This is a genomic window from Micromonospora mangrovicola (genome assembly GCF_047200535.1).
Lineage (GTDB): Bacteria > Actinomycetota > Actinomycetes > Mycobacteriales > Micromonosporaceae > Micromonospora.
Map to the genome: position 1 here is coordinate 111,412 of NZ_JBJZOG010000003.1, position 49,568 is coordinate 160,979.

Annotated in this window: 48 protein-coding genes, 1 tRNA gene and 1 other RNA gene (1 of these 50 running past the window's edge); 35 read left to right on the top strand and 15 right to left on the bottom strand. The window is 73.7% G+C overall.

Annotated elements, in window-relative coordinates; genetic code table 11:
* Window positions 1-348, bottom strand: the 5' portion of a protein-coding gene (locus ACL02O_RS02245) for an NADPH-dependent FMN reductase (protein WP_412816224.1). The gene continues 234 nt to the left of window position 1, outside the view; the window shows 348 of its 582 coding nt (coding positions 1-348); its start codon is at window positions 346-348; the stop codon falls past the left edge of the window.
* Window positions 349-430: 82 nt separating this feature from the next.
* Between ACL02O_RS02245 and ACL02O_RS02250 the strand changes: the two genes are divergently transcribed.
* From ACL02O_RS02250 to ACL02O_RS02275, 6 genes are all read left to right on the top strand, one after another.
* Window positions 431-910 carry a MarR family winged helix-turn-helix transcriptional regulator gene (locus ACL02O_RS02250; protein ID WP_412816225.1) on the top strand — a complete coding sequence of 160 codons (480 nt, stop codon included), beginning with the start codon at window positions 431-433 and terminating at the stop codon, window positions 908-910.
* Window positions 911-1,120: 210 nt separating this feature from the next.
* The gene (locus tag ACL02O_RS02255; protein WP_412816271.1) at window positions 1,121-3,616 is read left to right on the top strand and encodes a transketolase C-terminal domain-containing protein; all 2,496 of its coding nucleotides are present in this window, start codon (window positions 1,121-1,123) and stop codon (window positions 3,614-3,616) included.
* Between the two features lie 110 nt (window positions 3,617-3,726).
* Window positions 3,727-4,164 carry a DUF3052 domain-containing protein gene (locus tag ACL02O_RS02260; RefSeq protein ID WP_393184674.1) on the top strand — a complete coding sequence of 146 codons (438 nt, stop codon included), beginning with the start codon at window positions 3,727-3,729 and terminating at the stop codon, window positions 4,162-4,164.
* A 70-nt stretch (window positions 4,165-4,234) separates the two neighbouring features.
* Entirely contained in the window at window positions 4,235-4,702 is a 468-nt protein-coding gene (locus ACL02O_RS02265; RefSeq protein ID WP_412816226.1) for a peroxiredoxin, read from the top strand.
* Window positions 4,703-4,783: 81 nt separating this feature from the next.
* A tRNA-Val gene (locus tag ACL02O_RS02270) sits at window positions 4,784-4,855 on the top strand.
* A gap of 247 nt (window positions 4,856-5,102) precedes the next feature.
* Window positions 5,103-5,540: a hypothetical protein gene (locus ACL02O_RS02275; RefSeq protein WP_412816227.1), complete on the top strand. Its 438-nt coding sequence runs from the start codon at window positions 5,103-5,105 to the stop codon at window positions 5,538-5,540.
* A gap of 18 nt (window positions 5,541-5,558) precedes the next feature.
* Here the strand turns inward: ACL02O_RS02275 and ACL02O_RS02280 are convergent, their stop codons facing one another.
* Both ACL02O_RS02280 and ACL02O_RS02285 read right to left on the bottom strand, forming a co-directional pair.
* Window positions 5,559-6,029 (bottom strand): hypothetical protein, encoded by a 471-nt coding sequence (locus ACL02O_RS02280; RefSeq protein WP_412816228.1) that lies wholly within the window; start codon window positions 6,027-6,029, stop codon window positions 5,559-5,561.
* Window positions 6,030-6,145: 116 nt separating this feature from the next.
* Window positions 6,146-6,277 carry a hypothetical protein gene (locus ACL02O_RS02285; protein WP_412816229.1) on the bottom strand — a complete coding sequence of 44 codons (132 nt, stop codon included), beginning with the start codon at window positions 6,275-6,277 and terminating at the stop codon, window positions 6,146-6,148.
* 250 nt (window positions 6,278-6,527) lie between these two features.
* On the opposite strand from ACL02O_RS02285, the gene ACL02O_RS02290 reads away from it, so the two are divergent.
* The 3 genes from ACL02O_RS02290 (at window position 6,528) to ACL02O_RS02300 (ending at window position 8,795) form a co-directional block, all read left to right on the top strand.
* Window positions 6,528-7,055 carry a dihydrofolate reductase family protein gene (locus ACL02O_RS02290; RefSeq protein ID WP_412816230.1) on the top strand — a complete coding sequence of 176 codons (528 nt, stop codon included), beginning with the start codon at window positions 6,528-6,530 and terminating at the stop codon, window positions 7,053-7,055.
* A gap of 56 nt (window positions 7,056-7,111) precedes the next feature.
* Window positions 7,112-7,906, top strand: a complete 795-nt coding sequence (locus tag ACL02O_RS02295; RefSeq protein WP_412816231.1) for an HAD family hydrolase — start codon at window positions 7,112-7,114, stop codon at window positions 7,904-7,906.
* 181 nt (window positions 7,907-8,087) lie between these two features.
* Window positions 8,088-8,795 (top strand): M23 family metallopeptidase, encoded by a 708-nt coding sequence (locus ACL02O_RS02300; protein WP_412816232.1) that lies wholly within the window; start codon window positions 8,088-8,090, stop codon window positions 8,793-8,795.
* Between the two features lie 81 nt (window positions 8,796-8,876).
* Here ACL02O_RS02300 and ACL02O_RS02305 read toward each other — a convergent pair whose 3' ends face one another.
* Together ACL02O_RS02305 and ACL02O_RS02310 are read right to left on the bottom strand one after the other, a co-directional pair.
* Window positions 8,877-9,755, bottom strand: coding sequence for a hypothetical protein (locus ACL02O_RS02305; RefSeq protein WP_412816233.1), 879 nt, complete (start codon window positions 9,753-9,755; stop codon window positions 8,877-8,879).
* A 5-nt stretch (window positions 9,756-9,760) separates the two neighbouring features.
* On the bottom strand, window positions 9,761-11,068 hold the full coding sequence (locus ACL02O_RS02310; RefSeq protein WP_412816234.1) for an MFS transporter: 1,308 nt from the start codon (window positions 11,066-11,068) through the stop codon (window positions 9,761-9,763).
* Window positions 11,069-11,179: 111 nt separating this feature from the next.
* Here ACL02O_RS02310 and ACL02O_RS02315 point away from each other — a divergent pair, with 111 nt between their 5' ends.
* Entirely contained in the window at window positions 11,180-12,088 is a 909-nt protein-coding gene (locus ACL02O_RS02315; RefSeq protein ID WP_412816235.1) for an aminoglycoside phosphotransferase family protein, read from the top strand.
* A gap of 18 nt (window positions 12,089-12,106) precedes the next feature.
* Here ACL02O_RS02315 and ACL02O_RS02320 read toward each other — a convergent pair whose 3' ends face one another.
* Window positions 12,107-12,778 carry an HAD family hydrolase gene (locus tag ACL02O_RS02320; protein ID WP_412816236.1) on the bottom strand — a complete coding sequence of 224 codons (672 nt, stop codon included), beginning with the start codon at window positions 12,776-12,778 and terminating at the stop codon, window positions 12,107-12,109.
* A 212-nt stretch (window positions 12,779-12,990) separates the two neighbouring features.
* Between ACL02O_RS02320 and ACL02O_RS02325 the strand changes: the two genes are divergently transcribed.
* From ACL02O_RS02325 to ACL02O_RS02345, 5 genes are all read left to right on the top strand, one after another.
* Window positions 12,991-14,262 (top strand): MFS transporter, encoded by a 1,272-nt coding sequence (locus ACL02O_RS02325; RefSeq protein ID WP_412816237.1) that lies wholly within the window; start codon window positions 12,991-12,993, stop codon window positions 14,260-14,262.
* 54 nt (window positions 14,263-14,316) lie between these two features.
* Window positions 14,317-15,036 carry a Stf0 family sulfotransferase gene (locus ACL02O_RS02330; RefSeq protein WP_412816238.1) on the top strand — a complete coding sequence of 240 codons (720 nt, stop codon included), beginning with the start codon at window positions 14,317-14,319 and terminating at the stop codon, window positions 15,034-15,036.
* Between the two features lie 238 nt (window positions 15,037-15,274).
* Window positions 15,275-16,759, top strand: a complete 1,485-nt coding sequence (locus tag ACL02O_RS02335) for an NCS2 family permease (protein WP_412816239.1) — start codon at window positions 15,275-15,277, stop codon at window positions 16,757-16,759.
* 224 nt (window positions 16,760-16,983) lie between these two features.
* Window positions 16,984-17,466 (top strand): GNAT family N-acetyltransferase, encoded by a 483-nt coding sequence (locus tag ACL02O_RS02340; protein ID WP_412816240.1) that lies wholly within the window; start codon window positions 16,984-16,986, stop codon window positions 17,464-17,466.
* A 160-nt stretch (window positions 17,467-17,626) separates the two neighbouring features.
* The gene (locus ACL02O_RS02345; protein ID WP_412816241.1) at window positions 17,627-18,424 is read left to right on the top strand and encodes an alpha/beta fold hydrolase; all 798 of its coding nucleotides are present in this window, start codon (window positions 17,627-17,629) and stop codon (window positions 18,422-18,424) included.
* Here ACL02O_RS02345 and ACL02O_RS02350 read toward each other — a convergent pair.
* The 3 genes from ACL02O_RS02350 to ACL02O_RS02360 form a co-directional block, all read right to left on the bottom strand.
* Window positions 18,396-19,757, bottom strand: coding sequence for a TolB family protein (locus ACL02O_RS02350; protein ID WP_412816242.1), 1,362 nt, complete (start codon window positions 19,755-19,757; stop codon window positions 18,396-18,398). The genes ACL02O_RS02345 and ACL02O_RS02350 overlap by 29 nt on opposite strands.
* Window positions 19,754-20,257 (bottom strand): SigE family RNA polymerase sigma factor, encoded by a 504-nt coding sequence (locus tag ACL02O_RS02355; RefSeq protein WP_412816243.1) that lies wholly within the window; start codon window positions 20,255-20,257, stop codon window positions 19,754-19,756. Before ACL02O_RS02355 ends, ACL02O_RS02350 begins: the two co-directional genes overlap by 4 nt.
* A gap of 389 nt (window positions 20,258-20,646) precedes the next feature.
* A complete protein-coding gene (locus tag ACL02O_RS02360; protein WP_412816244.1) occupies window positions 20,647-21,582 on the bottom strand; it encodes a phosphotransferase in 936 nt (311 codons plus the stop codon).
* Between the two features lie 144 nt (window positions 21,583-21,726).
* Here ACL02O_RS02360 and ACL02O_RS02365 point away from each other — a divergent pair, with 144 nt between their 5' ends.
* The gene (locus ACL02O_RS02365) at window positions 21,727-22,872 is read left to right on the top strand and encodes a polysaccharide pyruvyl transferase family protein (RefSeq protein ID WP_412816245.1); all 1,146 of its coding nucleotides are present in this window, start codon (window positions 21,727-21,729) and stop codon (window positions 22,870-22,872) included.
* A gap of 11 nt (window positions 22,873-22,883) precedes the next feature.
* Here ACL02O_RS02365 and ACL02O_RS02370 read toward each other — a convergent pair whose 3' ends face one another.
* Window positions 22,884-23,090, bottom strand: coding sequence for a hypothetical protein (locus tag ACL02O_RS02370; RefSeq protein ID WP_412816246.1), 207 nt, complete (start codon window positions 23,088-23,090; stop codon window positions 22,884-22,886).
* Between the two features lie 85 nt (window positions 23,091-23,175).
* Here ACL02O_RS02370 and ACL02O_RS02375 point away from each other — a divergent pair, with 85 nt between their 5' ends.
* The gene (locus tag ACL02O_RS02375; protein ID WP_412816247.1) at window positions 23,176-23,697 is read left to right on the top strand and encodes a DinB family protein; all 522 of its coding nucleotides are present in this window, start codon (window positions 23,176-23,178) and stop codon (window positions 23,695-23,697) included.
* A gap of 3 nt (window positions 23,698-23,700) precedes the next feature.
* Here ACL02O_RS02375 and ACL02O_RS02380 read toward each other — a convergent pair whose 3' ends face one another.
* Window positions 23,701-24,573 carry a carbohydrate kinase family protein gene (locus ACL02O_RS02380; RefSeq protein WP_412816248.1) on the bottom strand — a complete coding sequence of 291 codons (873 nt, stop codon included), beginning with the start codon at window positions 24,571-24,573 and terminating at the stop codon, window positions 23,701-23,703.
* A gap of 105 nt (window positions 24,574-24,678) precedes the next feature.
* Between ACL02O_RS02380 and ACL02O_RS02385 the strand changes: the two genes are divergently transcribed.
* Both ACL02O_RS02385 and ACL02O_RS02390 read left to right on the top strand, forming a co-directional pair.
* Entirely contained in the window at window positions 24,679-27,894 is a 3,216-nt protein-coding gene (locus ACL02O_RS02385) for an SNF2-related protein (protein WP_412816249.1), read from the top strand.
* On the top strand, window positions 27,891-28,853 hold the full coding sequence (locus ACL02O_RS02390; protein WP_412816250.1) for an SWIM zinc finger family protein: 963 nt from the start codon (window positions 27,891-27,893) through the stop codon (window positions 28,851-28,853). The genes ACL02O_RS02385 and ACL02O_RS02390 overlap by 4 nt, the downstream gene beginning before the upstream one ends.
* On the opposite strand, the gene ACL02O_RS02395 is transcribed toward ACL02O_RS02390, so the two are convergent.
* Window positions 28,848-29,105, bottom strand: coding sequence for a DUF3040 domain-containing protein (locus tag ACL02O_RS02395; protein WP_412816251.1), 258 nt, complete (start codon window positions 29,103-29,105; stop codon window positions 28,848-28,850). The genes ACL02O_RS02390 and ACL02O_RS02395 overlap by 6 nt on opposite strands.
* 452 nt (window positions 29,106-29,557) lie before the next feature.
* Between ACL02O_RS02395 and ACL02O_RS02400 the strand changes: the two genes are divergently transcribed.
* The 5 genes from ACL02O_RS02400 to ACL02O_RS02420 all read left to right on the top strand — a co-directional run bounded on the left by ACL02O_RS02400 (window position 29,558) and on the right by ACL02O_RS02420 (window position 35,791).
* Window positions 29,558-31,561: a DUF1800 domain-containing protein gene (locus tag ACL02O_RS02400; RefSeq protein ID WP_412816252.1), complete on the top strand. Its 2,004-nt coding sequence runs from the start codon at window positions 29,558-29,560 to the stop codon at window positions 31,559-31,561.
* A 14-nt stretch (window positions 31,562-31,575) separates the two neighbouring features.
* Complete coding sequence (locus tag ACL02O_RS02405; RefSeq protein ID WP_412816253.1) at window positions 31,576-32,949, top strand: DUF1501 domain-containing protein; 1,374 nt, start codon at window positions 31,576-31,578, stop codon at window positions 32,947-32,949.
* Between the two features lie 113 nt (window positions 32,950-33,062).
* Window positions 33,063-34,421 (top strand): ferredoxin reductase family protein, encoded by a 1,359-nt coding sequence (locus ACL02O_RS02410; protein ID WP_412816254.1) that lies wholly within the window; start codon window positions 33,063-33,065, stop codon window positions 34,419-34,421.
* A 13-nt stretch (window positions 34,422-34,434) separates the two neighbouring features.
* Window positions 34,435-35,019, top strand: coding sequence for an FMN-binding protein (locus ACL02O_RS02415; RefSeq protein WP_412816255.1), 585 nt, complete (start codon window positions 34,435-34,437; stop codon window positions 35,017-35,019).
* A gap of 49 nt (window positions 35,020-35,068) precedes the next feature.
* Window positions 35,069-35,791, top strand: coding sequence for an FAD:protein FMN transferase (locus ACL02O_RS02420; RefSeq protein WP_412816272.1), 723 nt, complete (start codon window positions 35,069-35,071; stop codon window positions 35,789-35,791).
* Window positions 35,792-36,070: 279 nt separating this feature from the next.
* On the opposite strand, the gene ACL02O_RS02425 is transcribed toward ACL02O_RS02420, so the two are convergent.
* The gene (locus ACL02O_RS02425) at window positions 36,071-36,742 is read right to left on the bottom strand and encodes a bifunctional DNA primase/polymerase (RefSeq protein WP_412816256.1); all 672 of its coding nucleotides are present in this window, start codon (window positions 36,740-36,742) and stop codon (window positions 36,071-36,073) included.
* A gap of 246 nt (window positions 36,743-36,988) precedes the next feature.
* Here ACL02O_RS02425 and ACL02O_RS02430 point away from each other — a divergent pair, with 246 nt between their 5' ends.
* From ACL02O_RS02430 to mctP, 7 genes are all read left to right on the top strand, one after another.
* The gene (locus ACL02O_RS02430; protein WP_412816257.1) at window positions 36,989-38,215 is read left to right on the top strand and encodes a helix-turn-helix domain-containing protein; all 1,227 of its coding nucleotides are present in this window, start codon (window positions 36,989-36,991) and stop codon (window positions 38,213-38,215) included.
* Between the two features lie 87 nt (window positions 38,216-38,302).
* Window positions 38,303-38,884 carry a flavoprotein gene (locus ACL02O_RS02435; protein WP_412816258.1) on the top strand — a complete coding sequence of 194 codons (582 nt, stop codon included), beginning with the start codon at window positions 38,303-38,305 and terminating at the stop codon, window positions 38,882-38,884.
* Between the two features lie 184 nt (window positions 38,885-39,068).
* Window positions 39,069-39,899, top strand: coding sequence for a Nif3-like dinuclear metal center hexameric protein (locus ACL02O_RS02440; RefSeq protein ID WP_412816273.1), 831 nt, complete (start codon window positions 39,069-39,071; stop codon window positions 39,897-39,899).
* The gene (locus tag ACL02O_RS02445; RefSeq protein ID WP_412816259.1) at window positions 39,896-40,633 is read left to right on the top strand and encodes a zinc ribbon domain-containing protein; all 738 of its coding nucleotides are present in this window, start codon (window positions 39,896-39,898) and stop codon (window positions 40,631-40,633) included. Before ACL02O_RS02440 ends, ACL02O_RS02445 begins: the two co-directional genes overlap by 4 nt.
* A 5-nt stretch (window positions 40,634-40,638) precedes the next feature.
* Entirely contained in the window at window positions 40,639-41,859 is a 1,221-nt protein-coding gene (locus ACL02O_RS02450) for a bifunctional RNase H/acid phosphatase (protein WP_412816260.1), read from the top strand.
* Window positions 41,860-42,023: 164 nt separating this feature from the next.
* Window positions 42,024-42,266, top strand: a complete 243-nt coding sequence (locus ACL02O_RS02455) for a DUF3311 domain-containing protein (RefSeq protein ID WP_412816261.1) — start codon at window positions 42,024-42,026, stop codon at window positions 42,264-42,266.
* A gap of 58 nt (window positions 42,267-42,324) precedes the next feature.
* The gene (gene mctP / locus ACL02O_RS02460; protein ID WP_412816262.1) at window positions 42,325-43,974 is read left to right on the top strand and encodes a monocarboxylate uptake permease MctP; all 1,650 of its coding nucleotides are present in this window, start codon (window positions 42,325-42,327) and stop codon (window positions 43,972-43,974) included.
* A gap of 143 nt (window positions 43,975-44,117) precedes the next feature.
* Here the strand turns inward: mctP and ACL02O_RS02465 are convergent, their stop codons facing one another.
* A complete protein-coding gene (locus ACL02O_RS02465) occupies window positions 44,118-44,597 on the bottom strand; it encodes a MarR family winged helix-turn-helix transcriptional regulator (RefSeq protein WP_412816263.1) in 480 nt (159 codons plus the stop codon).
* A gap of 56 nt (window positions 44,598-44,653) precedes the next feature.
* Here ACL02O_RS02465 and ACL02O_RS02470 point away from each other — a divergent pair, with 56 nt between their 5' ends.
* Window positions 44,654-45,886 carry an MFS transporter gene (locus ACL02O_RS02470; RefSeq protein WP_412816264.1) on the top strand — a complete coding sequence of 411 codons (1,233 nt, stop codon included), beginning with the start codon at window positions 44,654-44,656 and terminating at the stop codon, window positions 45,884-45,886.
* 72 nt (window positions 45,887-45,958) lie between these two features.
* Here ACL02O_RS02470 and ACL02O_RS02475 read toward each other — a convergent pair whose 3' ends face one another.
* A complete protein-coding gene (locus ACL02O_RS02475; RefSeq protein ID WP_412816265.1) occupies window positions 45,959-46,720 on the bottom strand; it encodes a sulfite exporter TauE/SafE family protein in 762 nt (253 codons plus the stop codon).
* Between the two features lie 123 nt (window positions 46,721-46,843).
* On the opposite strand from ACL02O_RS02475, the gene ACL02O_RS02480 reads away from it, so the two are divergent.
* The 3 genes from ACL02O_RS02480 to rnpB all read left to right on the top strand — a co-directional run bounded on the left by ACL02O_RS02480 (window position 46,844) and on the right by rnpB (window position 49,331).
* Window positions 46,844-47,353, top strand: coding sequence for a SigE family RNA polymerase sigma factor (locus ACL02O_RS02480; protein WP_412816266.1), 510 nt, complete (start codon window positions 46,844-46,846; stop codon window positions 47,351-47,353).
* Window positions 47,350-48,762, top strand: coding sequence for a hypothetical protein (locus tag ACL02O_RS02485; protein WP_412816267.1), 1,413 nt, complete (start codon window positions 47,350-47,352; stop codon window positions 48,760-48,762). The genes ACL02O_RS02480 and ACL02O_RS02485 overlap by 4 nt, the downstream gene beginning before the upstream one ends.
* A gap of 159 nt (window positions 48,763-48,921) precedes the next feature.
* Window positions 48,922-49,331, top strand: an RNA gene (gene rnpB, locus ACL02O_RS02490) — RNase P RNA component class A.
* Window positions 49,332-49,568: the final 237 nt, after the last annotated feature.

Consider the following 49,568-nt stretch of genomic DNA (forward strand, 5'->3'; position numbering starts at 1 on the left):
GATGGCGATCGGCTTGTGCGCGAGCGGCGACACCCACGAGGTGATCGGGAAGCTGGGGCGGGACGCCCAGTCGAGAGCGTTCTTGAGCACGCCCGGGACCCCGTAGTTGTACTCCGGGGTGGCGATCAGCAGGGCGTCCGCTGCGGCGATGCGCTCCCGCAGGTCCACCACGGCGGCCGGGGGCTCCGGTTCGACGTCCTCGTTGAAGGGCGGGATCGCGCCGAGGTCGGAGTACTGCTCGATGGTCATGCCCTCCGGCGCCAGGCGCTGCGCGGCGCGGATCAGCGCGGTGTTGAACGAGGCGTCGCGCAGGCTGCCGGAGATGGCGAGAACGGAAAAGTCGGGCACGGTCGTCTCCTCGGATCGGTATTCGGTGAGCTGCTAAACAGTAGAGCTGCTCAACTATTGAGTTGCAAGTAGGATGTGAGTTATGGCGCACTCGAACCTCCCCACCGCCCCAGACCGGGGTGACCGCTCCGACCTGGCGGGCGACACGGTGCGCCGGATCATGCACATCGCCGCCGCCCTGCGGCACTACCAGGACGTGGGGATCGCCGAGCTGGGGCTCACCCCGGCGGCCGCCCGCGCCCTGCACGAACTCGACCCGGACCGGCCGCTGCCGGCCCGGGACCTCGCCGAACAGCTGGGCTGCGACCGGTCCAACGTCACCGCCCTGGTCGACAAGCTGGAGCAGGCCGGACTGGTGGAGCGGCGGGTCGACCCGGCCGACCGGCGGCAGAAGACGCTCGTGGTGACCGACGCCGGCCGGCGGGTGCGCGACCGCGTGCACCAGGTCATGTCGGACTCCCGACTCCTCGACGGGCTCGGCGCCGCGGAGCTCGCCCGCCTGCGTGAGCTGGTCTGGAAGGTCTCCGACGGCGGCTGTCCGGAGCAGTGCGGGGAGGAGTGAGCAACCTCGGGCGGAACGTGTCCGAGTGGGCGACGCGGGCCCTCGTCGGTAATGCTGTCCGACGTGACCACCCCGCAAGATCTCGACGACCGGTTCCGGGCGGCCCTGGGCGAGCTCGGCGCCCCCGCCCAGCGGCGCGACCTGGGTGAGCCGCTGTCCGAGGACGCGCCGCTGACCGGCGCGCAGGCGCTTGCCCTCTTCGACGCCCAGCTGACCAGCCGGCTGCTGGACCTGGCCGGGCGCTGGCTGCGCGGCTTCGGCGAGGGCTACTACACCATCGGCTCGGCGGGCCACGAGGGCAACGCCGCGCTGGCCGCCGCGCTGCGGCCCACCGACCCGGCCCTGCTGCACTACCGCTCCGGGGCCTTCTACTGCCTGCGGGCCGCCCAGGCGGCCGGTGGCGTCCCGGCCGGCGCCCCGGACCCGGCCACCGATGCCGGCCCGGGCCCGGACCGGACGACCGCGGCCCAGGACGGCCCGGGCGGGGACGGCGCCGGGGCCGGGCTGCCGGCCGGCGGGGGGGACGACCCCACCCCCGGGCCGCGGATCCCGGAGCCCCGCACCGCCGCGCCGGACGTCTCCGACCCGAACGGCCACGAGGACGCCGGCCCGGACGCGGTGACGGCCCGGCCCGCCCTGGACGCCGCCGACGCGGCGAGCCTCCCGCTCGGTGCCGCCGTGGTGGTCGACACCGCGGGCGAGGCCACCGTCGACGCGCCGCCGCTGCCCGCACCCGACCCCGACGACGCGTACGCGGAGGCGGCCCGGGACGTGCTGCGCGGCATGGTCGCCTCGGCACGGGAACCGATCGCCGGGGGCCGGCACAAGGTGTTCGGCCGGGCCGACCTGGCCGTCATCCCGACCACCTCCACCATCGCCTCCCACCTGCCCCGGGCGGTCGGCATGGGGCTCGCGCTGGAACGGCTGCGCCGGGTCGGCAACGGCCGGCAGGTCGGGCAGGTCGACGGGGAGACCACCGTCGGAGCTCCGTGGCCGCCGGACGCCATCGTGGTCTGCTCGTTCGGCGACGCCTCGGTCAACCACGCCACCGCCACCGCCGCGTTCAACACCGCCGGCTGGTACGACCACAGTGGGCTGCGCATCCCGGTTCTCTTCGTCTGCGAGGACAACGGGCTGGGGATCAGCGTCCGCTCGCCGCAGGGGTGGGTCGAGGCGACCCTGCGCGCCAAGCCGGGGATCCGCTACTTCGCCGCCGACGGCACCGACCCGGTGAAGGCGTACCGGGTGGCGGCGGAGGCGGCGGCCTGGGTGCGCCGGCAGCGGCGGCCCGCCGTGCTGCACCTGCGCACCGTACGGCTGATGGGGCACGCCGGGGCGGACGCCGAGACCGCGTACCGCAGCCCGGCCGAGCTGGCCGCGGACGCCGCACGGGACCCGCTGCTGGCCACCGCGCGGACCCTGGTCGAGGCGGGCTTCGCCGGCGGCGAGGAGCTGCTCGCCCGGTACGACGAGCGGGGCTGGCAGATCCGCCGGATCGCCGAGGAGGTGCTCGACGAGCCGAAGCTGGCGTCCCCGGCCGAGGTGGTGGCCGAGCTGGCCCCGCGCCGGCCGGTCCGGGTCTCCCGGTCGGTGGCCGACGCGGCGGACCGGGCGGCCGGACCCGGCGCGGGCGCCCGGGCCGCGGCGTTCGGCGGCCGGCCGCCGGAGTCGGCCGGTCCGCTCACCCTGGCGCAGAGCATCAACGCGGCGCTCGCCGACGGCATGCTGGACCACCCGGGGATGGCCGTCTTCGGCGAGGACGTCGCCGCCAAGGGCGGGGTGTACGGGGTGACCAAGGGGCTGCGGGACAAGTTCGGCGCGGCCCGGGTCTTCGACACGCTGCTCGACGAGACCTCGGTCCTCGGGCTCGCGCTGGGGGCCGGGGTGGCCGGGATGCTGCCGGTGCCGGAGATCCAGTACCTGGCGTACCTGCACAACGCGGAGGACCAGCTGCGGGGGGAGGCCGCCACCATGCGGTTCTTCTCACAGGGGGCGTTCCGCAACCCGATGGTGGTCCGGGTCGCCGGGCTGGCCTACCAGGAGGGGTTCGGCGGCCACTTCCACAACGACAACTCCCTGGCCGTGCTGCGGGACGTGCCGGGGCTGGTGATCGCGGTGCCGGCGCGGCCGGATGACGCCGCGCCCATGCTGCGTACCTGCCTGGCCGCGGCGGCGGTGGACGGCACGGTCTCGGTCTTCGTGGAGCCGATCGCGCTCTATCACACCCGCGACCTCTACACCGAGGGTGACGGCGAGTGGCTGGCCGAGTACGCCCCGCGGGGGGCCTGGGGCGCTGGTCACGTGCCGGTCGGCCGGGCCCGGGTGTACGGGGTCGGCTCCGCCGAGGACGTCACAATCATCACGTTCGGCAACGGCGTGCGCATGTCCCTGCGGGCGGCGGCCACCCTCGCCGACGAGGGGATCGGCACCCGGGTGGTGGACCTGCGCTGGATCGCGCCGCTGCCGGTGGCGGACATCATCCGGGAGGCCTCGGCCACCGGTCGGGTGCTGGTGGTCGACGAGACCCGCCGCTCGGGCGGGGTGGGCGAGGGGGTGATCGCCGCGCTGGTGGACGCCGGATACGTCGGCGCGGCGCGCCGGGTAGCCGGACTTGACTCGTTTGTACCATTAGGTCCGGCGGCGCGTCAGGTTCTGGTCTCTGCGGAAGCCATTACCCAGGGTGCCCGTACGCTGCTGGCACGGTAAATTCCGTTCCACCCGGTGCGCCACTTGCGCGGGGGGCCGCAACTGTGTGGACTTGGCCGACGGCGTCGGACGACGCCGCGAGCAGGGATGAGATGAGGAGGCACGCGACAGTGAGCGCGACCGCTGGTCAGGCCGCCGACGGGGTACGCAGTCTGGCGGACCGGTTCGGGATCGAGCCGGGGATGGTCGTCATGGAGATGGGGTACGACGAGGACGTCGACCAGGATCTCCGGGACGCCCTGACCGACCGCTGTGGAGAACTGGTCGACGAGGACACCGACGAGGTGGTCGACGCGGTTCTGGTGTGGTACCGCGACGGCGACGGTGACCTCTTCGAGCTCCTCGTCGACGCCCTCGGGCCGTTGGCCGACGCCGGCGTGGTCTGGCTCCTGACCCCGAAGGCGGGCCGGGACGGGCACGTCGAGCCGAGCGAGGTCGCGGAGAGCGCGCAGACCGCCGGCCTCCAGCAGACCTCCACGATCAACGCGGGTCGCGACTGGAGCGGCGCCCGCCTCGTGCTGCGGCGCGGGTCCAAGAGCAAGAAGTAACCGCACCCGGCGGCCACCGTCGCCGGGTGTGGCACGCTGATCATCTCCAGATCCGACCCGAGGAGTACGCATGCCCATCGAGGTTGGCGCCGAGGCGCCCGACTTCGTGCTCAAGGACCAGAACAACCAGGAGGTCCGGCTCTCCGACTTCCGCGGCCGGCGTACCGTGCTGCTGGTGTTCTACCCGCTCGCCTTCACCGGCATCTGCCAGGGCGAGCTCTGCGAGGTCCGGGACAACCTCAACGAGTACGTCAACGACGACGTCCAGGTGCTGACCGTGAGCGTCGACTCGGTCTACGCCCACAAGATCTGGGCGGACCGGGAGGGCTACCAGTTCCCGCTGCTGGCCGACTTCTGGCCGCACGGCGCGGTGGCCCAGGCGTACGGCGTCTTCAACGACGTCGCGGGCATCGCCAACCGGGGCACGTTCGTGATCGACAAGGCCGGCGTGGTCCGCTTCGCCGAGATGAACATGCCGGGGGAGGCCCGGGACCAGCAGGGTTGGCGGAAGGCCCTGACCGAGGCCGTCGCCGCCTGATCCCACCCAGGCACGCCGTTCGACCGGGCCGGAGGCCGGCAGGTAAGCTTGCCAGCCTCCGGCCCGCCGTACGGGCGTTCCGGGCGCGTAGCTCAGTGGGAGAGCACTCGCCTTACAAGCGAGGGGTCGCAGGTTCGAAACCTGCCGCGCCCACCCTTACCTGAACAGGCAAATCCACCCGCACCCGAGTTACTTACCGGGCCGGGCGAAGTGCCTGACATCCAACTCTGACATCGGTTGTTCAGTTCGAACGCCTCGCCCAGCTTCCGGTGACATCAATGTGGGGGAGGTGCCACTGCTACCGGGTCGCCGGGCGGCAGCAGGCAGGCGGTTGGTTCGGTCACGTCGTCATTGGCCGTGGGTGGTTTTGTCGCTCCTAGCCGTGCTGTGTAGCGGGTTGGTGGTGGTGCCTCTGTCGTGGGCGGTTCGCAAGCAAGCGGAGGCTGATCGGGGTGAGGCGACGCCGGACGCAGCGGTCAGCGTGTACCTGCTCCAGATGAGCAGTGGAGAGGAGATCGGCCTCCCGCGAGTGCTGGCCGCCAAGCGCCACGACGAGCTGCTGCGGCAGTGGCGTCAGTACCGCAGCGAGATGAAACGCGGCAATGTCCCGTCGAAGCTGCAGACGGTCAGACCGATTGACGTCGAGGGCCAGGGCAACTACCGCGCGACGGTGACTGCCCAGGTCAGCCCGACCTGGTGGAAGGAACAGATCAACTTCAGCGGCACAGCTCATCCATGGCGGTTTGAGACTCGGCGAGACGCCGGCGGCTGGCGGGTGTGGGCAGCCGACCTGCCGCCGTGGTGCGGTGTGCACGTCCGACCGGACACCTGCCGTTGAGCGCAGGCCCAGCGTTGGTCACCAGGCGCCGTCCCGGCGCCAGAGTTTCCCGCCGAACGCCCAGTAGAGCAACAGGCCACCGAAGGCCACAACGACGACACCCATGATGACCTCGCCGTCGTAGGGATTGCCGGGGGCGTAGGCGTGTGTAGCGTCCGCCGACGCCACCCTGGCCCATTCGTCTGTCGGCGCATCGCGCCGGTCAACAGCAAGCTCCACGGACGGAATGCGGGTTCCGTCGTCGCCGATAAACGAGCCGGTGCAGAACCAGCGCCTGGCGGTCGTTCGGAGACCGAGATCCCTGCTGTCGCTACAGCTGTCGACGTGCACAACGCCCGAGATGCCGTGCGCTGCCCGGTACTCATCCATCAGGCGCGCAGGCGGAGCCATCCACAGCACGGCAAGCGCGATCAAGCCCACGCCGACCATACCCATGATCCATCTTATGTACCGCAGTGTCATGGACATGAGCCACCACTGGAGCTCCACGGCCGCAGGGTAGTCAACCCGATCAAGACCGGAGACCTCGCCGTCTACCGGTCAGCGGCACGCTCCCACGTCCCGACCGAGACGATCAGCTTTGAGCAGGCCGGCGACCGGCCTGGCTAGTGAGTCTGCCGGCGGTTGGACTCCTGCCGGAGCGCCTCTGTGAGGTTGCGCCAGGTGCCAGCCGAGGTCTTCATCATCCGGTCGACCATCGAGCGGGCGGATGCTTCGTCCGGGAAGTCGTAGGTCACCTATTGCCCTTCGTTACCACCGATGCGGCCACGGACTCGCCAGATACGGCGGTCGGAGAGCAGCCAGATATCCCGCCGGGCCATGCGACCCCATGACCCGTTCCACCAGCGCCCGCGTACCTCCGCGCTCGACGAGTCGATCGGCTGCCATGCGCCGTAGCTTGGGGCGTGACGTTGCGCCCCAAGGTGTGTCGCTGGCTTTTCCGGCCACCGGCGGTCCACCAGACTGACCACCGACGGAGGGAGATCCATGGCCAAGCTGCTGTACTCGGCGACGGCGTCGCTCGACGGCTACATCGCCGGCCCGGGCGGCGACATGTCCTGGCTGACCGAGCACCTCGAGGCCGAGAACCCGACGGCGGAGCGCCTGCTGGCCGACATCGGCGCGATCCTGGTCGGCAACCGCACCTTCGGCGGCGACGACCCGAACCGCGGCACCGACAAGGAGGGCGCGTTCGGTGGCCAGTACCAGGGACCGGTGTTCGTGCTCACCCACCGGCCACCGGCCGAGCCCGACCCGGGCGTCACGTTCGTCGGTGACCTGCACGGCGCCGTCGCGCAGGCCAGGGAGGCCGCCGGCGACAGGTACGTGAACATCCTCGGCGCGGACGTCGCCAAGCAGTGCATCCGGGCCGGGCTGCTCGACGAGATCCTCATCTTCTTCGCCCCGGTGCTGCTCGGCGGCGGGGTCCGCATGTTCGACGACCCGGGCGGCACCGAGGTGCGGTTGGCGCCGATTCCCGGCGAGACGGCGCACTGGTACCGCGTCGTCCACTGAACCGTACCGGCGGGCCGGCGCCCGGCAGTGCACGGCGGCTGTGGTGGGATGGCCCGGTGGTCACTCCTCGCGTCATCGCCACGGACCTCGACGGCACCCTGCTGCGCAGCGACTCGACGCTCTCCGACCGCACCCGCCGGGCGCTGCGGAGGGCGCGAGCGGCCGGCGTGCGCGTGGTGGCGGCGACCGCCCGCCCGGCCCGCGTCATCGATGAGCTCTTCGGGTCCGAGGAGCTCATCGACATCGCGGTCTGTGGCAACGGCGCGGTCCGCTACGAAGTCGGCAGCCACAAGATTCTGATCACCCACCCGCTGCCGCAGGACGTGACCCGGCACGTGATGGCCGAGATCTCGCGGCTGCTGCCGGGCACGGGCTTCGCCGTCGAGACCGGCCACCGGGTGCTCTTCGAGCCGGGTTACCGCTACCGCCCGACGCTGGACAACGACCGGGTGCCGGTGGCCACGCATGCGGAACTTCTCACCGGTCCACTGGTCAAGCTCATGGTCTGGTTGCCGGAACGCAACCCGGATGCCGCCTGGGCGCGTCTGCGTCCCGGACTCGGCCGGCTCGTCGAATGCACCTGGTCCGCCGAGCGCGCGCCGCTGGAGATCGCTGCGCCCGGCGTCTCCAAAGCCGCGGCCCTCGCCACCCTCTGTCGGGACTGGCAGGTCGATCCGACCGAGGTGATCGCGTTCGGCGACGCTCCCAACGATCTACCCATGCTCGCCTGGGCGGGCACCGGGTACGCCGTCGCGAACGCACACAGCTCGGTGCTCGCGGCGACGGCCCACCACGCGGCCGGCAATGACGAGGACGGCGTCGCCCAGGTCCTGGAGGAAGTCTTCGCCTAGCACCGCCCCAGCCGCTCCGGCGCTCGCGCCGGATGCCAGCGGACACACCGGCAGGCGTCGAGACGGTCGCGGCCGTGACGCGAGTTGACCGGGCCAGGCATTCTGGGCCAGGTCCGTAGCGACGTGGGATCCGGTCCGGTGGCCGGGCCGGCCGACCCACGCGGGAGTTCGGGGGGTGCTGATGAGTGACACCGCTGCCCGGTCCGGCGCGGCGCAACCCGTGGTGTTGCGGCTGCCGTTCCAGGGGACGTGGAACGTCGAGAACAGTCCGGCCCGCCGCGTGCCGAGTCACGGCACCCACGCCTTCGGCGCGAGCCACGCCATCGACTTCGTCGCCGTCCGGGACGGCCGCACGGCACCCGTACGCGACTGGCGGACCATCCTGTCGGTCGAACCGGTGGACCGGTTCTACGCCTTCGACCAGCCGGTCGTCGCACCCGCCGCCGGCCGGGTCGTGTCGGCCCACGACGGCGAGCCGGACCTGGTGGCCCGGCGTTCGCCGCTGGCCCGCATCCCGTACGCGGTGACGCAGGCGTCGAGGGCCCGGCAGGGTGCGCGCGGGCTGGCGGGCAACCACGTGATCCTCGACCTGGGCGACGGCGGGCCGTACCTGGTGGTGGCGCACCTGCGGCGCGGCACGGTGGCGGTGCGGCCGGGCGACACGGTGGCCGTCGGGCGACCGCTGGGCCGGTGCGGCAACTCGGGGAACTCGACCCAACCCCACGTGCACCTTCAGGTCATGGACGACGCCGACCCGTTCGCGGCCACCGGCGTGCCGATCATCTTCCGCGACTACCGCGTCCGCCGCCGCGACGGCGGTGGCGAGCTGGTGCGACGCGGCGTACCGGACAGCGGTGACATCGTCGAAGCGGTGGCCGCCCCGGGCTGACCGGTCACCCTCCCGCCCGGCCGGCAGGGACGCCGGACGGGCCGCGACGACGAGCGGACGGGTCGGTCCCGCCCTGCCAGCTCACTCGGCCGGGTCGTCCGCCATCGGGTAGCGGGCGGCGACGGCGAGGGCGTCGCCCTGGCGGCCGGTAGTCGCGTACCCCAGCATCAGCACCGCGCGCAGGTGGCGCAGGTCGTCGTGGTCGGCGCCGAGCACGGCGTGCACGTCTCCGATGAGGCGTTCGGCCAGGGCGATCGACCGCGGGGTGTCGTGGTCGCCTTCCCAGTACCGGGCGGCGAGCTGCACCTGGGCGTGCAGCGTGCGGGGATGGGCCGGGCCCAGCAGGCGCTCGTGGTCGGCGGCGATCCGTTCGACGAGGGACATCTCCTCGTCGGCCCGGCCGACCCACCGGTGGCAGTACGCGTGACGCTCCCGGGCGTCGACGGTGTCGGGATGCACCGGGCCGAGCCGGCGCTCACGTTCGGCCGCGAGCCGTCCCCACGACGCGATGACCCGCTCCAGCAGGGCGACCCGGTCCGGTTCGCGGCCGAGGTCGCCGTACGCGGAGGCGAGCCGGATCCGGGCGAACTGCGTGTCGGGTTCGTCGGGCCCGAGTCGCCGCTCGCGGTCGGCCACGACCTCCGCCCAGCCGGCGGCGATCCGCTCGCGCAACGCGGGGATCTCGTCGTCGCGCCGGGCCTGACCGTAGAGGAGGCTGAGACTGCCCCACGTCGCCAGGGTGTCGGGATGCGCCGTGCCGAGGACGCGGGCCCGGTCCGCCGCGACCCGCTCCAGGGTGTCGATCGCGTCGGACAGTCGAGCCTCGCCGGCGCCGATGCCGACGTGGAAGTAGGCCAACGCGAGTTCGTGCCGCGCGGAGAGCGTCTCCGGGTGGTCGGGGCCGAACTCCCGTGTCCGGGCGGCGACCGCGGCTGCCAGGTCGGAGAGTTGTCCGCTCACGGCTGTCAGTGTGCCCGCCGGCTGTGTGCCCTGCCGGCCGAGGCGTCCGGCGGCGGGCCGTCTTCGCGTACGGGCGGTCGGCCGGGCCGGATGGTGAGCCCGGCGGCGACGATGCCGAGGACGACGGTCGCCACGGCGCACAGCAGCAGCGTCCGGTGGGCGCCGAGGGCGGTGGTCAGGGGACCGCCGAGCATGGTGCCCAGCGGCACCGCCAGCACGGTGACCGCGCCGTTGGCGGCCAGCACCCGGGGAAGCAGCGCGACGGTGGTGCGGCGCTGGAACAGCGCCATCGAGGTCGACCGGTACGGCGCCCAGATGAGGCCGGCGAGGGCGAAGGCCGGCAGTGACACGCCGACCGGCGCGTTCAGGCCGAGCGGCAGCATGGCGACGCCGAACCCGGTCACGATGCCGACCGTGGTGGGCCACAGCGACCAGCGGCGCAGATGGGCGGTCGCCAGGCCACCACCGAGGGCGCCGACGCCGAAGGCGGTGTAGTAGCTGCCCAGTGTCGTGGCGGACCCGTGCAGATCCGCCACGACGTGGACCGGCATGGCCACGTAGAACGGGCCGAAGAGGAAGAAGAAAATGAAGGTCAGGACCAGCAGGCCGAGCAGGGACCGGTCGCGGCGGATGAGGGCGAAGCCGGCGGTGCTGGAAGAGGTCGGCTCCGTCGGGCCGGTGCGGCCGGTTGCCGGGATCGCCAGGCGGTAGGTCAGCGCCAGGACGGCGAAGGTGAGCGCGTCGATCGCGATGACCCACACCGGGCCCACCCAGCCGATGAGGATGCCGGCCAGCGGCGGCCCGACGATGGTGGCGGCCTGGGAGAAGATGGCGACGACCCCGTTCGCCGGCAGGTGGTGCCGTTGCGGCAGCAGTTCGGCGAGCAGGGTGAAGCGCCCCGCGGAACCCCAGGAGTGCAGCAGCGAGGACAGCGCGAGCAGCGTCACGTACAGCCCGATGCCGAGCAACCCGGCCAGGTGGGCGACGGGGATCGCCGCGAGCGCGGCGGCCCGCAGGATTGCGTCCCAGCCGGCGAGCTGGGCGCCGCCGCGATCGGCCAGAAGCCGGCCGAAGACGACGGTGCCGGCCGCGCTGGGCAGGGTGTACGCCGCGACCGCGAGCGCGGTCCACGTCCCGCGCTGCCCCTCGGGTGCGAGTTGCAGCGCCAGCCAGGTCACCGCGATCAGCGCCATGCCGTCGCCCAGGGCGGACACCGCCAGCCCGGGCAGGACACGGCGCAGCAGCGGGTGGCTGACCACCGGCCAGTAGGGCGAGGAGCGTGGGAACCGGGGCGTCACCGTGTCGGTCGGCATGCTCCCACCTGAGCCGATGCGGGCCGTACACAGCAACGAAATCGGCGGCGGGCAGAATTTCGAGCGGAAATCGCTGGCGCCGGCGACGCCCGGGCCGCAAGGCTGCGACCCGTGACGCTGCATGAGAACGAGGTTCGGGCGGACGAGACGGTCGTCCGGTCCCTGCTGCGGGAACAGCGACCGGAGTGGGCCGACCTGCCCGTCACGCCCGCCGGCGCCGGTACGGACAACACCATGTACCGGCTCGGCGACGAGTGGCTCGTGCGCCTGCCCCGTACCGCCGACAAGGCGCGAGCCGTGCGGAAGGAACAGACGTGGCTGCCGCGGCTGGCGCCGCATCTGCCCCGTCGCGTCCCGGAGCCGGTCCACATCGGGATCCCGGGCGCCGCGTACCCGCTCGCCTGGTCGGTGTACCGCTGGATCGACGGCGACGAGGCCGGCCCCGCGACCGTCACCGACTGGTCCGCCTTCGGCGCTGACCTCGCCGAGACCGTGCGGAGCCTGCACGCCCTCGACCTGATGGGTGCCGTCCGGCGCGACGAGCTCAGCTGGTACCGCGGGGGCAGCATGCGCGCCTGCGACCGGTGGATCAGCGGCTGCTTCGACGACTGCCGCACGATGCCGGGCCTCGACCTCGACGTCGGGCTCCTGCGGGAGCTGTGGCGGGAGGCGCTCGCGTTGCCGGAGCCGGCCGGCCGGCAGGTGTGGCTGCACGGCGATCTCAAACCCACCAACCTGCTGGTACGCGACGGCAGGCTGCACGCCGTCATCGACTTCGGGGGCCTGTCGATCGGCTTCCCCGACGCCGAGCACGCCACCGTCTGGGATCTGCCGCCCGAAGCGCGGCGGGCCTACTGGGACGCCGTGGGACTCGACGAGGTGACCTGGCTCCGCGCCCGGGCGTGGGCGGTCGCGGTCGGCGTCAGCGGGGTGTCGTACTACCGGGACACGTACCCCGCCTTCGTCCGCGAGTGCCGGTCCCGGCTGCGGGCCATCCAGACGGCCGCCGGCCCGCGGTAGGCGCCGGGGGACCGCCGCTCAGCCGGCGGCGACACCCAGCGTCCGGGCCACCAGACCGAGCCGCTGCTGCCGTACGTCGGTCAGGGGCGGCAGGAGCAGCGTGGGCATCCCCAGGTCGAGCGCGCCGCCGTCGGGGCCGCTCCGGTCCCCGACCATCAGCGTCCGGGCGGGCTCGGTGTCGAGCCGGTCGAGCGCCAGCCGGAAGATCCGCGGATCGGGTTTCTGCACCCCGTGCTCGTAGGACAGCACGAACACGTCGACGACCCCGGCCAGGCCCGCGGCGGCGAAGACCGGCCGCAGGTCGAAGTGGATGTCGCTGACGACCGCGATGCGCAACCCGTGACCGGCGACGGCCCGCAGCACCGGGACCGCGTCGACGGCGAACGGGTTGTACGCGGGATCGGACTCCACGGCGTAGAGCGCGTCGGCCAGTGCGGCGTCGAGACCGGCGTCGGCGAAGACGCCGTGGTAGGTGTTCCGGTGGACCAGGGCGTCGCAGTCCACGCCGGGGGCGTCCAGCCGGTCCGGGTCTCCGGCCGCCACGGCGACCGCCGCCCGGACCGCCGACACGGCCTCCGGCCGGCTGTCCCGCCCGAGCCGCTCCAGCGCGACGCGGACCCACTCCAGCGGCGGCAGGGTCGTCACCAGGGTGCCCCGCCAGTCGAACACGGCCGCGCGCAGCTCGTCCATGCCGCAACAAGTATCAGAGGTCGGGTGCCTCGGCCACCCCGTCGAGCCGCCCCTACAACCCGGTGGAGCGTGGCAACGGAGATCGATCCCGCCGCGGCGGTCAGGGTGTTCACCGGGACCACCACCCGCACCTCCACCGTCCTGCGCCGGTTTTCGCCGGGCGTCGCGAGCGGGGGCAGCGGGGGAGGCTGGGGCGCACTACCGTCGCGATCATGACGCGGTTGTCCGCCCACCCCGGGTACGCGCGGTTCTGGTTCGCCGACACCGTCTCCACGTTCGGGACGTACCTGACGACCGTGGCGCTGCCGATCCTGGCGATCGTCATGCTGGACGCCAGCGACGCCGAGGTGGGCCTGGTCACCGGGGCGCGCTGGACGCCGTACCTCCTCTTCGGCCTGCTGGCCGGGGTGGTGGCCGACCGCTACCGGCGGCGGCCGATCCTGATCACCACCGACCTGGCCCGCGCCGGGTTGCTGACCGTGACCGCGGCGCTCGCGCTGCTCGGCGCGCTGCGGGTGCCGCTGCTGCTGGTCCTGGTCGCCGCCCTCGGGGCGCTGTCGCTGCTGCACGACGCCGCCCACCAGTCCTACCTGCCCCGGCTCGTTCCGCCCGCCGCCCTGACCCGGGCCAACGCGCGGCTGGAGCAGAGCGCCTCGCTGGCCCAGACCACCGGCCCGTTCCTCGGCGGCTCGCTGGTGACGGCGTTCGGCGCGCCGGTGGCGCTGCTCGTCGACGCGGTCTCCTACCTGTTCTCCGGGCTGCTGCTGGCGACGATCCGCCGGCCGGAGCCGGCCCCGGCGCCGGCCCGCCGCCACCTCGGGCACGAGCTGCGGGAGGGACTGTCCTGGGTGTACCGACACCCGGTGCTCGCGCCGTACGCGCTCACCCTGCACGCCCGCTTCCTCTGCGCCAGCATGGCCACCACCGGGTTCACCCTCCTCGTCGTACGCGGACTCGACCCCGGCCTGAACGAGCGGCGGGCGGCCTTCGGGCTCGGTGTGGTGCTGGCCCTCGGCGGCGTCGGCGCGGTGGTCGGCAACGCGCTGTCGCACCGGGTCGGTCGGTGGGGCGCGGGCCGGGCCATCCTGCTGGAACGGCTGGTCGAGCCGGTGGGCTGGACCCTGGCGGCGCTCGCCCTGACCGGCGCGGCCGGCTGGCTCATGGTCGGCGCGGCGCAGGTGGTCATCTGGTGCGCGCTGGGGGTCAGCGGGCCGAACGAGATGGGCTACCGGCAGGCCGTCACCCCGGACCGCCTCCAGGGCCGGATGAACGCCACCATCCGTTCGCTGAACTGGGGCATGCTGACGATCGGCGGCCCGCTCGGCGGGCTGCTCGCCAAACACCTCGGCTACCGGGCGACGATCGGGGTCGCGGTCGCCGGCATGGCGGTCGCCGCCACGGTCGCGGTGCTGTCGCCGGTGCGCACCGCCCGGCATCCCGACGCGGAGCCGCAACCGGTGCCGGAGCCCGCCGGGCGGGAGTGACGCCGGCGACGGTATTCGGTTGCCGGCCGGCCCGTCGGCGGATTGGCTCGGCGGATGGCCGACATCGACGCGTACTTCATCTGTGCCACGCCGCGGACCGGCAGTTCGCTGCTGTGCGGCCTGCTCGCGTCCACCGGGGTCGCCGGCCGGCCGGAGGCGTACTTCCGGGTGCCGGACGAGGCGAGCTGGGCCACCCGTTGGGGGCTGGCCGCCGACTGGAGCTACGACGACTACGTCGGGGCGGCGCTCGCGGCCGGCCGTACCGGCAACGGGGTGTTCGGGGCGAAGCTGATGTGGGGGACCCTCGACCGGGTGGTCGAGGGCCTCGCCGGCGGGCACCCGGAGCTGGCCGGCGCGGACGACGCGCTGCTGCGCCGCGCCTTCGGCCGGACCGCCTTCGTGCACCTGCGCCGCGACGACGTGCTGGCCCAGGCGGTGTCCTGGCTGCGCGCCGAGCAGACCGGCGTCTGGTACGTCGGCGACGCGGGCGCGACCGGCCGGGCACCCCGGTACGACCCGGGCGGCGTGGACGAGCTGCTCCGGACCATCGAGGCGCACCAGGCCGCCTGGGACGAGTGGTTCACCGCGTACCGGATCACCCCGCACCGGGTGCGCTACGAGGACCTGGCCGCCGACCCGACCGGGGTGACCCTCGGGATCCTCGACGCCCTCGACCTCGCCCTGCCGCCCGGGGTGGCGGTCCGCCCCCGGCACCGGCGCCAGGCCGACGCGCTCAACGCCGAATGGATCGCCCGCCACCGGCCTCGGACGTGACCTTGCCCACGCTCTCCCCGCGCGACCTGTAGGGGCAGGTCATCCGGCGTTACCCGGCGGTTTAAGGTTGGCGCTGCGAAGTCGTGCCCCGAACCGGGCGCGGCTTCGTAGCGCTTCGCGGGATCCGTGAAGCCCAGCCGGTCCGACGTTCTCCGGGCCAACCGAATCGGATCGGCTGCACCCCACCGCCCGGCCGGCGCGTCCGGCGGGCCAACCCGGAACGGAGTAAGTCCACGCCATGAGCGTGACTACGCAGGATCCTGCTGCCCCGGTAGAGCGCGCGGAACCCGCCCCGCGTGGCCGCCTCGACCGCTATTTCGAGATCACCCGCCGGGGCTCGACGGTCCGGCGCGAGGTGCTGGCCGGGCTCACCACGTTCGCGACGATGGCGTACATCGTCGTGCTCAACCCGCTGATCATCGGCACCGCCCCGGACGCCGACGGCAACCTGCTCGGCATCCCGGCCGTCGCCGGGGTCACCGCGCTGATCGCGGCGCTGATGACGATCATGATGGGCGTCGTCGGCCGGGTGCCGTTCGGCGTGGCGACCGGCCTGGGCCTGAACGCCTTCGTCGCGTACGCGGTCGCTTCCCAGATGACCTGGGCCGAGGCGATGGGCCTCGTGGTGATCGAAGGTCTGATCATCACGGTGCTGGTGCTGACCGGCTTCCGGACGGCCGTCTTCCGGGCCATCCCGGCGGAGCTGAAGGCGGCCATCGCCGCCGGCATCGGCCTGTTCATCGCGCTGATCGGCTTCGTCGACGGCGGCTTCGTCCGGTCCAGCACCGGTGTGCCGCTGCAGCTCGGCTCGGGCAACAACGGCACCCTGCACGGCTGGCCCACGGTCGTCTTCGTGGTCGGCCTGCTGGTCACCGGCATCCTGGTCGCCCGCAAGGTCAAGGCCGGCATCCTGATCGGCATCGTGGCCACCACGGTCATCGCGGTGCTCGTCAACGCGTTCGCCAAGCCCGGCGGGGCCTTCACGGCCGACGGCAAGCCGAACCCGGACGGGTGGCGGCTCAACGTGCCGACCCTGCCGGACCCGCTGGTCAAGGCGCCCGACCTGCACCTGATCGGCAACGTGTCGTTCGGCGCGTTCGCCCACGTCGGGGTGATGACCGCGCTGCTGCTGGTGTTCACCCTGGTGCTCGCCGACTTCTTCGACGTCATGGGCACCACCGTCGGCCTGGCCAAGCAGGCCAACCTGGCCACCGAGGACGGCACCGACATGCCGCGCCTGGGCAAGGTGCTCTTCGTCGACGGTGTCGCCGCGGTCGCCGGTGGCGCGGGCAACGCCTCCTCGGCCACCACGTACATCGAGTCCTCGTCGGGCATCGCGGACGGTGGGCGTACCGGTCTGACCAGCGTGGTCACCGGCGTGCTCTTCCTCGGCGCGCTGCTGCTCACCCCGCTGGTGTCGCTGGTGCCCAGCGAGGCCGCCGGCCCGGCTCTGGTGGTCGTCGGTGCGCTGATGATCCGCCAGGTCAAGGACATCGACTTCACCGACCTGGGCGTCGCGGTGCCGGCCTTCCTGACCATGACGCTGATGCCGTTCACCTACTCGATCACCAACGGCATCGGCGCCGGCTTCGTCAGCTGGGTCGCCATCCGGGTGGCGCAGGGCAAGGCCCGCCAGATCCACCCGCTGATGTGGGCGGTCGCCGTCGCGTTCGTGATCTACTTCGGCATCAACCTGGTCAAGGCCGTCACCGGCGTCAGCTGACCGGTCGCCCGCCGCGCCCCCGCTGCCCCCGGCCCGAGGCAGCGGGGGCGCGGCGTATCCGGATCATGGGTTAGAGTGCCGCCGCGCGGACACGCGACCGTCGTGGGCGCAGGGGAGATGAGGCCATGGACCGCCATGAGCTTCCTTTCCCATGCCCTTTTCCGGGTCGCGCCTCCTGACCTTCATCGCGACCCGGGTCGCTCCACGACCTTGGAGAAATCGCGTTGTTCTTCGATGACCTGACCACCGACCGTCTGGTGCTGCGCCCCTGGCCGGCCGAGGAGGCCGCCGCCGTCGTCGCCGGTGAGCGGCGGCCGCACTGGGCCGCGGACTATCCCGCCGACGGCGACCGCGTGATCGCCGGTCTGATCGCCCGCCGGCCCGACGTGCCGCACGGACACCGCCTGATGATCGAACGGGAGACCGGCCTGACCGTCGGCGCGATCGGGTTGAAGTGGCCGCCCACCGACGGTTCGGTCGAGTTCGGCTACGGCGTGGCGCCGTCCCGGCGCCGCCGGGGCTACACCACCGAGGCCGCCCGCGCGCTCGTCGCGTTCGCGCTCACCCTGCCCGGGGTGACGCGGGTGTACGCCACCGTGGATCCGGCCAACGTGCCGTCCGTTCGCGTGCTGGAAAAGGCCGGCCTGCGCCGGGACGGGACGGTGGCCTCCGACGAGGGGCCGCTGCACCGGTACGTGGCCGAGTAACACCGGATTCGGGGGCGTCCGTCGTGGCCCCGGCGGCAACGGGCGCCCCCGCAGCCGGTCCGGTCGCGGCTTCCCGGCCCAGAGGACCACCGCGGGGCTCGCCGTCGGGGAGGATGGCCGGGCGGGTGACCGTCGACCGCGCGCGGACGGGAGGACTCGGGTGGGCTACGCGGACGTCAACGGCGTACGTCTCTGGTACGAGGTGCACGGGGCCGGCAAGCCGCTGGTGCTGCTGCACGGCGGATACGGGTCGGTGGAGATGTTCGCCCCCATCCTGCCCGCCCTCGCCGCGCGCCGCCGGGTGATCGCGGTCGACCTGCAGGGGCACGGCCGCACCGCCGACGTGGACCGGCCGCTGCGCTACGAGTCGATGGCCGACCACATCGCCGCGCTGCTGGGTCACCTCGACGTGCCGGAGGCGGACCTGCTCGGCTACTCGCTCGGCGGCGCGGTGGCCCTGCGTACCGCGATCGGGCATCCGGCGCTGGTCCGGCGGCTGGTGCTGGTCTCCACCCCCTGCCGGCGGCAGGGCTGGTACCCGGAGGTGCTGGCCGCGATGGCCGCGCAGGACGCGCGGGTCGCCGAGCAGATGCGGGGCACCCCACCCCACGAGCGGTACGAGCGGGTGGCCCCGCGCCCGCAGGACTGGCCGACCCTCTGGGTCAAGACCGGTGAGCTGCTGCGCCGCGAGTACGACTGGTCCGCCGAGGTGGCCGCCCTGCCGATGCCGGTGCTGCTGGTCTACGCCGACGCCGACTCGATCCCGGTGCACCACATGGCCGAGTTCTTCGGGCTGCTCGGCGGCGGGCACCGGGACGCCGGGTGGGACGGCGGCGACCGGCCGGCGTCCCGGCTGGCGGTGCTGCCCGGCCTCACCCACTACGACATCGTCGCCTCCCCGGCGCTGCCCGCCGTGGTGCTGCCCTTCCTCACCCACGAGGTCCGCGCGCCCGGCTGACCAGCCGGCGGGCCAGCACACCACCGAGCAGCAGGGCCGCCAGGCCGGTCCACCACCAGAACCGGCCGCCCACCCCCCACGGCGGGTCGGCCTCGCGGACCCGTCCGGAGTGGATCACCCGGTCCGCCACGTCGATCGCGAGGACCTGTTCCGGCGCGGCGAGCACGGTGGTGGGCGCGGCGGACCCGGGGGCCAGGGCCAGCACCTCGACCGATCGCACATGGCCGTACGCGGTCCGCTGGTCCATCGCCATCGGCTGGTCGAAGCGGGCCGGCGCCGCCGGCTCCGGCCGGTAGCCGACCACCAGCGCGGAGCCGTCCGGCCGCCAGCCGAGCAGCCGGACCGTGGTGACCCCGCTGACGGCGGGCAGCTCCAGCGCACCGAGGTCCCGACCGGTGCCCGGGTCGACCCGACGCAGCCGCCAGCGGGTGCTGTCCGGGTCCCGGCTGACCAGGGTCAGGCTGCCGTCCGGAAGCCAGGCGCCCTTGCCGGCCAGCCCGGTGTCGGGCGGTAGCGGGAAGGAGGAGATGGACCGCCCGTCGACGCCGGCGACCAGCACCTTGTCGCCGATCCGCCAGGCCAGCCGGCTGCCGTCGGGCGAGAACGCCACCGGGCTGTCGAAGATCGGCAACTGCTCGGCCTCGATCAGCCGGACCGCCCGGCCGGTGTCGAGCCGCACCAGGCTCAGCACACACGCGTATGCGCTGCGCTCCGGGGTGGTCGGGACGGTGTCCCGGACCACCAGGGACCTCCCGTCCGGGGCCCAGCCGGCCGGTTCGGTCAGCTCGCTGTCCGGCACCACGCTGGGCAGGTGCCGCCGCACCCCGTCGACCAGGTCCACCAGGTCGATCCGGGGGTGCCGGCTCGACCCGCCCGGCGCGGCGATGCGCCGGCCGTCGGGGGAGAGCAGCACCTTCTCGCCCACCGGTGCCTCGTACCCCACCTGGTAGGTGCGGTAGCGGTCGGCGTCGGCTCCGACGATGCCGATGGTGCCGTTCTCGTCCAGCAGCCCGGTGAGCCCGCGCGCCCGGCCGCTGAAGATCACCGACGCCGGACCGAGCCGGGGCCGGTCGGTGGCGTGCAGCGACCCGAACACCGGCAGGCCGATCCGGTCCGGCAGCGCCGGGCCGTCCGCGCCGGCCGCCGGGTCCGGCCCCGCGCCGCCGCCACGCACGACCAGCGGCACGAGCGCCACCAGCACCAGGACAGCCGCCACGCCCGCGGCCATCCGCCGCCGGGTCCGGCGCGCGGTCCGCACCGCCCGGTCGTGCACCGGATACGCGGGCACCTCGGCCGCCGCCGCCCGCAGCGCCTCGCGCAGCCGTACGCTCATCGCCCGCTCCTCGCCGCCGTCCGCTCCACCAGGTCGGGGACGATTTCGCGGAGCCGGCGTACGGCGTCCCAGCCGTGCCGCTTCACCGTGCCCAGCGAGCAGCCCAACGCCTCGGCGACCTGCGGTTCGGTCAGGTCCTCGTAGAACCGGAGCACCACCACCGCCCGCTGCCGCGGGGTGAGCCGGCGCAGCGCCGCCATCAGGCTCAGCCGCAGCGTGGTGTCCTCGGTGTGGTCGCCGCCGCCCCGCTCGGCCGGCACCGGTTCCAGCCGTTCCGCGACCCGGCGCCGGCGCCACCAGGAGACCTGCTGGTGGTACATCACCCGCCGCGCGTACGCCTCCGGATCGCCGTCGCGGATCCGCCGCCAGTGCCGGTAGGTGCGGGCCAGCGCGGTCTGCAACAGGTCCTCGGCGAGCTGGTGGTCCCCGGTGAGCAGGTACGCGGTCCGGGACAGCGCGGCGGAGCGCTGCACCACGAACTCGTGGAACGTCTCCGACATGCCCACCCCCTCTTCCACTACAGACGCCACCCGTCCGGTCAATGGTTGAGGGGCCGAGCGGGCGGGTGCGGAGACCAGCTCCACACCCGCCTTGGCCGGTCAGATGGCGAAGCCGCCGTCGGCGTCGATCACCGCCCCGGTGACGTACCCGGCGTCGGGACCGGCGAGGTGGGCCACCACGGCGGCGATCTCGGCCGGCGCGGCGTACCGGCCGAGGGCGGTGAGACCGGGCTTGATCCACTCGACATGCCGCAGGCGGCGGTGTCCCGGCCTCTGGACGGGCCGACATGCCGCAATCCGAGTCGATCGACGCGGGCGGCGGTGCGCGGCCGCCCCGACTGTGCGCGGAGCGGCAGGCCGGGCCGGGCCGGGCGGGCCGGGCGGGCTGGTCAGGGCAGCCGACGGGCCAGCCAGGGCAGCAGCGCGTCGCCCTGCAGACGCTGGAACGCCCGGACCGTGGGGATGCCCGGCGGGGGCGGCTGCCGGGCCGCGTCCAGGAAGAACCCGGCCAGCCCGGCCAGCACCCCGGTCACGCCGGCCGGATCGGCGCCGGCGGTGAGCGGCCGGGCCCGCAGCAGGACCTCCGGGTCGTGCCCGCCGTGCACCTGCACGTTGACCAGCACCAGCAGGCTGTCCAGCCAGGCCGGTCCCCGGCAGGCCCACGGCCAGTCGACCACGCTCACCGTGCCGTCCGGCCCGATCAGCAGGTTGTCGGCCCGGATGTCCAGGTGGCACAGGGTCTCCCCGGCCAGCGCAGCGAGCCCCCGCTCGGCGGCGGCGTGCAGCTCCGGCAGCCGGGTCCGGGCCCACGGGTCCAGGTCGGCCGGCGGGTCCTCGGCGATCCGCCGCCAGCCGGCGAAGTCCTGCGCGAGCCGCTCGGCCGCCGTGGGCGCCGCCGCCACCGCCGCCGGGGTGAGCGCGGCGGCCATCGCCTCCAGGGTGGACAGCACGGCGGCCAGCTCGTCGGCGTCCCACGGGGTCGCCGGGTGCCGACCCTCGACGTCGGCGAAGACCAGCGCCACCCAGTCGCCGTCGTCGTAGCTGCCGAGCAGCCGGGGCGCGGGGGTGCCGGACGGCAGGGCGGCGGCGACCAGCGCCTCGCTGCGGTGCATGTGCGGGCTGCGGTCGTTCTGCGCGGGGCTGACCGCCTTCACGAAGGCCCGCCCGCCGCCGGCGGTGCGCACCCGGTCGGCGGTGCCCGGGGAGAAGCCGCCGTGCTGCGACACCGCCACCACCACCCGGTCGCCGAGGATCTCCTCGACCGCGACCCGGACGTGGTCGGGCAGGTCGGTCCAGCCGATCCGGGTCCTCGTTCCGTTCGTCACCACCTCACGGTGCGGGACACCGCCCGCCCCCCACAAGCCGGTTTCCGCCACCCTGTCCGGTTTCGGCGGGCCCGATCGCACGTACGCATGTCCATCCGTGCAGCGGGAAACCGGCGCGTGTCGTCACCTGGGGAGGAGCAACGGATGACGGATGGCACCGGACTGACCATCGGTGTGCTCGGCTCGTACGGCGGTCGCAACCTCGGCGACGAGGCAATCCTCACCGGTCTCCTGGCCGACCTTCGGCGGCACGAGCCGAATGCCCGGATCATCGTCTTCTCCCGGAACCCCGCGCACACGGCGCTGGCCCACCCGGACGTGGAGGCGGTGCCCTGGGAGGGGGTCAGCCGGGCCGACTCGGCCATGATCCTGGGCCAGCTCGACCTGCTCATCCTGGGCGGCGGCGGCATCCTTTACGACAAGGAGGCCCGCCGCTACCTGCGGGTGGTCCGGGTCGCCCAGGAGCGTGGCCTGCCGCTGCTCACGTACGCGGTGGGCGTCGGCCCGCTCAGCGACGGCGTGGACACCGGCATGGTGCGGGAGACCCTGGCCGGGGCGACCGAGGTGACCGTGCGGGACCAGGAGTCCCGGATGGTGCTGGAGGAGGCCGGCCTGCTGAACCCGATCACCGTCACCGCCGACCCGGCGTTCCTGCTGGAGCCGGAGCACTTTCCGGCGAACTGGCTGCGCGAGGAGGGCGTGCCCTCCGGCACGCGGCTGGTCGGATTGAGCGTCCGTGAACCGGGCCGGGCGGCGGAACGCCTCGACGTGGACGGCTACCACCGGCTGCTCGCCCAGATCAGCGACTTCCTGGTGCACCGGATCGACGCGTACGTGCTGTTCGTGCCGATGGAGCGGGACGACATCCGGCACTCGCACGGGGTGATGTCGCACATGATCGCCGCCGAGCGGGGCCGGATCCTGCACAACGACTACTCGCCCCGGCAGGTGCTCGGCCTGATGAAGCACTTCGACCTCGCGGTCGGCATGCGGCTGCACTTCCTGATCTTCGCGGCCATGATGGGCACACCGTTTCTGCCCCTACCGTACGCGGGGAAGGTCTTCGACCTGGCCCAGCGGCTCGGCGTGCCGGCGCTGCGCGGCGTGGAACGCGAGGTGGAGGGCCCGCTGCTGGCCGAGGTGGACCGGCTCTGGGACGAGCGGGACGCGCGGGCCGACGAGACGGCCCGGCGGGTGGCCGAGGTGTGCGAGCAGGCGCGCGGCACCTCGCAGGTCACCCGGGGCGTGCTGGAGAGCCTCCGGTCCCGCACCATGGTCCGGGCCGGCTGAGCGCGGCGGCGTCAGACCGCCGGGCCCCGCCAGGTGTAGACCCACGGGCGGCCGTGCGGGTCGTCCGACTCCAGCTCGTAGATCTGCGCCTCCGACAGGCCCTTCGGGCCGAGGTGGTGGTGGGTCAGCGGCGGGCGGTCGTTGCTGTCCAACTCGACGGTGACCGTCTCACCGTCGGCCGCGCCGCCCACCAGCGGGATCTGCACCGTGGATGCCATGCGCCCATCCTGCCCCCGGTGACAGCCGGTCCGCAGGGGGTTGGCGGGGCAGCGGGCGGGCGTCCGGCGGGACTAGGGTCCGGAGATGGCGGACACCACGATCGACCCCACGCTCGGGCCCGTCCTCGCCCGCACGGGTGACGAGCGGGCCGTGCTCGAATCGTTCCTCGACTTCCACCGGGCCGTCGTGCTGCGCAAGGCGCGCGGCCTCTCCGACGCCGACGCGAGCCGGCGCCTGGTGCCCTCCCTCACCACCCTCGCCGGCCTGCTCAAACACCTGGCGCTGGTGGAGCGGAACTGGTTTCCCTGCCTGTTCGCCCCCGAGCCGGGGGACGTCTACCTCACCACCGAGGAGGAGGCCGAGGCGAGCTTCACCCTCGACCCCGGCGAGACGGTCGAGACCCTCGCGGCGGCCTACGAGGCGGCCTGCGCCCGGTCCCGGGCGGTCGCCGTGCGGTTCGACCTTGATCACGTGGTGCCGCACCCGCAGCTCGGCGAGGTGTCGCTGCGCTGGGTGCTGGTCCACCTGATCGAGGAGACCGCCCGGCACGCCGGGCACGCGGACATCCTCCGCGAGCTGACCGACGGCCGGACCGGGGCGCTCTGAGCCCTAGCCCCGGGGCAGCAGGCCGGACGGATACTCCATCCCGTCGTGCGTGCAGGCGGCGGCGGCCACCCGGGCCGCGTACCGGGCCGCGTCGAGCGGGGACGCACCGCGCAGCCGGGCGGCGATCAGGCCGGCGGCGAACGCGTCACCGGCGCCGTTGGTGTCCACCACCGGGGCCGGCGGCGTGGTCGCCGGCATCCGGACCGGCGGGGTGTCCGGGGCGTGCAGGGTCGAGCCGGCCGCGCCGGAGGTCACCAGCACCGTCCGGGGCGCCAGCTCCGCCGCCACCTTGCCGGCCCGGTCACCGAGCCGGACGTCGCTGACGAAGACCAGGTCGGCCGCGTCCGCGAAGGGCCGGTGGTAGTCGTTCTCGCCGTCCCAGTCGTGCAGGTCGGTGGAGAGCGACACGCCGTCGGCGAGGCCCGCGCGCAGGGTCGGCAGCGCCGCCCGGGCCCAGTCGATGATCGACACGTGCACGTGCGCCGCCTCGCCGAGCAGGGCGGTCAGCTCCGCCTCGGGGACGGGTGCCGGGCCGGACCAGGGGCGCGGGTCGTAGAGCGACATCCGCCGGCCGGCCGGGTCGACCATGTTCACCGACCGGCGGGTGCCGGCCGGAGCGTCAACCAGCACCGTGCGTACCGAGGTGCGGGCCAGCGCGGCCCGGACCACGTCGCCCGCCGGGTCCGCGCCCAGCACGTCGACCAGCCCCACCCGCAGGCCTAGGGCGTGCGCGGCGAGCGCCACCCCAGCGCCGGTGTTGCCGATCCGCAACTCGACCGGCGGGACGAGCAGCGAGTCGGCGGCCGGCAGCGGCAGGGTGGGCACCTGGGCGCGGATGTCGACGCCCAGGCCGCCGATCACGAGCAGATCGAGCATGCCGCCGACGCTAGTCGGCCCGGTCCGCGTCCACCGCCCCGGGCCTGCCCCCCGTCCGGCGCCGGAACGCCGCTATCCTCGACAGTCGTCACGAGGAGGGCGCAGGTGCTGGTCATCCACGGCTCGTGGCTGGTCGGCACCGGTCTCGCCGTCTGGGCGGAGGACAGCGCCCGCCCGGCCACCACGCCGCGCCGTCCCGGCCGGGCACCGCGCGAGCGTCCCCATCCGTTCGCCGCCGACCACGCCGCGCTGGCCGCCGCGCTCGGCGAGCACCCGGGCGAGGCGAGCAGCGTACTGCTCACTCTCCCCACCCGGGCCGGCGCGCCGCTGGACTCGCCCGAGCTGGTCCGGGCCGCCGTCGCGGACCGGGTCCGCGGCCGGGTCACCCTCGCCGGCTGGCGGGCACCCGCCCGGCTGTACGCCCCCGACGCCGCGCTGCCGCTGCTGCGCGCCCTCGACCAGCTCGCCGGGGTGCCCGGGGCCGACCTGCGTCACCTGGCCGAGCTGGCCGACCTCGCCGCCGACCTGGTCACCCGCGGGCGGCTGCTGCCCGGCATCGCCGACCCGTTCCCGGCCTCGTCGCCCGCAGCCCCGGAGACCTCGCCCGGACCCGGATCCGGCCCGGGTGGGCAGGTCGCCCCGAGCCGGCGGGGTCCCCGCCCGGTCGACGCCACCGACGCGGTGACCGTCCGGGCGGTGTGGCGACCGCTGCTCACCGGCCCGGACGCCGCCTGGTCCCGGTCGCTCGCCCTCGCCCTGCCACCGGCGGCCCGGTCCGCCACCCTGACCGCCGCGCCGGCCGTCCGCGCCGCCACGCCGGCCACCTCGGACGTCGTGCCGCCCGCGTCGAATGCCGCGCCGACCGCCGCGGGCCCGCCGGAGCCGGGGGAGCTGGTCGCCGACGCGCTGGACGCGCTGACCGACGCTGCTGCCCGGGCGGCGCTCGCGGAGACGGCGCTGCACCGGGGAATGCGCCCGGGTCCGGTGCCCCGCTGGCTGGCCGCGCTCACCGGACCGGACCGGGTGTTCACCGTCCCGCCGGCCGCGCTGGACACCCTTCGTACCGAGTTGGACGCCTGGCAGCGGGACGCCGCCGGTGGCGCGGTGCGGGCCGCCTTCCGCCTGGTCGAGCCGGCCGTCGACCCGGTGGCCGAGCTGGTCGAGGGAGACGCCTGGCGGGTCGAGTTCGGCCTGCACCCGGCCGACGAACCGGGCCTGGTGGTCGACGCGGCGGACGTCTGGCGGGGGCCGGCTCCCGCGCTCGCCGGCCGGGGGGGCGACCCGCAGGAGACCCTCCTCGCCGAGCTCGGCCGGGCCAGCCGGCTCTGGCCGGAGCTGGACGACGCGCTGCGCACCGCCACGCCCGAGGGGATGGAGCTGGACGCGGCGGGGGCGCACCGGTTTCTCCGGGAGGGCGCGCCGGTGCTGCACGCGGCTGGCTTCGGGGTGCTGCTGCCGTCCTGGTGGCGACGTTCCTCGACGCGGCTCGGCGCCCGGCTGCGGGCGCGCGGGCGGACCGCCCCCGGCGCCGTCGCCGCCACCGCCGGCGGACTCGGGCTGGACGCCCTGGTCGACTACCGCTGGGAGGTCGCCCTGGGCGACCAGCCGTTGACCGCCGACGAGCTCGCTTCGCTGGCCGAGCTGAAGTCCCCGCTGGTCCGGTTGCGCGGGCGCTGGGTGGAGCTGGACCCGAAACGCCTGGAAGCCGGTCTACGGCTGCTCCGCTCGGCCGGCGAGCTGACCGTGGCCGACCTGCTGCGGATGGGCCTGGCCGAGGCCGACCGCCCGGACGAGCTGCCGGTGCTGGAGGTGACCGCCGACGGGGCGCTCGGCGAACTGCTGGCCGGGGAGGCGGAACGGCGGCTCACTCCGGCCGACCCGCCGGCCGGGTTCGCCGGCACGCTGCGGCCGTACCAGCGGCGCGGGCTGGCCTGGCTGGCGTTCCTCCAGTCGCTCGGGCTCGGCGGGATCCTCGCCGACGACATGGGGCTGGGCAAGACGGTGCAGCTGCTCGCGCTGCTCGCCGGGGACCCGCCGGAGGCCGGGCCGACGCTGCTGGTCTGTCCGATGTCGCTGGTCGGCAACTGGCAGCGGGAGGCGGCCCGGTTCACGCCGGGGCTGCGCGTCCACGTCCACCACGGGGCCGAGCGGGCCCGGGGCGAGGAGTTCGCCGCCGCCGTGCACGCCGCCGACCTGGTCCTGACCACCTACTCGGTGGCCGCCCGGGACGCGTACGACCTGGCCGGCACCGACTGGCACCGGGTGGTGGTCGACGAGGCGCAGGCGATCAAGAACGCGGCCACCCGGCAGGCCGAGGCGGTCCGGTCGCTGCCCGCGCGGCATCGGATCGCGGTCACCGGCACCCCGGTGGAGAACCGCCTCGCCGACCTCTGGTCGATCATGCAGTTCGCCAACCCCGGCCTGCTCGGCCCGGCGGCCACCTTCCGCAAGCGGTTCGCCGAGCCGATCGAGCGGCACGGTGACGCCGAGGTGGCCGGGCGGCTGCGCCGGATCACCGGCCCGTTCGTGCTGCGTCGGCTCAAGACCGACTCGTCGATCATCTCCGACCTGCCGGAGAAGCTGGAGATGGAGGTGCTCTGCAACCTCACCGCCGAGCAGGCGGCGCTCTACCGCGCGGTGGTCGACGACATGATGGCGAAGATCGAGTCCAGCGACGGGATGGAACGCCGTGGCCTGGTGCTGGCCACGATGACCCGCCTCAAGCAGGTCTGCAACCACCCGGCGCAGCTGCTGCACGACGGCTCGGCCCTGCCCGACCGCTCCGGCAAGCTGGAACGGCTCGAGGAGATCGTCGACGAGGTGCTCGCGGCGGGGGAGAAGGCCCTGCTCTTCACCCAGTACGCCGAGTTCGGCGGGATGCTGCGCGGGCACCTGTCGGCCCGCACCGGCCGGGAGGTGCTGCTGCTGCACGGCGGGGTCGGCAAGGCCGAGCGGGACGCCATGGTGACCCGGTTCCAGTCCCCGGCCGGCCCGCCGCTGTTCGTCCTCTCCCTCAAGGCCGGCGGCACCGGGCTCACCCTGACCGCGGCGAACCATGTGGTGCACGTGGACAGGTGGTGGAACCCGGCCGTGGAGGACCAGGCCACCGACCGGGCGTTCCGGATCGGGCAGCGCCGTCGGGTGCAGGTCCGCAAGTTCGTCTGCGCCGGCACCGTGGAGGAGAAGGTGGCCGCGATGATCGCGGACAAGCGCAGCCTGGCGCAGCAGGTGGTGGGCGCCGGCGAGCAGTGGGTCACCGAACTGTCCACCGACACGCTGCGCGAGCTGTTCGCGCTGGAGTCCGGGGCGGTGGTCGAGTGAGTCCCCAGGAGCGGCCCCGGTTCGCGGAGTTCGGCCCGCCCCGGCGGGTCGACGGCGGGTTGAAGGCGCGCAGCACCCGGGGTGCGATCGGGCGCTCCTGGTGGTCCCGGCGGTTTTTGGAGGTGTTGGAGTCCTTCGCGCTCGGCACCCGGCTCACCCGGGGCCGGGCCTACGCGCGCCGGGGTCAGGTGCTCCGGCTCGACGTCGCCCCCGGTCTGGTCACCGCCGACGTGCAGGGCTCACGGGCGGATCCGTACCCGGTGCGGATCGGTCTGGCGGCGTACCCGGACGAGGTCTGGGACCGGATCGAGGCGGACCTGGCCGGTCAGGCGTTCTTCAGCGCCCGGCTGCTCGCCGGTGATCTGCCCCCGGAGCTGGAGGACCTGTTCGCCGCCGCGGGCGCGCCGCTCTTCCCGGCGGACGTCGAGGAGTTGGAGCAGCACTGTGGCTGCCCCGATTTCGCGGTGCCGTGCAAGCACCTGGCGGCCACCTTCTACCTGCTGGCCGAGGCGTTCGACGCCGACCCGTTCCGGCTCCTGCACTGGCGCGGCCGGGACCGGGCCGAGCTGCTCGGCCGGCTGCGTACGCTGCGAGGCGGCAGCGCCATTCCGGACGGTGCACCGGCCGACCGGGCGGCGGCGCGGGGCGCGCCGGTCGGCCCGGCGGACGGCCCGCCCCGGCCCGAGCCGGTCCTGGGTGCGGGTCGGGTGCTCGGCGGCCTGCCGCCGGCCCCGCCGGCCGACGAGGTGGACCGGTTCTGGCTGCCCCCGGTGCCGCTGCCCGACCGGCCGCCGACCCTGGCGACCGGACCGGAGCTGTTGCTGCGCCAGCTCGCCCCGCCCGGGGCCGAACTCGGCGGGCCCGGCCTGGGCGAACGGCTGCGCCGGGCGTACCGGGAGTTCGGCCGCCCCCGGCCGCCGGCCGAACCGGACGATCCGGCCGCCGCGACCCCGTCATAGCCAGCGCCGCCGGAACCGCCACATGAGCCCGGCGTTGGCCACCAGCACCAGGGCGCAGATCGCGCCGGCCAGTCGTCCGGCGAGTACGGTCATCGCCGGCAGCGAGGCCCACAGCACGATCGTCAACAGCATCAGGTACCGGCCGCGGCGGCCCCTGGCCCGGTTGTCGAGCCGGGCGAAGAACTGCGGGTCGCTCTCCCTCAGCTGGCGGGTGATCTGCTCGAACCTGCGCTGATCCTCTTTGCTGAGCATGGCGGTGCCTTCCCCTCACGGCTTCAGCGGTCCGGCGGCATACCCGCAACGGCGGCGGGTCACGCGCCGCTCCCGCTGCCACTTTCGCCGGCCGCGCGGGCGGTGCGGATCTGGTGGGCGAAGGACCTCAGGATGGGCTTACCGCCGCCTTAACTTTCGCTGTACGGCCGAACGGCGCAGATAGCGCCGCGACGGCGGCAAACGTTACGTCCGGGCGTTCGGCGTCCGGATCGGCCCTGCTCCGGACGCCCGGTGGGTTACCGGGGCGTAGCGCCCGCGCCGGAGGCGGGCTGAGCGGTGTCTTAAGTGCCCTCGTCGGTGCCGTCGGCGCGCCTTGAGCGGCCGGGAGCGGCTGGCTACCTTCCCGGACAACTTCTCCGGCAACCGTCGCCGCCCCCTCCGTCCCATCGGTCGTAGGGCGTGCCGGCGCTCGAAGAAAACGGGACAGGTAAATGGCCGACCGCAACGTGCCACCGCGTCGATCCCGGGACGACCGCGGCTGGGACGGATACCAGAACCCCCTCCCGGACCGGTACCACCTGGACAACGCCTCGCCCTACGCCGCGCCCTACGCCGGGCCCGACGGCCACCTCCCGCCGACGTCGGCGACCCAGGGGCCACAGTGGGTCGGCCCGGACGGCTTCGGCTCCACCGGCCACGTCCCGTCGCCCATCGGCGGACTGCCCGACCTGGACGATGACGACGAGCCGCGCGGCGGCCGGCGCCGGGCCCTCGCCGCCCTCGGCGCCGCCGCGGTGGTCGCCGGCGGTGCGGCCCTGGCCATGTCCCCGCGGGTGCGGGGCCTGTTCGGCGACGACCCGGTCGGTGACGCCACGGGTACGGCGGCCACCGACGGCACCGCCGCCCGGCCGAGCGGGCAGCAGCCGAGCACGGTGCGCACCTACACCGAGCAGAACGAGAGCTACACGGGGTCCCGGGCCGGTGCGGCGCTGAAGCGCAACTCGCCGTCCGGCGGCCGGGTCTTCGCCGGCCCGGCGGCCGCCGCGGCCGCCACCGAGGTGACCGTCAAGACGGTGCTGGCCAAGGATCCGGTGCGGCACCTGGCCAGCCGGGCCACCTTCGGGATCACCTCGAAGGTGCTCGCCGACATCAAGCGGCTGGGCATCGACGACTGGCTGCGCCAGCAGCTCGAACCGGAGAAGATCGCACCCACCGCGGCCGAGCTGAAGCTGGCCGACCTGCCGTCGCTGAAACTGACCCCGCGGCAGCTGCGCGACCAGCGGGGCGTCGACCCGGCGCGGGAGACGGTCGACGCCACGATCGCCCGGCAGATCTGGTCCGACCGTCAGCTCTTCGAGGTGATGGTCGACTTCTGGAACGACTTCCTGCACGTCGCCGCCGACTTCGACGGCGGCGGGATCCATCGCAACGCCTTCGACCGGGACGTCATCCGCAAGCACGCCCTGGGCAGCTATCCGGACATGCTGGTGGCCGCCAACAAGCACCCGGCGCTGCTGCTCTACCTGAACCAGAACGACTCCCGCAAGGACGCGGTCAACGAGAACCTGGCCCGGGAGAACCTGGAGCTGTACTCGGTCGGCGTCGACGGCGGCTACACCGAGAAGGACGTCCGCCAGGCGGCCCTGTTGCAGACCGGCCGGGGGGTCGAGAACACGAAGTACGTCTTCCGCGCCGAACGGCACTACCTCGGCAAGGTGAAGATCCTCGGCTTCAGCCACGCCAACGACTCGGCCGACCCGAAGACCGCCGATCAGGTCATCGACCAGTACGTCCGCTACCTCGCACTGCACCCGTCGACCGCCGGGTACGTGGCCCGCAACCTGGCCACCCGGTTCGTCTCGGACACCCCGCCGAAGTCCCTCGTGGACCGGCTGGCCAAGGCGTACGCCACCAACCGCGGGCAGATCCGGCCGGTGCTGGCGACCCTGTTCAGCTCCTCGGAGTTCTGGGCCGCCGTCGGCCAGAAGGTACGCCGTCCGATGGAGTACCTGGTCGCCACGTACCGGGTGCTCGGGGTGGGGCCGAACGCGTCCCCCGGCTTCCAGGGCGACGGCAGGCGGACCGCGTTCGCCGAGGGGCTGCGGCAGGTCCAGGACAAGCTGCGCCAGTTGGGGCAGTACCCGATGGGCAAGCCCACCCCGGACGGGTACGCGGACGTCTACGTCGCCTGGACCTCCGCCGGGACCATGGTCGACGGTTGGAACGAGGCCGGTGACCTGCTCGCCGGTTTCCGGAACGAGTTCACCTACGCCGAGCCGGAGCGGTTGGTGACGAAGCCGCCGGCGACCGCCGGGGCGTACGTCGACGCGTTGGCCCTGCGGCTGGTGCACCAGAAGCTGAGCGCCCGGGAGAAGGCGCTCGTCCTCGGCGTCGCCGGTGTAACGGCGAGCACCAAGGTCGACGCCACCTTCAACGGGGCTGTCGTCGCGGTAGCGCGGACGATCCTCGCGTCCCCCCAGCACCACCTCCGGTGAGGCATTCGATGGAGATGAGCGTGAACCCCTACCCCCTGCACCCCGGATGCCCCGACCTGCGGCGGCTGGCCGACAACCCGGCCGACGCGCTGCTGCGCGCGGAGGCGCGGACCGTCGCGGCCGAGAACGCCGCCGAGGCGGACCGCTACCGCCGGCTGGAGGAACTGGAGGAGGCCCAGCAGGACGGCCGGGGCGTCACCCGGCGTACCTTCGTGGCCGGTGCCGCGGCCACCGCCACCGCCCTGGCCACCGCCCAGTTCGTCACCACCTCGGCGTCGTTCGCCGCGACGAGCACCGGCACCCTGATCCACGTCTTCCTCTACGGCGGACTGGACGGGCTGAGCCTGGTCGCCCCCACCGACGACCCGGTGCTGGCCAAGGTCCGCCCCGATCTGCTGCTCGGCAACGACTCGCTGGCGATCGGCCGCGGGTTCAAACTGACCAGCGCCTTCGCGCCGCTGGAGCAGTGGCTCAAGGCCGGGCAGCTCGGCTTCGTCCCGGCGGTCTCCGACCCCCGGCTGTCCCGTAGCCACTTCCAGGCCGCCGACGCCTGCAACCTCGGCGGGCTGCCCAGCGAGACCGGGGGCCGGGGTTGGCTGGACAGCCTGGTCGACGCCCTCGGCAAGGGCACCGCGTTCCGCAGCGTCGGCATCGGCAGCACGCTGCCCCGCTCGCTGGTCGGCGTGAACGGCGCGCTCGCCCTCAACAGCGTCGGCGAGCTGCGACTCAACGGTGACAACCGGTACCGTGCGGCGACCGAGAAGGCGATCCGCGGCCTGTTCACCGGGATCAACCACCCGGTCGAGGACGCGGTGCAGGAGGGGATGGGCGCGCTGGCCACCGCGCAGAAGCTGGCCGCGAAGCCGTACCAGCCGGCGACCGGGGTGACGTACCAGGGTGTCGGGCGGGCCTTCCAGCAGCTCGCCCAGCTGATCAAGGGAGGGGCGAACGTCCGGGTCGCCACCGTCGGCATGGGCGGCTACGACACCCACGAGAACCAGGGCACCGGCGCCGGCGGGCAGCTCTGGCGCCGGCTCAACGAGCTGGCCACCGCGATGGCCGCGTTCTTCACCGACCTCGGCGACCGGGCCGCCGACGTGACGATCATGGTGTCCAGCGAGTTCGGCCGGCGGGTGGCCTCGAACCAGGGCGGCACCGACCACGGGCACGGCGGTGTCATCACCGTGCTCAGCGGGCGTAAGCTCGCCGGATCCCTGCTCGGGTCCTGGCGCGGATTGAACGAACTGGACAGCGGGGACGTACCCGAATACAACAACATGTTCAACGTCTACGGATCCGTCGCTCAGGGGCGATTCGGCCTGACGGCGGCCCAGGTGGACAAGATCTTCCCTCGGCAGAAATTCACCCCCATGAAGTTGTACGCGTGACATACCACGACACTTACGACACATACACCGGCGGCCGCCATACGAGGATTGATCCCTCGTACGGCGGCCGGCCCGCGCGCCCCCCGCAGCCTGCCCCGGCGCCCCCGCCGCCGGTGCCCGATCCGGCCGTACCCGCGCACCTGGGCCTGCCGCGGCGCGGGCCCGGCGCCCGGCGCGCCCTGGCCGCGCTCTTCTGGGCCGGCCTGGTGCTCAGCGTGCTGCCCTGGTGGCTCAACACCCCGGCGGGCGGCCTGGCCGCCACCGGTGACGTACTGCTGGCCGTCGGCCGGATCACCGGCCTGATCGGCGGCTACCTGCTGCTGGTCCAGGTGCTGATGATGAGCCGGCTGGCCGTGCTGGAGCGCTGCCTCGGCGGCGAGCGGATCTCCCGCCTGCACCGGGACGTGGGCGCCACCCTGCTGGTCGCCGTGCTCGCCCACCTGGCCACCCTGCTGGTGGCCTACGCCGAGGCCGAGCAGCACTCGATCTTCGGCGAGATCGGGGTGATGCTCAGCGACTACGAGGACATGGTCTCCGCGTTCGTCGCCACCGGCATCCTGGTCGTGGTCGCCCTCACCGCGATCCGGGCGATCCGCACCGTGCTGCCCTACGAACTCTGGTACGTGCTGCACCTGTCCAGCTACGCGGTACTGGTGTTCGGCTACGCCCACCAGTTCAGCAACGGCGCCGAGCTCTACCCGAAGGGCCCGGTGCGCACCGGTTGGTACGCCGCGTACCTGCTGGTGATCGCCGCGCTGGTGTGGGGCCGGCTGGTCGCGCCGCTGCACTTCAACCTGAGGCACCGGCTGCGGGTGGCCGAGGTGGTGGCGGAGAGCCGGGACACCATCTCGATCTACCTGACCGGCCGCGACCTCGAGTCGCTGCCGATGCTCGGCGGGCAGTACTTCCGCTGGCGCTTCCTCGCCCTCGGCAGCTGGTGGCAGTCCCACCCCTTCTCGCTCTCCGCCGCGGCGAACGGCCGCTGGCTGCGGCTCACCGTGAAGGTGGTCGGCTCGCACACCGCCGACCTGCGCGACCTCGACGCGGGCACCCGGGTGTGGGCGGAGGGCCCGTCGGGCACCTTCACCGCCGCGCACCGGACCCGGCAACGGGCGCTGCTCATCGCCGGCGGCAGCGGCATCGCCCCGCTGCGGGCCATGCTGGAGGAGCTGCCGCCCGGCACGGCGGTGATCTACCGCGCCCGTACCCCGCAGGACGTGCTGCTGCATCACGAACTCGACTGGATCGCCCAGACCCGGCAGGCCTCGGTCTGGTACGTCATCGGCTCCCGCCACGAGCCCGGCCCCCGTCAGGTGATGAGTCCCGAGGGGCTACGCCGGCTGGTGCCGGACGTGACCCGGCGGGACGTCTACCTGTGCGGCCCGTCCGGCCTGATCGACGAGGCCGTCCGGGTGCTGCGGCAGGCCGGCGTGCCCCGACGGCAGATCCACCAGGCCACGTTCGAACTGTAGGAGAGGTCTCACGATGCGTCGCGCGCTTCTCGCGATCACCGGGCTGGCGGCCAGCACCACCGCGCTGGTGGTGCTCAAGGGCTCGCCGGGCGCCGGTCAGGCCGCCCAGGCGCTCCCCGGTGACCAGCCGCCGGCCGTGCCGGGCGGGGTCGACCCGGCCGGCGCCGCCGGTCCCTCGGCCGCCGTGCCGGCCCCCTCCGCCGCCGGCACGAAGCCGTCGGCGAAGCCGAGCGCGAGCGGCACCCGGAGCGCGGACGCCAAGCCCACCGCCACGAAGACGACCGCCGCCCCGAAGACCACCACCGCCGCCCCGAAGCCGGCGACCCGGACCCTCTACGGCCCGACGGTGAGCTACAAGTACGGCTCGCTGCGGGTGCAGATCACCGTCTCCGGCACCAAGATCGTCAACGCGACGGCGACCGGGATGCCGAGCAGCGGCGAGTCCGGCCGCAAGAGCGACGACGTGCAGAGCGCCTACAGCGGTACCTCCGGGCAGGTGGTGCAGAAGCAGAGCGCCAACCTGAACACCGTCTCCGACGCCACCTACACCAGCAACGCCTACAAGCAGTCGTTGCAGAGCGCGATCAACCAGATCTGACGTGGCGGAGCAAACGGCGCGGCCGGGGCTGACCCGGGTGGAGCAGGTGATGGGTACGGCGATCAGCCTCGATCTCGCCGACGAGCTGCCACCCGCGCGGCTGGCCGAGCTGGCCGACCGGACCTTCGACTGGCTGCGTGCGGTGGACGCGCGGTTCAGCACCTACCGGGACGACAGCGAGGTCTGCCGGCTGGACCGGGGCGAGCTGCGGCTCGCCGACGCCTCCGCCGACCTGCGGCTGGTGTTGGAACGCTGCGCCGACCTGTGGGCCGCCACGGACGGCTGGTTCGACGCGTACGCCACCGGTCGGCTCGACCCGTCCGGCTACGTGAAGGGCTGGTCCGCGCAGGTCGCCTCGGACCGGCTGGTCGCCGCGGGAGCGCCGAACCACTGCCTGAACGCCGGCGGTGACGTGGTGGTCCGCGGGCTCTCCGCGACCGGGGAGCCGTGGCGGATCGGGGTGCGCCACCCCGACGACTGGTCGTCGGTCTGCCTGGTGCTCGCCGGCACGGACCTCGCGGTCGCCACCTCCGGAGTGCATCACCGCGGGCACCACGTGATCGACCCGCGTCGCGGCGAGCCGGCCCGCGGGCTGCGGCTGGTCACCGTGGTCGGTCCGGATCTCGGCGACGCCGACGCGTACGCCACCGCCGCGCTGGCCATGGGGGAGTCCGGTCTCGGCTGGCTCGATCGTCTGGACGGCCACCTGCACGCCGTCGTCACCGACGACGACCGGCTGCTGCACTCCACCCGGCTTCCGCTGGTCGACTGATTCCCGAGGGTGGCGGGCGTCGGGAATCAGCGCAGCGGGCGGTGGTCGATGGCCGGGCGGGAGCCGGTCGGGCGGGGCCGGCCGGGTCGGGTCCCCCAGGGCCGGGTCGCACCCCAGCGGCGCGGACGGCGATGGGGCCGTGAAGGCTCGGTGCCGCCGGTGTGGCGGGCCGCGTCGTCCCTGGACATCGTCAACCCCCGCTCTGGCGCGTGCGCGCCGTCGCCGTCACCGGTTCAACGACCGCGGCGCCGGGGAGGACGCTGCCTCCGGAGCCGCCGGTCAACGGCCGCGCCGGGGGAGCGGAAGGTGGCCGGGGAGCAGGTCGGAGGTGAGCGTGACCCCGGCCGACCGTAACGCCTCGATCAGCGCGTTCTGCACCAGGTAGGAGTCGGGCAGCTGCCAGTGGGCCTGTTCCGGGGCGACCGCCCAGCGGACCGTCCCCTCGGGCAGCCGGGTCGGCGGCGCGGCGATCCACGAGCCGGGGCCGTGCCGGACCACGTGGAAGCAGTGCTCCAGCTCCGGCCGGAGCGGGTCACCCGGACGGACCAGGAACATCCAGCGGCCGGTCGGGGTGACCAGGACCGGCCCGCGGACTCCGGGCCCCGCCGGATGGGTGGCGACCGCGTCCAGTACCCGCCGGCCGAAGTGGGCGGCGACCTCCAGCACGTCGAACGAGCGCCCGGTGGGCAGCAGCACCGCGTGCGGCCGGTCGCGCCACCAGGTGGCCACCCGGGCCGGATCGGTGCTCGCCGCGTGTTCCCAGTTCTCCAGCGCCGGGTGGCAGCCGACGGTGGGGCAGCCGGCCCGGCCGCAGACGAAGCGGCGGTTCGCCAGGCATGCGCCCGGGGTCACCGCCCAGCCGTGCAGCGCGTAACGGACGGCGACCCGGCGCAGCCGGACGCGTTCCAGGGACGGCAGGTGGGTCACGCGCGGTCCGACATTCCCCCACATGTTCGCCTCATCCCCTCTTTGTCCTGTTTGGACGCCGCGATGTAACACTTCGAACGCCGTCACTGCTGTAAACAACAGTCGTTGAGCTGACAAGCGGCTGATGCAACTTGCACGGAAACTACGAGGATTGGCCGTACGGCTGACGTACAGACTGTGCGACCAGCGAAAACCTGAATACCGACGGACCGTTGCGATGGTCGACCGGGGGGAGATCAGCCGGACGCGGGCAGGGGGAGGGGCGCAAAGATGGACGAATTGCCCATAGGCCGTCGAGTGGCCTACTGGCGCAGCCGGCGAAAGATGTCCCAACAGGTCTTCGCCGACCGCCTCGGCAAGTCCAAGAGCTGGGTGGACAAGGTCGAGCGCGGCGTCCGGCGGCTGGACAAGTTCTCCGTGGTCTACGAGATCGCCGACATCCTCGAGCTCGACGTCCAACTGCTGCTCGGCAAGGACCCGGAGCGGCGTTCCGACGCCCTCACCTGCATCGATCAGATCGAGGTCGAGGAGATCCGGGCCGCGCTGGAGCGATACGACTCGATGAGCGCGTACTTCGACGCGGCGCCCTACCCTCCGCCGCTGGCGGACCTGCGCAAGGCGGTCAACCACGCCTGGCTCACCTACCAGTACGGCCGCTACGGCCTGCTCACCCGCGCCCTGCCCAAGCTGCTGCGCGAGGCCCAGGCCGCCGACGCCGGCCACGACGGCGACCAGGCCCGGGAGGCCGCCCACCTGCTCGGGCAGGTCTACCAGATCGCCTCCTCGGTGCTCCGCAAGCTCGGCGAGTGCGACCTGGCCTGGCTGGCCGCCGACCGCTCGATGGCGGTCGCCCAGCGGGCCGACGACCCGCTGCTCGCCGGCATCGCCACCACCCGGGTCTGCAACGCCCTCGTCGCCATGGGCCGCCCCCGCCCGGCGCTCGAACTCAACGTCCGGATCGCCAACCGGCTCGCCCCCGGCGGCGGCAACGACGTCACCCCGGAACGCCTCTCCGTCTACGGCATGCTGCTGCTCCAGGGCGCGATGGCCGCGGCCCGGACCGGCGACTCCGCCACCGTCGACGACCTGCTCGGCGGTGCCCACGAGGCGGCCACCCTGCTCGGCGGCGACCAGAACCACTACTGGACCTCCTTCGGCCCGACGAACCTGCAGCTGCACCGGGCCGCCGCCGCGGTCGAGCTGGGCGACGGCGGCCGGGCCGTGGAGACCCACCACGGCATCCCCGAGCCGGCGTTCAACGCCCTGCTGCCCGAGCGCCGCGCGCACCACCTGCTCGACCTGGCCCGCGGCTACGCCCAGATCGGCGACGTCGCCCACGCCGGCGAGATGCTGCTGCGCGGCGACCGGCTCGCGCCCTCCGAGATCCGTTGCCGGCCGATCGCCCACGAGGTGATGTCGGACGTGCTCCGTCGCACCCGGGGTGCGCCGCCTTCGCCGATCGCGGAGTTGGCTGAGCACATGGGAGTCGGGGTATGAGCGAGCGCATCGTCGGGCACGGCGCGGTCCTGCCTCGTGTCGGCGCCGACCGCCGGGAGGCGGCGGCATGAGCGCGGGTCCGGTCGGATGAACGGTCCGCACACCGCCGACGCGCACCCTCGGGTGCTCTACGTCATCGCCTGCGGCTCGCCGCTGGCCCGCAACGTCGGCCGGCTGGTCGACCTCGCCCAGCGGGACGGCTGGGACGTCTGCGTCGTGACGACGCCGGACGGTGCGAAGTTCGTGGACCGGGCCGCGCTGGCCCGGCAGACCGGTCATCCGGTACGCACCCACTACAAGAACCCGGGCGACCTGGACGTCCTGCCCCCGGCCGACGCGATGCTGGTCTGCCCGGCGACGGTCAACACGGTCAACAAGTGGGCGGCCGGCATCACCGACACGCTCGCCCTGGGCCTGCTGGTCGAGGCGCAGGGGCTCGGGGTGCCGATGGCCGTCGTCCCGTACACGAACACCGCCATGGCCGCGCATCCGGCGTTCCTCGCCGGTCTGGCCCGGCTGCGCGAGTGGGGCGTGCGGGTGGTCTTCGGCGAGCAGGTCGTGCGGCTGCACCCCCCGGGCACCGGGGAGCACCACCTGGACGCCTTCCCGTGGGCGGTGGGCCTTGCCGCGCTGGGCGGCGCGCAGCGCCCGGTCGCCCCGGTCGGCTGAGCCGGCCCGGCCGGGCCGGTGGGACGGGTTCCCGCCGGCCCGACCGGCTGCGCGGTGGGCGGCACCGCCCCGGGATCCCGACCCGATCCGCCACCGGAGCTCGCGTCCGACACCCTGCCCGGCCCGGACGCCGGTAAGCTGGCCGCCCGTGAGCACAACCGGATCCCCAGCCACGGTCGCCGACGTGGTGGCCGCGCTGGACCGCCGCTACCCGCCCGGCTGGGCCGAGGAGTGGGACCGGGTCGGCCTGGTGCTCGGCGAGCCCGCCAACCCGGTGCGCCGGGTCGCCTGCGTGGTCGACGTGGTGCCGGAGACGGTTGACGAGGCGCTCGCCGCCGGGGCCGACATGATCGTCGCGCACCACCCGCTGCTGCTGCGGGGCGTCTCCTCGGTCGCCGCGACCACGTACAAGGGGCGGATCGTCCACCGGTTGATCAAGGCGGACGTCGCGCTGTACGTGGCGCACACCAACGCCGACGTCGCCGATCCCGGCGTCTCCGACGCCCTCGCCGCCCGGTTCGGGCTGACCGGGCTGCGTCCGCTGCACCGTCCGCGTCCCGGCTCGCCGGCCGACGGCCCCGGGCGGGGGATCGGCCGGATCGGCGAGCTGCCCGGCCCGATGACCCTCGCCGAGCTGACCCGGCGCGCCGCCGCGGTGCTCCCCGTCACCGCCTGGGGAGTTCGCGCCGCCGGGGATCCCGGGCGTATGGTTCGTACCCTCGCCGTCAGCGGCGGCTCGGGGGACAGCTTCCTCGCCGAGGCGACCGCCGCCGGGGTGGACGCGTTCCTCACCGCCGACCTGCGCCATCATCCCGCCGGTGAGCACCTCGCCGCCGGTGGCCCGGCCCTGCTGGACGCCGCCCACTGGGCGACCGAACGACCCTGGCTGGACGACCTGGCCGCCCACCTGCGGGACGAGCTGGGCGTCGAGACCATGGTGTCCGACCTGGACACCGACCCGTGGACCGTGCACGCCGCCGCGCCCCGACCGGACGACAAGGAGCCCCGACCGTGAAGGCTGACCCGAAGGTGCAGCGCCGCCTGCTCGACCTGCAGGCGATCGACACCGCCCTCGCCCAGCTCGCCCACCGGCGTCGCACGTTGCCTGAGCTGGCCGAGCTGGAGGCCCTCGCGCGGGAGCTCTCCGCGCTCGAGGACGAGCGGGTCCGCGCCCAGGTGGCCGTCGACGACCTGGACCGGGACATCGCCCGGCTGGAGAAGGACATCGACCAGGTCCGCGCCCGCAAGAGCAAGGACGAGGCCCGGCTCGCCGCGGGCAGCGGCCCGGCCCGGGAGCTGGAGGCGATCCAGCACGAGCTGGTCTCGCTGAACCGCCGGCAGGGCGACCTGGAGGACGCCGAGCTGGAGCTGATGGAGCAGCGGGAGACCGCGCAGGGCGTGCTGGACGGCGTGGAGCGGCGGATCGCCGACGCCCGGGACCGGCGGGCCGCCGCCGAGCAGCGCCGCGAGGAGAGCCTGGCCGAGATCGCCAAGGACGAGGAGTTCAAGCGCGGTGCCCGCCAGCCGCTCGCCGGCGACCTCCCGAGCGACCTGGTCGCCCTCTACGACCGGATCCGCGAGGACACCGGCCTCGGCGCGGCGCTGCTCACCGGCGCCCGCTGCGGCGGCTGCCGGCTGGAGCTCTCCGGCGCCGACCTGGCCCGGATCCGCAAGGCCGCCCCGGACGACGTGGTCCGCTGCGAGGAGTGCCGGCGGATCATGGTCCGGACCAGCGAGTCGGGGCTGTAGCCGTCGTGGCGGTGCGCGCGGTCGTGGTGGAGGCCGACGGCGGGTCCCGGGGCAACCCGGGGCCGGCCGGCTACGGGGCGGTGGTCCGGGACCCGGAGACCGGCGAGGTGCTGGCCGAGCGCTCCGAGGCCATTGGCACCGCCACCAACAACGTCGCGGAATACCGGGGCCTGATCGCCGGGCTGGAGGCCGCTGCCGAGCTGGGCGCGGTCGAGGTCGAGGCGCGGATGGACTCCAAGCTGGTGGTCGAGCAGATGTGCGGCCGCTGGCAGATCAAGCACCCGGGGCTGCGCCCGCTCGCCGCGCAGGCGGCCGGCCTGGTCGGCCGGTTCGACAGCGTCCGGTTCAGCTGGGTGCCCCGGGAGCGCAACAAGCACGCGGACGCCCTGGCCAACGCGGCGATGGACGCCGCCGCCGGCATGGCCCCGACCCGGGCGGCGGTGGAGCCGCCGCGGATCGTGGAGCCGCCGCGCGAGGTCGCCGCGCCCGACTCGGCTGCCCGTGCCGCGGCGCGTGAGGTGGCGGCCCGTGCCGCCACCGGCCGGACGACCGGCACCGACCCGGCCACCACGCCCGCCTCCTGGGAGCCGCGCCCCACCGAGGAGGCCACCCGGCTGATCCTGGTCCGGCACGGGGAGACCGAGCGGACCGTGCAGAAGCGCTACTCGGGCCGCGGAGACGTTCCGCTCACCGATCGGGGTCGGGCCCAGGCCCGCGCCACCGCCGCCCGGGTGGCCGCCCTGGCGCCGTCCGTCGCCGCGGTGGTCAGCTCGCCGCTGGCCCGGTGTACGGCGACCGCCGAGGCGATCGCCGCGCTGGTCGGCAACCCTCCGGTGCGCACCGACGACGACCTGATCGAGTGCGACTTCGGGGTCTGGGAGGGGCGCACCTTCGCCGAGGTGCGCGAGGGCTGGGCCGGCGAGCTGGACGCCTGGCTCGCCTCCACGAGGATCGCCCCGCCGCAGGGCGAGTCGTTCGTCGCGGTCGCCGAGCGGACCGGCCGGGCGGTCGAGCGGTTGGGCAGGGGATACCCGGGGGAGACCGTCGTGGTGGTCTCCCACGTCTCGCCGATCAAGCTGGTGCTGCGCGACGCCCTCGCCGCCGGGGACGCCTTCCTGCACCGGCTCTACCTGGACACCGCCGGCGTCTCGGTGCTGGACCTCTACCCGGACGGCGGCGTCGCGGTCCGCTCGGTCAACGACACCGCCCACCTGATCGACCTCTGATCCCGTGCCGGCCGTCCGGCCGCCCAGCCGCCCGTGATCGCCGTTCGGCGCACACGGGCAGCCGCTCGGCGCACCGGGATCGCCCGGCTGAACGTGACCGCACTCACAGGGTCGTAGCCTCCGGCCGTCACATGGCAAGTTACGACTTCCCGGAGGTGTGTCACATGGCTGCACCAGAACCGGAGGCGCCGACAACGGCGCGATCCAGGGCGAAGGACCACAGCCCCTGGAACTGGTTGCTCTTCATACCGATCGTGGTGCCGCTGATCCCGGCCTTCTTCAACTCCGACTCGCCCCGGCTGTTCGGGTTCCCGCGCTTCTACTGGCTGCAACTGGCCTACATCGTGCTCGGCGTGGCCACCACCACGGTGGTCTACCAGCTGACCAAGAAGCGGGGTGACCGGTGAGCGCGAGGAATGAGCCGGGCCTGCGAGTCCCGCAGTCGCGAACGAAGGTGATGCTGTGATGTGGCGCGATCACCTGACCGAGATCATCATCTTCACGATCCTCTTCCTGCTGGTCAGCGCGATGGGTTTCGTGGCGGCCCGGTGGCGGGCGCCGCGGGACATGGCGCACCTCGACGAGTGGGGGCTGGGCGGGCGCAGCTTCGGCGGCTGGATCACCTGGTTCCTGGTCGGCGGTGACCTGTACACCGCGTACACCTTCGTGGCGGTGCCGGCGCTGATCTTCGGCGCGGGGGCGATGGGCTTCTTCGCCGTGCCGTACACGATCGTCATCTACCCGCTGGTGTTCCTGGTGCTGTGCCGGCTCTGGTCGGTGTCGCACCGGCACGGCTTCGTCACCCCGGCCGACTTCGTGCGCAGCCGGTTCGACTCGCCGGTCCTGGCGCTGCTGGTGGCGATCACCGGCATCGTGGCGACCATGCCGTACATCGCCCTGCAGTTGGTCGGCATCGAAGCGGTGCTCAAGACCATGGGCGTGACCGGCGACAGCGCCGTGGCCCGGCACCTGCCGATCATCATCGCCTTCGCGATCCTGGCGGCCTACACCTACCAGTCCGGGCTGCGCGCGCCCGCGCTGATCGCGTTCGTCAAGGACTCGCTGATCTACATCGTGATCCTGGTGGCGGTCTTCTACCTGCCGTACAAGCTGGGCGGCTGGGGCAGCATCTTCGACGCGGCGGACGCCAAGTTCAAGGCGTCACCGAGCCCGGCCGACGGGATCCTGCTGGGCGCCAACAACCAGCTCCAGTACATCACACTGGCGTTCGGCTCGGCGTTGGCGCTGTTCCTCTACCCGCACAGCCTCACCGGCGTGCTGGCCAGCCGGAACCGGGACGTGATCAAGCGGAACATGTCCGCGCTGCCGGCGTACAGCCTGCTGCTCGGTCTGATCGCGCTGCTCGGCTACATGGCCATCGCGGCCGAGGTGAAGCCGCTGCCCGGGGCCACGGCGGGCAGCGTGGACGGCAACACGGTGGTTCCGCTGCTGTTCGACCAGATGTTCCCCGACTGGTTCGCCGGGGTCGCGTACGCGGCCATCGGCATCGGCGCGCTGGTGCCGGCGGCGATCATGTCGATCGCGGCGGCGAACCTGTTCACCCGCAACATCTACAAGGAGTACCTGAAGCGGGACGCCAGCGCGGCCCAGGAGGCACAGGTCTCGAAGGTGACGTCGCTGCTGGTGAAGGTGGGCGCCCTGGCGTTCATCATCTTCCTCAACCCGCAGTACGCCATCGACCTGCAGCTCATCGGCGGCGTGATCATCCTCCAGACGCTGCCGGCGGTGGCGCTGGGCCTCTACACCCGCTGGTTCCACCGGAGTGCGCTGATCGCCGGCTGGGTGGCCGGCATGGGCATGGGCATGTGGATGCTCTACCAGGTGTCCAGCCCGGCCCGGGCACACTTCGCCGGGTCCGCCTTCCCGCTGTCCAAGTTCGGCTTCGACACCCCGAAGACGATCTACGTCGGCATCGTGGCGGTGCTGGTCAACCTGGTGGTCGCCGCGCTGCTCACGCTGGTGCTGCGGGCGACGAAGGTGGCCGACGGCGGGGACGCCACCTCGCCGGACGACTACTTCGCCGACGAGGGCGACCCGCGGGTCACCCCGGGCACCGAGAGCGACGCGGATTCCGCCCGGGAGCCGGTCGCCTGAGCGGCCCCCCGGCTCGTCCCCGCCCCCCCCTGGTCGGGGACGAGCCGGGTCGCCTCACCCGCGTACCGGTGCCGTCGGCGCCGGTGCCGCACGATCCCCGACCCTCCCCCTCGGTCTTCTCGCAGGGGGAGGGTCGACCGTCGTCAGCGTCGGCGGTTGCGCGCGTCGAGGGCCTCGTTGAGCCGGTGCAGCAGGTCGGCGAGGGTGTCCCGGTCGTCGGGGGCCCAGGCGCCGAGGATGTCGCCGTAGAGCCGGGTGCGGGCGGCGCGCACCGCCGCCATCCGCTGCAACCCGGCGGCGGTGGGCGAGATCACCGTGCCGCGCCCGTCGACCGGGTCGGGGGTACGCGCGATCAGGCCGTCCCGCTGCATCGCGGAGACCTGCCGGGTGACCGTGGAGCCGTCCAGGTTCAGCCGGGCCGCCAGGGCCGAGACGTTCTGCGGGCCGGCCTTGTCCAGGTGCCGCAGGATCACGTACGCGGCGCGGTCCAGCACCCGGTGCTCGGCGGTGCCGGTGGCCCGGCGGGTCGCCTCACCCAGCCGCATGAGCAGGGCGATCTCGGTCTCGATCCGGCCGAGGGTTTCGTCGTCCTGAGCCGATCCGGTCGTGTGGTCGTCCCTCATAGCTGTATGATACAACAGAATTACCTGTACAATACAGCTATCTGGGAGGTTGCGGAGTGGATCGGCGATCCGAACCCAACCGCAGTGCCATCTACGCCACCACGCTGGTGGCCTTCCTCGCCATCGCCGGCATCGCCGTGGTGGACCCGATCCTGCCCGCCATCGGCGAGGCGATCGGGGTCACCGCCTGGCAGGTCGAGCTGCTCTTCACCGCGTACATCGCGGTGATGGCGGTCGGCATGATCCCGGCGACCCTGGCCAGCGGGAAGTTCGGCTTCAAACCCGTGCTGATCACCGGCGTCTCGGTGGTCGGCGCGGCCGCGATCCTCGCCTCGTTCAGCAACGACATCGTGCAGCTCTCCGCGCTGCGCGGCGTCTGGGGGCTGGGCAACGCGATGTTCTTCGCCACCGCCATGGTGGTGCTGGTCAACCTCGCCAACGACCGGGAATGGGTGGTCGGTCTCTTCGAGACCGCGCTCGGCCTCGGCTTCGCCGTCGGACCCCTGATCGGCGGCCTGCTCGGCGAGGTGAGCTGGCGACTGCCGTTCTTCGTCTGCGGCGTCTTCATGGTGCTGGCGCTCGCCGTCGCCTCGCGCCGGCTCCGCGAGCCGGCCCGCAAGCAGGCCCCGGTACGCCTCGGCCAGATCTTCTCCACCTACCGCAAGCCGGCGTTCATCACCCTCTGCGTGGTCACCGCCGCGTACAACTTCGTCTTCTTCGTGGTGCTCGGTTACACACCGCTCTACCTGCACCTCGACGTCATCCCGCTGGGGCTGGCCTTCACCGGCTGGGGCCTGGGCCTGGCCGCCGGCATCCTGGTGATCGGCCACCGGCTGGCCCACCGGATCGGCGCGGTGCAGACCGTCGGCGTCGCCATCGCCGGCCTGCTGGTCTGCATGATCCTCTTCGCCACCTCCACCGGCACCGCCATGTCGCTGGTGGTGCTGGTACTCGCCGGCCTGTTCATGGGCCTGGCCAACGCCAACCTCACCGACCTGGCGCTCGGCCTCGGCTCCAGCGACCGCCGCGTCGCCACCGGCGCGTTCAACCTGGTCCGCTGGGGCGCCGCCGCGCCCGCCCCGATCATCTCCGGCAAGCTCGCCGAGCACGGCCTGGCCCTGCCGTTCTGGGTCGGCTTCGGGGTGCTCGCCGCCGGCGTGCTGGTCTACCTCGCCTTCGCGCACGTGATGGCCGCCGGCTACGGCGAGCGGCTGCTCTGGTCGCGGTGGAACTCGGCCGCCCGGCGCAACGAGCACGCGCCCGAGGAGCCGGTCGGCGAGGCGTACTGACCTTCCCCTCGTGGTGGGCGGACCGCCCCGGCGCAGCGTCGCGCCGGGGCGGTCCCTCGTCCGGGCGGAAGGTCAGCCCAGGGCGCGGTAGAGCAGGTAGAGACCGATCACCGTGCCGAACACCACGATGACGGTCTTCAGCACCACCGGCGGCAGCCGCCGCACCAGCCGGGCGCCCAGGTACCCGCCGACCAGGGTGGCCGGCGCGACCACCGCGACCGCCGCCCAGTCCACCGGGCCGAAGAGCGCGAACACCACCAGCGTGGTCAGCCCCACCACGGCCGAGAGCAGGTTCTTGATGGCGCTCACCCGGGCCAGGGTGGAGTCCAGCACCAGGGCCAGCCCGGCCACCAGCATCACGCCGAGCGCGGCACCGAAGTAACCGCCGTACACCGTGCCGAGCGCGACCATCGCCTGCACGGTGACGGTACGGCGGCGCGGGCTGAGGTCGGCCGGGTGGCCGACCAGCCGGCGCAGCGGGTCCTGAAAGGCCAGTACGGCGGTCGCGCCGAGCACCAGGAACGGCACCACCAGCTCGAACGCCCGCGCCGGGGTGGCCAGCAGCAGCACGCAGCCGACGACCGTGCCGAGCACGGCCGTGGGCAGCAGGCTCCACAGTCGGCGACCGTGCGGCAGGTCCTGCCGGCTGCCGGCGACGCTCGCCAGGTAGCCCGGAAAGACCGACACCGAGTTGCTGACGTTCGCCGGGACCGGGGGCAGGCCCGTGGCGATCAGCGCCGGGAAGGTGATCAGGGAACCGCCCCCGGCCACCGCGTTCACCGTGCCCGCGGCGAGACCGGCGGCGAGCAGGAGCGCGGCGTCGGAGAGGTTCATGGTTACCGGAGGCTAGTACGCCCTGGCCGGAACTCAACTTTTCGCTACCCTGCCGCGTCGTTCTCTGCGACCGGACCTGACGTAGGGAGTGAGCTGTGCACCGTCACGACGGGGGGTCAACGGATGGATGACCCGGAGTTCCGCGAGTTCGTGCAGGTCCGCTACGCCGACCTGCTGCGCACCGCGTACCTGCTGACCGGCAACCGCGACGCCGCCCAGGATCTGGTGCACGAGGCGCTGCTCAAGGTGATGCGGCACTGGCGGCGGGTCGACGAACCGATGGCGTACGTGCGGCGGGCGATGGTGAACGAGCGGACCAGCCGCTGGCGCCGCGTCGGGCTGCGGGAGCTGCTCACCTCGACCGTGCCCGAGCGGGCCGGCCCGGACAGCACCGAGGGCGTGGTCGTCCGGGACGAACTGCTCGCCGCGCTGGACCGGCTGCCGGTCCGGATGCGCACCGTGCTGGTGCTGCGCTACTGGGAGGACCTGCCGGAGACGGAGGTGGCGGCGGTCATGGGCTGCTCCCTGGGGACGGTGAAGAGTCAGGCGGCCCGCGGGCTGGCCCGCCTGCGTGAGGTGCTGGACGTCCGGCTGCCCGACCTGGCCGGCGAGTTGAAAGGGGAACCGGCATGAGTGTGGACGAACTGCGCAACGGACTGGCCCGGGTCGCCGCCTCCGTGGTCCCCGACGACGACCCGTACGGTCGGCTGTTGCGTCACGCCCGGCGGCGCCGGCGTGTCCGGTGGGCCGGGGCGGGGGCGCTGTTCGCCGGGCTGCTCGCCACGGTGCTGGTCGTGCCCGTCGCCGGAGTCGGCGGTCTCCGCACCTGGCTCGGGGACCCGGAGGGGGCATCCGGCTATCCGGTCACCAGCGACTGGGTCTGGCGGCTCCTCGACTCGCCCACCCGGGGCAGTCTCGGCGCCGACCGGCCGCTGGTCGACCAGTTGGCCCGGACTTTCGACCAGGATCGCGACCGGGTCGGCATGAGCCGCGCCCTGCCGACCGCGAAGGTGCTCTTCGCCGACGACACCGCCGGGGTACGCACCGTCGTGGTCGCCTACCACTCCGACACCGCCGCGGCGCTGGTGTCGAGGACCGGCCCGATCGGGGCCACGTCGCAGCAGCTGATCCGGGCCGGCGGGGTGAGCAACCTGCCGGTGTCGCCGTTCTCCGTCCTCGGCGACAGCGTCGACGGACGCACCTGGCTGCTCGGCCTCGCCCCGGCCGGCTGCACCGTCACCGCCGCCCCGTCGGCGACGGTGGACGCCGACGGCGCGGTGCGACGGAGCTGGCAGAGCGTCCCCACGCCCGGCTACCTCCTCCTCACCGAACAGCGCATCCGCGGCTGGTGGCGGGTCGAGTGCGACGGCGCGATCCGGGAACAGGGGCCGGTCGGCTACCGCACCGGGGAGTTCAGCAACGAGGCCGTTCCCGTTCAGGGCGACGAGCTCAGAGCGGCGGAGCAGGCGGCGGTGGCGTCGTACCGGGCGCTCGCGGAGGGTGCGGGCCTGCCGGCCACGCCCGGCCCGGTGCGCCGCTGGTCCGGGCGGATCCCCGGCGAGGGCATTGCGGCCGCCATCGCCGGCCCGGCTGCGGGCGTCGGACCGTACATCCTCCAGCTCGGCGCCGCCCCGAAGGCCCTGCTGGCCACGGCCGGGCCGGACGACGCCCGTCCCGACGACACCGAAACCCTCGGTGCGAGCCGGGCCGACTGGGCGCTGGTGGCCACCACCGTCAGCACCTCCCCGGGGCTGATCGCCGTACGCGTGCCGGCCCGGGTCGGCGGGCACGCCGTCCTCACCGACCAACTGCTGGTGGCTCCCTGGCCGGCCGACGCCGTCGAGGTGGAGGCGGAGAGCGCCGCCGGGGCTCGTTCGGCCGCCCCGGTGGACAGCGGTTTCGCGATCCTCTCCGTGCCCATGGGGGCGGAGGTGACCCTGCGGGCGCTGGACGCGAACGGCAAGGTCCTCGCCTCGCAGCGGTTGCGCGAGCCGGCGGCGGGCGAGCGGATCTTCAACGAGCAACTCGTCTCGGCCTGGTAGCGGACGGTGCTGGTGCGGGAGCGGTGGTCTGGCCGCTCCCGCCCGGCTCGCTCCTCCAGGCACAGCGCGGGGCAGTTGGTGAAGCAGCCAACTGACTCTCATGCGGCCGGGTGGGAAATGGGCGCGGCGACGGCGTCGTTAGGATGAGTGCGCGACGGACGAGTCGACCGGGCGGCCGCGTCGACGGGCTGCGGCCCGTCGCCGAGGAACGTCCGGACTCCACAGGGCAGGGTGGTTGCTAACGGCAACCCGGGGTGACCCGCGGGACAGTGCCACAGAAAACAGACCGCCGGCCCGAAACGGGACGGTAAGGGTGAAACGGTGGGGTAAGAGCCCACCAGCATCCCGGGTGACCGGGATGGCTCGGTAAACCCCACCCGGAGCAAGGCCAAGAAAGGGTCGTCACCGCAAGATGACGGTCCGCGCAGACGCTCGAGGGCTGCCCGCCCGATGTCTGCGGGTAGGCCGCTGGAGCCTGCCGGCGACGGCAGGCCGAGATGGATGGCCGCCGCCGACGCGCCTTCGGGCCGCGTCGGTCACAGAATCCGGCGTACAGGTCGACTCGTCCGTCGCCCACCAGGTCAGAGCCGCGATCAAGGCTCTGGCCTGTTTGTATGTTCAGGTGTCGATGGTCGCCGTTGGTCAACTTTGGCCGGCGTTTGACGCCCTGGGGACGCGCCCTGACGCCCTGGCGACGCCCTGGCGGAGCTTCAGTTTGGAAGGACGAGGATCATCGCCCCGAGATGCCGGAATCGCCTGCTCGTGGCACGGGAGTGGTTCACGGCTCGTGCCCGCTCGTGCCCATG

Excerpts from the sequence above, each read along its gene's own strand:
- ACL02O_RS02250 (WP_412816225.1), top strand. The coding sequence starts at position 431 with ATGGCGCACTCGAACCTCCCCACCGCCCCAGACCGGGGTGACCGCTCC.
- ACL02O_RS02265 (WP_412816226.1), top strand. The coding sequence starts at position 4,235 with ATGCCCATCGAGGTTGGCGCCGAGGCGCCCGACTTCGTGCTCAAGGAC.
- ACL02O_RS02290 (WP_412816230.1), top strand. The coding sequence starts at position 6,528 with ATGGCCAAGCTGCTGTACTCGGCGACGGCGTCGCTCGACGGCTACATC.
- ACL02O_RS02300 (WP_412816232.1), top strand. The coding sequence starts at position 8,088 with ATGAGTGACACCGCTGCCCGGTCCGGCGCGGCGCAACCCGTGGTGTTG.
- ACL02O_RS02310 (WP_412816234.1), bottom strand. The coding sequence starts at position 11,068 with ATGCCGACCGACACGGTGACGCCCCGGTTCCCACGCTCCTCGCCCTAC.
- ACL02O_RS02320 (WP_412816236.1), bottom strand. The coding sequence starts at position 12,778 with ATGGACGAGCTGCGCGCGGCCGTGTTCGACTGGCGGGGCACCCTGGTG.
- ACL02O_RS02325 (WP_412816237.1), top strand. The coding sequence starts at position 12,991 with ATGACGCGGTTGTCCGCCCACCCCGGGTACGCGCGGTTCTGGTTCGCC.
- ACL02O_RS02330 (WP_412816238.1), top strand. The coding sequence starts at position 14,317 with ATGGCCGACATCGACGCGTACTTCATCTGTGCCACGCCGCGGACCGGC.
- ACL02O_RS02335 (WP_412816239.1), top strand. The coding sequence starts at position 15,275 with ATGAGCGTGACTACGCAGGATCCTGCTGCCCCGGTAGAGCGCGCGGAA.
- ACL02O_RS02350 (WP_412816242.1), bottom strand. The coding sequence starts at position 19,757 with ATGAGCGTACGGCTGCGCGAGGCGCTGCGGGCGGCGGCGGCCGAGGTG.
- ACL02O_RS02355 (WP_412816243.1), bottom strand. The coding sequence starts at position 20,257 with ATGTCGGAGACGTTCCACGAGTTCGTGGTGCAGCGCTCCGCCGCGCTG.
- ACL02O_RS02365 (WP_412816245.1), top strand. The coding sequence starts at position 21,727 with ATGACGGATGGCACCGGACTGACCATCGGTGTGCTCGGCTCGTACGGC.
- ACL02O_RS02370 (WP_412816246.1), bottom strand. The coding sequence starts at position 23,090 with ATGGCATCCACGGTGCAGATCCCGCTGGTGGGCGGCGCGGCCGACGGT.
- ACL02O_RS02375 (WP_412816247.1), top strand. The coding sequence starts at position 23,176 with ATGGCGGACACCACGATCGACCCCACGCTCGGGCCCGTCCTCGCCCGC.
- ACL02O_RS02380 (WP_412816248.1), bottom strand. The coding sequence starts at position 24,573 with ATGCTCGATCTGCTCGTGATCGGCGGCCTGGGCGTCGACATCCGCGCC.
- ACL02O_RS02395 (WP_412816251.1), bottom strand. The coding sequence starts at position 29,105 with ATGCTCAGCAAAGAGGATCAGCGCAGGTTCGAGCAGATCACCCGCCAG.
- ACL02O_RS02400 (WP_412816252.1), top strand. The coding sequence starts at position 29,558 with ATGGCCGACCGCAACGTGCCACCGCGTCGATCCCGGGACGACCGCGGC.
- ACL02O_RS02405 (WP_412816253.1), top strand. The coding sequence starts at position 31,576 with ATGAGCGTGAACCCCTACCCCCTGCACCCCGGATGCCCCGACCTGCGG.
- ACL02O_RS02415 (WP_412816255.1), top strand. The coding sequence starts at position 34,435 with ATGCGTCGCGCGCTTCTCGCGATCACCGGGCTGGCGGCCAGCACCACC.
- ACL02O_RS02420 (WP_412816272.1), top strand. The coding sequence starts at position 35,069 with ATGGGTACGGCGATCAGCCTCGATCTCGCCGACGAGCTGCCACCCGCG.
- ACL02O_RS02425 (WP_412816256.1), bottom strand. The coding sequence starts at position 36,742 with ATGTGGGGGAATGTCGGACCGCGCGTGACCCACCTGCCGTCCCTGGAA.
- ACL02O_RS02430 (WP_412816257.1), top strand. The coding sequence starts at position 36,989 with ATGGACGAATTGCCCATAGGCCGTCGAGTGGCCTACTGGCGCAGCCGG.
- ACL02O_RS02435 (WP_412816258.1), top strand. The coding sequence starts at position 38,303 with ATGAACGGTCCGCACACCGCCGACGCGCACCCTCGGGTGCTCTACGTC.
- ACL02O_RS02455 (WP_412816261.1), top strand. The coding sequence starts at position 42,024 with ATGGCTGCACCAGAACCGGAGGCGCCGACAACGGCGCGATCCAGGGCG.
- mctP (WP_412816262.1), top strand. The coding sequence starts at position 42,325 with ATGTGGCGCGATCACCTGACCGAGATCATCATCTTCACGATCCTCTTC.
- ACL02O_RS02465 (WP_412816263.1), bottom strand. The coding sequence starts at position 44,597 with ATGAGGGACGACCACACGACCGGATCGGCTCAGGACGACGAAACCCTC.
- ACL02O_RS02475 (WP_412816265.1), bottom strand. The coding sequence starts at position 46,720 with ATGAACCTCTCCGACGCCGCGCTCCTGCTCGCCGCCGGTCTCGCCGCG.
- ACL02O_RS02480 (WP_412816266.1), top strand. The coding sequence starts at position 46,844 with ATGGATGACCCGGAGTTCCGCGAGTTCGTGCAGGTCCGCTACGCCGAC.
- ACL02O_RS02485 (WP_412816267.1), top strand. The coding sequence starts at position 47,350 with ATGAGTGTGGACGAACTGCGCAACGGACTGGCCCGGGTCGCCGCCTCC.